We start from the raw sequence: 55,459 nt of genomic DNA, 5'->3' as shown, positions 1-55,459 counted from the left end.
CGTCCCCCCCCCCCCCCCCCCCCCCCCCCCCCCCCCCCCCCCCCCCCCCCCCCCACTGTGCGCATACGGCCGGTGGCCGGTTCCGTCCCGTGCAGGAGGGAACCGGCCACCGGCCGTACGGGTGTGCTGATATCAGGAACCCTCGAGAACCGGAAGGTGCTCGAACGGGGCGCGGCTCATGTTGCTGGTGACGTTCAGGTGCGGGTGCGCCTGGGCTATCCGCCACGCCGCTGCCGTCGCGTTCGTGTCGCAGACGATTACATGGTCCGTCCGGTCGAGCTGCAACTGCGGCACGGCATCACGTTGCGCGATCTTGGCAAAGATACGCGGACGTATCATCTTGTAGCCGGGTTGGAACACCTTCTTGTGGAAGCCGTGAGCGACCTTGTTGTGAGCACGCCTGGCGGCTCTCACAGCGACCTCCGGCGCGGCCTTGTCCCGGCGATTGCTGGCCAGCCGGTCGGCCCGTCTGAGAACGGCGCGGGGCGCCCGGTAGACCACGAATCGCTCCCCCCGGGGGACCACAAGCCGCTGTTCGGCGGACTCGATGTTCAGTACCGTCACACGACTGTCGAGTGCGGCACGGGTCCAGGCGCTCTCCCGCGCGGTCACCAGGTCGACCTCCACCCCTCGTGCGACCAGAAAGTTCGCGAAGTCCGCGATCCGACGCGGCCGCCCCGGGGTGAAGGCGAGTATGACGACCCGGCCGGGGCCGGAAGTCGTCCCGATGGCGTCCGTCACGGACTTCGCCACGATGGCCTTCTCAGTCGCCACGGATGCGGCCGAGGGCTTCGTCTCCCGCTCCTCGGCCACCACAGGCTCGATGGTCGGCGCTCGGTCCTCGTACACCTGCATCAGCTGGTCGCCGACAACCTCACGGCTGTACTTCGCGAACAGCACCGCGCGCGCCTTCGCCAGGTCGAGCTCGGAATAGCGCTCCCGCAGACCCCAGTAGGCGGTGACGATCACCTTCGGGTCCTCGCTCACGTCCATGAGCGCGCCCGCGAGATCCTCGATGCCGTCCAGAGTCTCTTCGGGACCGTGGCTGCGCGTGACGAGAACGGGCAGCCCTGCCGCGTTGGCCTCGACGATCGTCATGCCGAAGGTCTCGAAGTGGCTGGGATGTACCAGAAGGTCGTACTGGTGCATCACCCCGTTGACTTCCTCGGGCCGCACCGGCGGCAGGATCTGGAAGCGGTCGCCCAGGCCGAGCTCGTGGGACCGAGTGAGCAGTTCTGCCTCCAGGTTGCCCGAGCCGACCATGGTCAGCGTGGCCTTCGGCTCGTCGGCGGCGACCTCCGCGAAGGCTTCGAGCAGTGCGCGTACGCCCTTGTGCGGGATCAGTCGGCCCAGGTAGAGCCACCTGAGCAGCTTCTCCGAGGGCCTCGCCTCGGGAGTGAACTGCTCGAAGTTGATGACGTTCGGCACGATACGGATCTTGCCTGCGTGGTGCGGGAACTCCTTCACGATCTGGTCGCGCAAGTAGCTGCCCACGCAAAGAAACTCGTCCGCGCGGTGCAACACCTCGTCGTACAGCTTGCGGCCAGCCGGCTGCTTGAAGATCTTGGCCAGGAAGGTGGAGTGCTCGGTCACCACGATGCGCGCGTCGGGACGGGCGAGGCGCATGGCCAGCACTCCGCCGTAGATCGCGGTGTGGGCGTGGACGACGGGAGCTTCGATACGGCCGGTGGGCAGGGCCTTGCCCAGCGCCGTCGTCTGAGCCGCGACCCAGCTCGCATAGCGGCGGCGGGTGGTCAGCGGGACCGGGACGCGGGTGACGACACCTTCTGGAGTGTCGAGCACCGGAATCAGCTGACGACGTTCCAGGAAGCGGTCGGCTGTGACCTTGATGGCGTCTTCGAGCAGTGCGTCCGCGCTGCCGGCCCAGTCCTCGGTGTGCAGGATCGAGACGCGCTCGTAGTTGCCTGCCACGGCCTCGGTCGCCGCCTGCACGAACGATCCGGCGAAGGGGTTGTTCGGCGAGGGGTACCAGGGCGTCACGACGGCCAGGTCGGCCGGCTCGGTCACCCGGCCGGAGTTCTCGTACGGTTCCAGGCGGAATTCGAGGTCCGGACGCCGTCGCAGGGCGGCCCATGCTGCCGGGAGAGCCTGTGCATCACCCGCGACGAGCAGGTCGGCGTCCCGCAGGGGTCCGTTCCTGGACATGATGATGTGGCGTGCGGCGCGCCAGGCGGAGCCCTTCTTGTTCCGCGCCGCCCGGACGACCCGGACTCCGGGGATCTCGGGCAGGTCGTCCCATTCCTCGCGATCAGCGATCACCAGGACGACATCGCGCCCCTCGGCGGCCAGGGCCTCGACATGCGCACGGGTGGCCCGCACCCGGTATTCGCCGAGCGCGAGGTAGAGGACGTGGGTGTTCGTGCTCATCGAGATCCCTCCACCAGCTTGCGCATGCGCTGTTCCCACGGCCCGAGGGTGGCTGCGCGGGTGTACGTGTGAGCGTGCTTCACCGCGAGCGTGTACCGGCTGCGGTCCCCCCGGCGGGCAGCCTCGGCCGCCGCGATGAACGACGCGGCGACATCCTCGGCGGTCAGCTTGCTGCCGTGGAACCAGAGTGGGTAGTCCTCCAGGACCTCGGCGGCTGCGATGTCGGGCCGGTGAACCGAGACGATCGGCCTGCCCGACGCCATGTACTCGAAGACCTTGCCGGAGGTGACGTAGCGTGCGCCCGGAACGCAGAAGACCAGTGCATCGGTCTGCGCGTACAGATCTCTGCCCTCCGTCTTGCTGAAGGCGCCGCAGTAGTTCACGCCGATGTTCTCCTCCAGCGGCAGTCGCTGCATCAGAGGCGCCACATCGGCGGGGAAGAACCCGAGATGACCATGAATGTTGAGCTCGGCGTCCCGTAGCAGCGGGTGGTTGCGGGCAAGGCGCCAGCCGTCGAACAACTCTTCGAGTGGCAGATAGGAGGTGACCGTCCCCAGATAGCCGAAGCGCAGCGGCTGGTCCTCGGCCGGAGGGTGGTACTCCCCTTCACCGAGGAGTTCGGGCTCCCAGCCGTTCGGCACCACGGTCATGCGCTCAGCGGCGTACGGATAGCGATCGATGTGCCACTGCCGCATTCCGTCGTTCACGAAAACGATCTCGGAGGCGCCGCGGAGGACTTTGGCCTCCCACTCGAACGCTTTGCTGTCTTCCTTGAATTTCAGTTCCTCGGTGAACTGATTGAAGGTCCACGAATCCCGGTAGTCGACCGCGTATGGAATCCTCAGCAGTCGTCCCAGCGCTTGTGCCGCCGCGAATGAGACGAAGGGGTTGCCTGTGGCTATGATGAGGTCGAACTTCTCCTTGAAATGTGCTTTTACAGCACTGGAGAGAACCCCTGGAATCCAGGTCAGATAGTGCTCGGGAAATACCTTGCTCTGAAGCAGTTTGTACAGGCTTGCGGCCACAGTCGGGAAGTTTCGGCGCAATGCACTGAACTGTCGGATATCTTTTTCCCACGCGTAATAGGACATGGGCGGCCTGACCACATTGACGCGAGGGTCGACCGTTTCCTCGAGGGAGGGGTCGCAGGCATTCTCGAGGTATGTCTCGAAGAATTCGCGGGGGGCTGTGTAGACGGTCACGTCCCAGCCGGCTTCAGCGAAGTGGTTTGCCGTTGCTCTGGCCCGGAATACCCCACTCGCTCGGCTGGGCGGGAAATAATACGCGAGGTAGAGAACGCGTGGTCGGCGTTCGCGTGATCCTGGCGGCATGGCGGTGGGAGACCTTTCCTCGAGATGCTGCGGCGATAAGCCTACCCGAGGTGTAATCCCCCCTATCCTGGCGACGCAGCCATGTTGGGTTTACCGGTCGACTTGTTCGCGAATTGTTGCACTGTTGTAGAGGGCGTGTGACATATCGTTCGCCCCGAGGCCGACGGATGGGCCACGGCGGGAACGAAGGTCAGCGCTCGCTGAGAACGCCGTCCTTCTCCTCGTACAGCGCCCCCGTCTTCGGGCACTCCCACGTGCCGGGTGCCCCAGCGTGCTCTACCAGCTTCTCCCCCGACCGGCCGACCCAGCCAACCCTCCGCGCCGGCACACCGACGACCAGCGCGAAATCCGCCACGTCCTTGGTGACGACGGCTCCGGCCGCCACCATCGCCCAGCGGCCGACCTGCACCGGCGCGACGCACACGGACCGGGCACCGAGCGAGGCGCCTTCGGCGACCTTCACGCCGACGGCCTCCCAGTCGCCGCCGCGCTTCTGCTTGCCCTCCGGGTCGACGGAGCGCGGGTTGTGGTCGTTGGTGAGCACCACGGCGGGGCCGACGAAGACGCCGTCGCCGAGCTCGGCGGGCTCGTACACCAGGGCGTAGTTCTGCAGCTTGACGTTGTCGCCGATCTGCACGCCGGTTCCCACATAGGCGCCGCGGCCCACCACGCAACCCTTGCCGAGCCTGGCTCCCTCGCGAATCTGGGCGAGCTCCCAGACGCTGCTGCCGTCACCGATCTCGGCGGTGTCGTCGACCTGGGCGGTGGGCTGGACTCTGTAACTCACATCTGTGCCTTCCGGAGCGCGTCTTCGCCCGGTGAGCATACGTCCTGGCGCTCGCCCAGCAGCAGGCGGTCGTAGTCGTTACGCACGGTCTCCCACTCCCAGGCCGCGAGTGCGTGCAGGGACGCCTCGCGCCCGGCCGCGGCGCGGATCTCCTCGGACGCGGTGACGGCGAGGATGCGCTCGACGGCCTGCTGCGGTGTGGTGACGATCCAGTCCTGGGGGAAGAGGGTGCGGGTGCTGTGCGGGCGCCCGGCAACGAACGGCCAGTCCCGGTCGACGGGCACGGCACCGGCTGCCGCCCCCTCCATCAGACCGACATGACATCCCGCACGGACCGAGCTGCTGAGGATCACTCCCACTTCGGTGAGGACGCAGGGTACGTCGTCGCTCGGCCCGAGCCTGCGCACGGCACCTCTCCTTCTCCAGGGCCGCGTGGTAGGCCGTGGCCGCCGCGCTCGGCGCCGGGTCGATCGGCCGCCGACCATGAGCAGGCGGTACCGCTCGTCCCGGGCCCGAAGCAGCCTGATCACCTCCAGAGCCCAGCGCGGGTCCTTGGCGATCTGCCCGATCCCCACCAGCCCGACGGTGAACCGCGCCTGATCGCTCTTGGGGCGGTCGAACCGCCGCGGATCCAGCGCGATATGCAGGAAGCGAAGTCGTGGTGCGTCGGGGCCCAGCAGCCGGGGGACGGCAGCAGTGGTCAGCTCGCGCATGCGCTTCGCGATGAACACGACATCGTCGACGAACGGCCGGTCGGTACGGGCCGGCCGGGCGACCTTGGCCAGAAGTTCGTCAGGGATCTGTGGTGTTGGCACGGGACGGCTCCACTGCTGGGTCAGGAACTCGGACCGCACGGTCGGACGCAAGCGAGGGGAAGTCCCGAACTGCTCCTGCGATCAAGGGAATTCCGAGAGCCACCGGGACCCACATGAGTACCCCCAGCCGGTCGGCCTCCTGGACCAGAGGATGAGCCGCGATCTGGGCGGCGCCGGTCAGCGCCACCGCGCAGGCCAGTGGGCCCAGCACCCCGCCATGACGCAGCAGCACCCACAACGAGAGCGCGGTGGCCGCCAGGAAGAGCGGCATCGAGGCCTGCCCGCCGATCCAGTGACTCCAATACGTCAGGTCGAGATCGATGAGCCGGGCCCAGGGGTCCGGGACCGCGGGGGCGCGGAAGTGGTGGGTGAACGTGTCCTGGAGCGTGACCTCCGACGAGGGGAGCGAGAGCAGCTTCATCGCGAGTGCCACGGCGGTGGCGCATCCCGTGGCCACTGCGGCGAGCAACAGGTCGGCCCGGCGCCGCCGGAAGAACCCGGAGGCGAGCATCGCGATCGCGATCACAGCGGCCAGCACCAGTGCTGTCGAGTAGCGGGTGACCGCGCAGACGGTCAGGGAACCGACGAACAGCGCCGCACCCGCCGCCCGTCTGTCCCGCGCCATGAGCACGCCGCCCCACACCGCGCCGAGTACACAGATCGTGACGAGCCCCTCGCCGAGTGCCTGCAGGCTCCACCGGCCGAGCGGCGAGGCGAGGAAGACGATCTGACCGGTCACGGCCGCGGTGGGGGAGAGCCCGGCTCCGCGCAATAGCCCGCAGACGCTCAGGGAGCCGCCCACGGCCAGCAGCAGTCCGAGCGTCCGCATGCCGTCGAGTACTCCGAGCGCACCGACGAAGGGAGCGGCGAGCATGGGATAGCCGGGCCGGGACGAGAAGATCGACTGGTAGCGGGAGTCTCCGGTGGTGATGTCGGGGGCGTGGGACCACCGCGCCAGACAGGTGGCCCGGCTCGCCGCCCCGGCCGCTTCGGGCCCGGCCTCAGCGGTCAGCGGATCGAGCCTCCCGCTCCGGGCGATCTCCTCCGCCCGGCTCGTACAGAAGGCGGAGAGCGCCGCCCGGTGCGCCTCGTCCCGGTCGGCTCCGAGGTACTCCTCGGCGGCACGGGCGTACCGGTACGAGTCGGGGAAGAGCGTCCAGGAGGTCCCGGCGGTCAACTGCGCCAGCACGTAGACAGCGGACACGAGGAGGGCTAACAGCCAGGTACGACCGAGCAGGGCGGAGCGGGGCATCGGTGGCCTCAAGGTGTACAGAGAGTAACGAAAATGCAGAAGTTAGCACGCGGGGGCGGGTGGACCGGCCTACGGAGGCCCGGTTTGACCGCCCGGGGGTGGCCCCGTAACCTTGACCCTCGGCGTGTTTCCATGCGCGCCCTCCCTGAGCACATTCCTCCTGGTGGACTCGTCCGTCGGGAGAGGCCGCTCATCCTTCCGGATCGTCGCGGGCTTCGGCCTGTGCGGGCGGCTGGCATCAGGGGATCCGTTCCGAGCGAGAGAGAGATCCGCGTGTACGCCATCGTGCGCAGCGGTGGCCGCCAGCACAAGGTTGCTGTCGGTGACATCGTTGAGGTTGACAAGATTTCCACTGCCCAGGTTGGCGACACGGTCGAGCTCTCGACCCTGCTCGTGGTCGACGGCGACGCCGTGACCAGCGACCCGTGGGTGCTGGCCGGGATCAAGGTCCAGGCCGAGGTCGTGGACCACCACAAGGGCGCGAAGATCGACATCCTTCGCTACAAGAACAAGACCGGCTACCGCCGTCGCCAGGGTCACCGTCAGCAGTACACGGCGATCAAGGTCACCGGTATCCCCGCGGCTGCGAAGTAAGGGACTGAGGAGACATGGCACACAAGAAGGGCGCATCGTCCACCCGGAACGGGCGCGATTCCAATGCTCAGCGGCTCGGCGTGAAGCGCTTCGGCGGTCAGGCCGTCAACGCCGGTGAGATCCTGGTCCGCCAGCGCGGCACCCACTTCCACCCGGGCACGGGCGTCGGCCGTGGCGGCGACGACACGCTGTTCGCTCTCGCCGCCGGTGCGGTCGAGTTCGGCACGCACCGTGGCCGCAAGGTCGTGAACATCGTTCCGATCGCCGGCTGATTTTCGGCGCTCGTCGAGCGGTTTCTGCGGAGGCGGACCTCACTTCCCGTACGGGAAGCGGGTCCGCCTTTCGCGTGTTTCTCCCATGAGAGACGGCTTTCTCCCATGCGGGGACAGCGCGAGTGAGACATTTCTGCATGCATGTAACTGGAGGTTCCAACCATGACCACCTTCGTGGACCGCGTCGAGCTGCATGTCGCCGCGGGTAACGGAGGCCACGGCTGTGCCTCCGTTCACCGTGAGAAGTTCAAGCCGCTCGGCGGCCCGGATGGCGGCAACGGCGGCCGTGGCGGCGATGTGACCCTGGTCGTCGACCAGGACATCACCACGCTCCTCGACTACCACCACAGTCCCCACCGCAAGGCCACCAACGGCCAGCCCGGTGCGGGCGACCACCGCTCCGGCAAGGACGGCCAGGACCTCGTCCTGCCGGTTCCCGACGGCACGGTCGTGCTCGACAGGAACGGCAACGTGCTGGCCGACATGGTCGGCCAGGGCACCACGTTCGTCGCCGGCCAGGGCGGCCGCGGCGGTCTCGGCAACGCCGCGCTGGCCTCCGCCCGGCGCAAGGCCCCCGGCTTCGCGCTGCTCGGCGAGCCCGGTGAGGCCCGGGACATCGTCCTGGAGCTCAAGACCGTCGCCGATGTCGCGCTGGTGGGCTACCCGAGCGCCGGCAAGTCCTCGCTGATCTCCGTCCTGTCGGCGGCCAAGCCGAAGATCGCCGACTACCCCTTCACGACCCTCGTCCCCAACCTCGGCGTGGTCACCGCGGGCAGCACCGTCTACACCATCGCCGACGTCCCGGGCCTGATCCCGGGCGCCAGCCAGGGCCGGGGCCTCGGCCTGGAGTTCCTGCGGCACGTGGAGCGCTGCTCGGTGCTCGTGCACGTACTGGACACCGCGACGCTGGAGTCCGACCGCGACCCGGTCTCCGACCTCGACATGATCGAGGAGGAGCTGAAGCAGTACGGCGGCCTGGAGGACCGGCCCCGCATCGTGGTCCTCAACAAGATCGACATCCCGGACGGCCAGGACCTCGCCGACATGATCCGCCCGGACCTGGAGGCGCGTGGCTACCGCGTCTTCGAGGCGTCCGCCGTCGCCCGTACCGGCCTGAAGGAGCTCTCCTTCGCGCTCGCGGGCGTCATCGCCGAGGCGCGTGCGGCCAAGCCCGTGGAGGTGGCGACCCGTATCGTCATCCGCCCGAAGGCCGTGGATGACGCGGGCTTCACCGTCACTCTGGAGGAGGACGGCATCTACCGCGTGCGCGGCGAGAAGCCGGAGCGCTGGGTACGGCAGACCGACTTCAACAACGACGAGGCCGTCGGCTATCTGGCGGACCGTCTCAACCGTCTCGGTGTCGAGGACGCGCTGATGAAGGCCGGCGCCCGGGCGGGTGACGGCGTGGCCATCGGCGCCGAGGACAACGCGGTCGTCTTCGACTGGGAGCCGACCATGGCGGCGGGTGCGGAGATGCTCGGACGCCGTGGCGAGGACCACCGTCTCGAAGCGCCGCGCCCGGCAGCACAGCGCCGTCGCGACCGTGAGGCGGACCGCGACGAGGTGCAGCGCGAGTTCGACGACTTCAACCCGTTCTAGACCGTGGACCGGCGCCGGACGGACTTGTTCTGCGAGCCCGTCCGGTGCCGGGCGCGTTCTGTGCGCCGTGTGACCGGCGTAACCGAACCCGCTCAAGGGTGATTCATGCCGCTCAGCCGTGTGGCGTCGGTCACCCGGCAGGGAAGCGCCAATTCCGGTATCCCCCCTGATCGCAGGGCAACAGAAGGTGTCGATACGGCGTGCGGCAGCCGACGTCCGCCTTGCGAGACGGTAACGGAGAGTGCAACCATCGCTCTATCTCCCAGCCCTCAAGGTAGGTCGTCTGTGTCTGCTCAGCACATAGCCAAAGCCCGAACCACAGCAGCCGTGCTCGCCGGCGGTACCGGCCAGCGCGTGGGTCTGTCCATTCCCAAGCAACTGCTGAAGATCGCAGGCAAGGCTGTCATCGAGCACACGCTGTCGATCTTCCAGCAGGCCGACTCCATCGACGACGTCATCGTGCTGATGGCTCCGGGCTATGTGCCCGACGTGGAGAAGATCGTCGCCAAGGCCGGACTCACCAAGGTCACCAAGGTGATCGAGGGCGGCTCCACCCGCAACGAGACCACCGAGCGCGCCATCGCGGCCCTCGGCGAGGGCCTGGCCGAGGGAGAGGACCGCAACGTCCTCTTCCACGACGCCGTGCGCCCCCTGCTCTCGCAGCGTGTCATCACGGACTGCGTCGACGCCCTGGACCGCTACCAGGCGGTCGACGTCGCCATCCCGTCCGCGGACACGATCATTGTGACCCGCACCCACGGCGGCGACGGCGAGTTCATCACCGACGTGCCCGACCGCTCCCGGCTGCGCCGCGGCCAGACGCCGCAGGCCTTCAAGCTCTCCACGATCCGCCGGGCGTACGAGGTCGCCGCGGGCGACCCGAACTTCCAGGCCACCGATGACTGCTCGGTCGTCCTGAAGTACCTCCCCGACGTGCCGATCTACGTGGTCGCGGGCGACGAGTACAACATGAAGGTCACCCAGCCGGTCGACGTCTTCATCGCGGACAAGCTCTTCCAGCTGGCCTCCACCGCCGTCCCGCAGCCGACCGACGACGCCGCCTACCGTGAGCTGCTCACCGGCAAGACCCTCGTCGTCTTCGGCGGCTCGTACGGCATCGGCGCGGACATCGCGGCGCTCGCCGAGTCCTACGGCGCCTCCGTCTACGCCTTGGGCCGCTCCACCACCGGTACGCATGTGGAGAACCCGGAGCACGTCGACGACGCGCTCTCCAAGGCGTACGCGGACACCGGCCGCGTCGACTACGTGATCAACACCGCGGGCGTGCTCCGCATCGGCAAGCTGGCCGAGACGGACAACACGACCATCCAGGAAGCGCTGAACGTCAACTACCTGGCGCCCGTGCAGATCGCCCGCGCCTCGTACAAGTACCTCGCCGAGACCAAGGGGCAGCTGCTGCTCTACACCTCCAGCAGCTACACCCGGGGCCGTGCCGAGTACAGCCTCTACTCGTCGACCAAGGCCGCCATGGTGAACCTCACCCAGGCGCTCTCGGACGAGTGGGCGGGCGACGGAGTGCGGGTGAACTGCGTGAACCCCGAGCGCACCGCCACCCCGATGCGTACCAAGGCGTTCGGCGACGAGCCCGCGGGCACGCTGCTCTCCTCCGAGGCGGTCGCCAGGACCTCCCTCGACGTCCTGCTCTCCGAGATGACCGGCCATGTCATCGACGTACGGCAGCAGGACCCGACCCGAGGTGCCTCCGAGGCATCCGGCTTCGAACAGGCGCTGGCCGCTGTCCTGGACCGACAGGCCGATGTGTAATACTGAATTGACAATCGACTATTCGGACCTCTGTGGACGCCGCGTGCGAACTGCAGGGGTCCGAATTCGTGAAGCTCAGGCTTCACATTTTCCCCGCAAGGTAATCAGTCGGCATCCTCGGGAGCGGTACTTCGTGATTTCGAAAGCCATTCGCATGGCTCGAGTGGGCAGTGGTTCGGAGCTGGCCGCCGCTCTTCTCATGGCCCTGGGATTCCCGTGCATAATGCTCGCGGCAATAATCCCCAATCTGTGGTTCTTCGCAGGCGCTGCCGCGGTGACCTATCTCGCCGACCAGTATCTGCATCACTGTGGCAGTTACCTGGTCAACCGGCTCGCCGCGGTCCGCGCGGGGCTCTCGATCCGCTTCCTGGTCCGCCAGCTGCTGCTGATCCTGCTGCTCTCCCGTATGGGGTACGGAGAGCAGACGCTGTTCTACGTGACGGTCGCCTGCCTGCTGGCCTTCTACGGTCTCCAGGCGCCGCAGAGTGCGGCGGTCACCTTCATCAAGCTCCGCCGCAAGCTCCCGGTGATCACGCGCAACGTCGACCTGGACGGGGCGCGCATCCCCGATGCCCCGCCGGCGCTGCTGATGAACCGCTCCGCGGAGAAGATGCTCCATCTGGACATCTTCGCGATGGCGGGCGTGCTGGTCGCGGTCGAGACCGATCGGCACGGCATCGCCTACGTCGGTCTCGCCACCACGCTCGTTCTCGCGGCCTGCTACCTGGCAGCGCTCCTCCCGTACATCCGCCCCAAGCGCCTCGTGGCGCCCGACGCCAAGGTGCTGGGCGCGGTCAGTGCCTGGCTGCGCGAGTACCAGCCGACCGTGGTTCTCTACTTCTCCGGCTCCAAGGACTCGGCCTACCAGGTCAACATGTGGCTGGAGACCATGGCGCAGCTCGACGGGCGCCCGCTGATCCTGCTGCGCGAGCGCGCGATACTTCCTCAGCTGAACACGACATCGGTGCCGGTGCTCTGTGTGGCCGGCGGCGTGCACCTGATGAATCTGGACCTCTCGTCGGTTCGGGTCGCGCTCTACCCGGCCAACGTCGGCAAGAACATCCACCTGCTCCGGGTGCCGACGATGAAGCACGTATTCATCGGCCACGGCGACAGCGACAAGCTCGCCAGCGTCAACCCCTACAGCAAGGCCTACGACGAGGTGTGGACCGCGGGCCGGGCCGGCCGGGACCGTTACGCGCTGGCCGATGTCGGTGTGCGCGACGAGGACATCGTCGAGGTGGGCCGCCCGCAGCTGGCCGCCATCCAGTCGTGGACCGGTGCGCAGAAGAACCCGATCCCGACCGTGCTGTACGCCCCCACCTGGGAAGGCTGGGACGACAACCCGGGCAACACCTCGCTGCTGCTGGCCGGCGAGAACATCGTCAAGCGGCTGCTGAACTCCGAGAAGCCGGTCCGCCTGCTCTACAAGCCGCACCCCTTCACGGGCACCCGCAGTGCCAAGGCCAAGGCCGCGCACCAGCGGATCGCCGCGATGATCGAGAAGGCGGGCGTCGAGCGCGCCACCGACCCCCGCTGGGCGAAGGAATCGGCCGCGCTCCAGCCGGTGCAGGCCGAGGCACGGGCCGACCTGGCCCGTATCGAAGCGCGGCTCGAGGTGCTGTCGAGCGGCGGCCACGTCGCCGGGGACGAGGCCGAGATGTCCCGCGACTCGCTGGCCGACCCGGCGCGCGAGGCCGAGATCGCGCGGCTCAAGGACGAGTGGAACGCTGCCTCCTGGCGCGCGTTCGGCTGGTGGGAGCACAAGGTCATCACGGGCGCCCGGATGCGTCTGTACGACTGCTTCAACGAGTCGGACGCCATGGTCTCGGACATCTCCAGCGTGGTGTCGGACTTCATCGCGAGCGGCAAGCCGTACGCGGTCACCGATTCGGCTGCGCTGGGTGAGGACGAATTCCGTAGGCAGAACACCGCGGTCCGTGCCGCGGTCATCCTGTCCAATGCCGCGACCGAGCTGGACGCCCTGCTCACTGCGGTGGTGGATCCTGCCGCGGACACCTTTGCGGTCGACAGGCGTGTGCTGAAGGAGTACCTCCTCGGCCCGGGCGAGCCCACATCGATCGTGCGGTTCGACACGGCCGTGAAGGCGCTCGCGGTCAAGTCGGAGGCCCGGAACGCGGGCCTGGCGAGAAACCTCGCCGAACGCGTGGGCGGCTGAAAAGCCAGCTGGTTCACTTACACGATTCACCCGGCCCGGCATAGCCCAAGAGGGCCGTGCCGGGTCATTTGTGATGATGCTCACTCTTTAGGTGTGTGATCTCGGGCAACCAACGGGAGGGGGCGACTGTCTTCTGTTGATGTGAACGAGAAGCCAATCCCTGACGTAACCGTGATCATCGGTGCATACGAGGCGATGCCCTACCTCATCCGCTGTCTTGAATCGGTGGAGACACAGACCATCGGTGCCGACCGGATCGAGATCGTGGCGGTCGACGACGGCTCGACCGATGGCACCGGTGAGTACCTGGAGGAGTTCGCGGCCCGGTCCGCGGTTCCTACCAGGGTGGTCAGGCAGGCGAATTCCGGCGGCCCCAGCGGGCCGCGCAATGTCGGCCTCGGGCTGGCGCGGGGCCGCTACGTCTTCTTCCTCGACGCGGACGACTACTTCGGTGACGAGGCTCTGGAGCGCATGGTCGCGATGGCCGACCGGGCGCACACCGACGTGGTGCTCGGCAAGGTGGTCGGGGTCAATCGCGGGGCACCCCGGTCGATGTGGACAGCCACCAAGGACCGGGTCAATGTATACAACTCCAAGATCATTTACACGCTGAGCGCGCAGAAACTCTTCCGGCGTGAACTGCTGGAGCGAATTGGTCTGAGATTCGACGAGGAACTCAAGACCGGTGAAGACGCGCTCTTCACCATGGAGACATATCTGCGCGGCGCCGGAGTCTCCGTCATCTCCAATTACACCTGCTATCACCTGGTCGGCCGGGACGACGGAAAGCACGTCACCAAGAGCGGCACCTATATATGGCGCTTCGACTCCATGCGGGCCATGATGGCGCTCATCCACCGGCTCGAACCCGCCGGACCGAAGCGCGACTTCCTGATGGTCCGTCCCTTCACGGTCGGGATGCTGCAGCAGTTCGGGCCGATCTTCCTCCGGGATTCGGAAGAGGTCCGGCGCCACAAGATGGAGCTCGCGGCGCCGCTCATGGACACGTACTGGAACGACGGCGTGGCGCGCCTGATCAAGGTCGCCGAGAGGCTGCGGCTCGCCGCTGTCGCGCGCGGCCGGTCCGATGTCCTGGTGGACCTGCTGACGTACCTGCGGGAGAAGTCCGTTCCGGATGTCGTCAGTTCACGAAAGGGTGACAAGCTCTTCCTCGCGTACCCGCACTTCCGGGACCGTTCGAGCGGACTCTCGGACTCCGATTTCGAGGTCACCGTGCCCGACTGGCACGACGGCAAGCGCATCGAGAAGCCCGAGGCCGTAGCCCGCAGGGCGTCGCTGTCGCGGCGCATAGTCCGGCGTATGCGGCGGGACGTGCGGCGCTGGAAGTTGCGGATCAGCGCAGGCTGAGCAGTCCCGCCACTGCCTTTGCTCCGGATGTGTGTCCGCATCTCGTTCACAGAGTTGACGCACTACGAATTGCGCAGCAATTCTCAGTAAAGTCGCCTAGCAGGTCGCAGCCGCGACACGACCGATATCTCAACCATGAGGACTGGTCACGTGAAGGCTCTCGTACTGTCCGGAGGGGCCGGCACCCGCCTGCGTCCCATCACGCATACCTCGGCCAAGCAACTGGTGCCTGTGGCGAACAAGCCCGTGCTGTTCTACGGTCTGGAAGCCATCGCGGAAGCGGGTATCACCGAGGTCGGCCTCATCGTGGGCGACACCGCCCAGGAGATCCGCGAGGCGGTCGGCGATGGTTCGCGGCTCGGCATCGAGGTCACGTACATCCCGCAGGACGAGCCGCTCGGCCTCGCCCACGCGGTGCTGATCGCCCGTGACTTCCTGGCGGACGACGACTTCGTGATGTACCTCGGTGACAACTTCATCGTCGGCGGGATCGCCGGTCTGGTGGAGGAGTTCCGCACCGACAGGCCCGATGCGCAGATCCTGCTGACCCAGGTGCCCAACCCGACGTCCTTCGGTGTCGCGGAGCTCGACGCCGAAGGCCGGGTGGCGGCCCTGGAGGAGAAGCCGAAGGAGCCCAAGAGCGATCTGGCGCTCGTCGGTGTCTACCTCTTCACCCCCGCCATCCACGAGGCCGTCCGCTCGATCGAGCCGTCCTGGCGGGGCGAGCTGGAAATCACGCACGCCATCCAGTGGCTGATCGACCAGAAGCGCGACGTGCGCTCCACCACGATCCGCGGGTACTGGAAGGACACCGGCAATGTCACCGACATGCTGGAGGTCAACCGCACCGTGCTGGAGTCCATCGAGCCGACCCACGAGGAGGCCGAGGTCGACGAGGACAGCGAGATCATCGGCCGGGTGCGGATCGAGGCGGGCGCCAAGGTCAGCGGCAGCCGCATCGTCGGGCCCGCGATCATCGGCGCCCGGTCGGTGATCAGCGGCGCGTACGTGGGCCCGTTCACCTCGGTCTCGGAGGACTGCCGGATCGAGGACAGCGAGATCGAGTACTCCATCGTTCTGCGGGGCGCCTCCATCGCCGGTGTCCGCCGAGTGGAGGCGTCGCTCATCGGCCGTGACGTCGAGGTGACCCCTGCGCCCCGTTCCCCGTCCGCCCACCGACTCGTACTCGGCGATCACAGCAAGGTGCAGATCTCTTCATGACCACCAACATCCTGGTGACCGGCGGCGCCGGTTTCATCGGCTCGCACTATGTCCGTACGGTGCTCGGCCCCGAGGGTCCCGGCAACATCGCCGTGACCGTGCTCGACAAGCTCACCTACGCGGGCAACCCGGCCAACCTCGACGAGGTGCGTGACCACCCCGGTTTCAGGTTCGTACAGGGCGACATCTGTGATCCCGAGCTGGTCTCCAAGCTGATGGCCGAGCACGACCAGGTGGTGCATTTCGCCGCCGAATCCCATGTGGACCGTTCCATCGACGGCGGCGCCGAATTCGTCCGTACGAACGTCGTGGGCACCCACACCCTGATCCACGCCGCGCACCTGGCCGGCATCAAGACCTTCGTGCACATCTCCACCGACGAGGTCTACGGCTCGATCGACGAGGGCTCCTGGCCCGAGACCGATCCGCTCGCGCCCAACTCGCCGTACTCCGCGGCCAAGGCGTCCAGCGACCTGATCGCGCTCTCGTACCACCGTACCCACGGTCTCGACGTGCGGGTGACCCGCTGCTCCAACAACTACGGGCACCACCACTTCCCCGAGAAGGTCATCCCGCTGTTCGTCACCAACCTGCTGGACGGCAAGACGGTCCCGCTGTACGGCGACGGCGCCAACGTCCGCGACTGGCTGCACATCGACGACCACGTCCAGGGCATCGAACTGGTCCGTACGAAGGGCCGATCCGGTGAGGTCTACAACATCGGCGGCGGCACCGAGCTCTCCAACAAGGAGCTGACCGGTCTGCTGCTGGACGCCTGCGGGGCCGACTGGGACACCAGCGTCACCTATGTCGAGGACCGCAAGGGCCACGACCGACGCTACTCGGTCGACTGCACCAAGATCCGCGAGGAGCTCGGTTACGAGCCCCGCAAGGACTTCCGTACCGGTCTCGCCGAGACTGTGCAGTGGTACCGCGACAACCGCGCCTGGTGGGAGCCGCTGAAGGACCGGACCGCGCTGTGAGCGTCGTCTGGCTGGTCACCGGAGCCGCCGGGATGCTGGGCCAGGACGTCCTGGCCCGGCTCGCCCGTGAGGACGTCACCGTGGTCGCCGCGGACCGTGCGGCCATGGACATCGCGGACCCCGGATCGGTGCGCGCAGGCTTCGACAAGCACCGCCCCGCCGTCGTGGTGAACTGCGCGGCCTGGACCGCTGTCGACGACGCCGAGTCCCAGGAGGACGCCGCGCTGCGGGTCAACGGCACAGGCCCCGAGGTCCTCGCCGCGGCCTGCCGTGAACACGGTGCCGTCCTCCTCCAGGTCTCGACCGACTACGTCTTCGCCGGGGACGGCGAGAAGCCGTACGCCGAGGGCGGCTCCACCGGACCGCGCAGCGCCTACGGCCGCACCAAACTGGCCGGCGAGCAGGCCGTGCTCGACACCCTGCCGGACACCGGTTACGTGGTCCGTACCGCCTGGCTGTACGGCGCGGGCGGCGGCAACTTCGTCCGTACGATGATCAAGCTGGAGGGCGTCAAGGACACCCTCGACGTGGTGGACGACCAGCGCGGACAGCCCACCTGGACCGTCGATCTGGCCGACCGGCTGGTCCGGCTCGGACAGGGCGCCCTCGCGGGCACCGCCCCCGCGGGTGTCTACCACGGCACCAGCGGCGGCGAGACGACCTGGTTCGGCTTCACCCGGGAGATCTTCCGGCTGCTCGGCACCGACCCTGCGCGCGTCCGCCCCACCACCAGCGAGGCCTTCGTAGGGCCGGCTCCCCGTCCCGCTTTCAGTGTGCTGGGACACGACCGCTGGGCGGAGGCCGGGATCGAACCGATCCGGGACTGGCGGGCGGCACTGGAAGAGGCATTCCCGGCACTCCTCGCAGCGGAGCGGTCACGATCGTCAAATAATCGTATCGGTAGTTAAATCCCGTCGAATTCCAAAGACGTGAACAATGAAGGTTTACATAGGGGAGAACGCTTACATCACGGTGCGGTCATGGGGTAACTTCGCCGGGGACCAGACCAGTTGGTTTCCTTTGAAGGGCTGCTCCACGTGAACCGCCATGACTTTCTGCGTCAATTGCACCGCGCCTACCGGCCTCGGAACTATTTGGAGATCGGGGTCAACGACGGCAGGAGCCTGGCCCTCTCGCGAGTGCCCTCCGTCGCCGTCGACCCCGCCTTCCGCGTGGTGACGGACATCAGCTGCGACGTCCACCTGGTCAAGGCGACGAGCGACGCCTTCTTCGCCCGCAAGGACCCGCTGCTGCACCTGCGCAACGGCCGCAACCCGTTCCGCGCCCTCGCCCGCCGCGATCCCCTCAATGTGCTCGGCGGGGATCCGAAGCTGGAGCTCGCTTTCATCGACGGCATGCACCTCTTCGAGTACGCCCTGCGCGACTTCATGAACGTCGAGAAGCACGCCCGCTGGTCGAGCGTGATCGTGCTGGACGACATGCTGCCGCGCGATGTCGACGAGGCGGCCCGGGACCGGCACACCAAGTTCTGGACCGGCGATGTGTACAAGGTGGTGCAGGTGCTGCGCCGCTACCGTCCGGACCTGGTGGTCGTCGAGGTGGACACGGCGCCGACGGGTGTGGTTGCCGTGTTCGGCGCCAACCCGGAGAGCGACATCCTGAAGAACGCGTACGACAAGATCATCGAGGAGTACGTCGTACCCGATCCGCAGGATGTGCCGGAGGAGGTGCTGGTGCGGAAGAACGCCGTCCAGCCCGAGGCGCTGCTCGGCGCCGACTTCTGGCCGGCCCTGGCCCGTGCCCGCAACCTGCGCCGCCCCCGCTCGGCGTTCGCACCCCTGCGGGGACGCATCGAGGCCGTGACGGGCTGACCGGACCGAGACAGTACGAAGCCCCTTGATCCGTACGGCGAATTCCAGGGGGCTTCGGCGTTCCCGCCCGGGCTCAGCCGCGGGCGCGCAGCTGCGCGTAGTACGCCTGGCACACCTCGTACGACGGCAGCAGGCCCTGTTCCTCGGCCTCGGCCAGCGAGGGGGCCGTGGCGTCCTTGTCGGACAGCAGCGGGGTGATCCCCTCCGGCCACTCGATGCCCAGCTCGGGGTCGAGCGGGTTGATGCCGTGCTCACGGCCGGGCGCGTAGCCCTCGGAGCACAGATAGACGACCGACGCATCGTTCGTCAGGGCCATGAAGGCATGGCCGAGACCCTCGGCGAGATAGACGGTGTGATGGTTCGAATCGTCGAGCCGGACGGCTTCCCACTGCTTGTACGTGGGGGAGTCGACCCGGATGTCCACGATGACGTCGAGCACCGCGCCGCGTACGCACTTGACGTACTTCGCCTGGCTCGGCGGCACGTCGGCGAAGTGGACGCCGCGCAGTGTTCCCCGGTTGGAGAGGGAGAAGTTGGCCTGCGCGAGCTGCAGGGTGTGTCCGACAGCCTCGCTGAGTTCCGACGCCTTGAACCACTCGTGGAAGCTGCCGCGGCTGTCCGGGAAGACCTTGGGTTCGTGAACCCAGGATCCTGCGATGGAGAGCTGCCGCATGCGATCACGTCCTTGTTCCGATGTGGTTGATGCTGGTGTTGGTGGGACCGTCGTCGGCAGCGGATCAGCCGGTGAGCCGGGCGGCGAGACGGCGCGCGCGCTTCCGGCCCTGCGGCGGGAGCCTGCGCACGATCGGGCCGCCGACGGTGCGCAGCGCGCGACGCAGAGTCGCCTTCCGGCGTTGCGAGGCCGCCCCGACCATGATCGTGTCCGCGGCCTGGGGCAGTTCGGGATCCAGCTGGATCCTGCCGCCCTTGTCGACGGTGACGTCGCAGAGGCCGAGTGCGGGGCCCTTCTCGCCGTCCAGCCGTACGGAGAGCTTCCAGGCGCCCGCCGCGACACCGGGGGCGCGGCCGGGCACGGTGAGGTGGGTCCTGCCCTCCGTCGGTTGCAGCACGGTACGCAGTGTGTGCACGTCCGAGCCGGTTCCGTCGGCCGGGCTCAGGACCAGCTGGGCGTCGGAGGCGACGGTCGTGGTAGCGGTGAAGAGCTCCAACCGGAGCTCGGGCCGCCGACCCGGGGTCCGCAGAACGGGACGGCCGCCCAGATAGCCGGCGAGCTTCTTGCTGCGACGGGCGACATCGAGCGTGAGGTTGCCGTGCGGGTCGGTGAAGTACGGGATGACGGCACGGGCCGGCGAGCCGAGCGAGGCGGGCAGGCAGGCGGCGTCCACCTCCGGTGCGCGGTCGGCGCCCAGCCTTGCCTTGCGGACCAGGCCCAGGCCGCGCAGCGGCACCCAGATGTCCCAGAAGCCGCGGGAGACCCGGCCGCGGCCCTTGACCGCCTCCGAAGACACATGGCCACTGCCGCTCAGGACGATCTCGCAGGCTCCGTCGCCGAGTTCAACGGTCCGAGTGGTGAACATCGCGGGGCAGGGCCACTCGACGGCCGTCTCGCGATTGCGCAGGGACAGTTCGGCGGAGAAGCCGTCGATGTCGTCGGTGACGTCGAGGAGTTCGTCCTCGGCCAGCAGCCCGCCGCCGTTGTCCGGGTGCAGGAAGTAGCGGCCGTCCCGGCGCAGCAGTTTCACGGGGGCCTCGTCGTCGCCCTGGACCAGCCGAGCGGTGACGGTGACAGCGACGCGGCCGTCCGGCTGCCAGGCGAACTCCTCCAGACGTGCCGACGCCTTGACGGACCCGGCGAACCGGGCGATCCGGAGCAGCCCCTCCCGGTCGTCCCTGCGCAGGAGTGCGGAACGGATCCGCAACAGCGGGCCGAGGCCGTCGTGCACACCGTCGCCCATGAAGTCGATGGCCAGCGGCCTGATCGCGTCGCACATCTCGCCGAAGAAATCGGACTGGTACTTGACCACCGCGGGTTCGCTGAGCCGGCTCAGCATCTCGACCCGGTAGAAGCGGCGGAGCAGCAGATCCCGGAACTTGCCCGGCTCGGTGTTGGCCACGACGACGTCCAGGACTTCGCGGAGGTTTCCGTAGTAGTGGGCCGGAACGATCCTGGTGGATCCGGCGTTCTTGCCGTCGTCGCGCCGGGAATAGAAGTAACAGGTGTAGTTGCCCAGGATGGAGACGACTTCGGCCGGGAAGTACGCCTGCATCATGTAGAGCTGGTCCTCGAGGCGGCGCTTGCCCTCGGGGTAGGCGATGCCGTTCTTGCGGAGGAACTCCGTCCGGAACATCTTGTGCGGCGTGAGGCTGTCGTACAGCGGTGCGTCTCGCAGGGTGCACTTCTCGCGGTTCTTCTTGAACACGCCGTGCGGGACACCGCGGAAGTTGCTGGCCACCTTGCCGATGACGATGTCCGAGCCATTGCGGTGCCCCATCTCGTACAGCCGGCGCAGGGCGTCGGAGGCGAGATGGTCGTCCTGGTCCACGAACTGGACGTACTCGCCCTTCGCTTCGTCCACACCGACGTTGCGGGGCTTTCCGGGCCATCCGGAGTTGGGGATGGTGATCACCCGGAAATGAGGGTGTTCCGCCGCCAGCTTTTCGAGTCGTTCAGGAGTGTCGTCCGTGGAGCCATCGTTGACAAAGAGAACTTCGAACTCCCCTGCAGGGAGGGTCTGTCGCAGAAGTGAGTCGATGCAGGGGTCGATGTACTTACCCGGGTTGTATACCGGAATAACGACACTTACTTTGACTGGCATCGCTGCTGTCCCATGTCTCGTAGAGGTCCCTGGAGATGGTGGCGGATGCGGGGCCGACACTGCACACTGCCGAAAAACGGGGGAGGGCCGCCGCCACGCACCCTATCGGTTGTTAGATGAGCGAGGCGTTCCTATGGTTGCGCCGGTTGGTGCGCTTCGATTTTCCCGCGCCCGTTCGCCCGGTGTCGGTGCCGGTGCACCACGTCGAGAAGCCGATCATTCGATGTGAGTAATGAGTTTGACTGTTGATATGACTATCGATCTCTTTGGCGACGGGGCCCGGCGCACGGGCCATGGAGCCGCTCACACGTCCACGGGCCGGAACGCGCAGGCGCCGATTCCACCGCTCGCGTAGATTGCGAGGGCTGGGCGAGGCCGAATCATTGGGGATGTACGTGTCAGGGGCAAGGCAGGGCGTCGCAGAGGCCCGCAGGATCGTGGTCAAGGTCGGTTCCTCATCCCTCACCACCGCGGCGGGCGGCCTCGACGCGGACCGCGTCGACGCGCTCGTCGACGTACTCGCCAAGGTGAGGAGCGGCGGGGAGCGCGAGATCGTGCTCGTCTCCAGCGGCGCCATCGCGGCCGGGCTCGCCCCGCTCGGGCTGCACCGCCGGCCCAAGGACCTGGCCAGACAGCAGGCCGCGGCCAGCGTCGGACAGGGACTGCTCGTCGCCCGCTACACCGCCTCCTTCGCGCGCTACGGCGTACGCGTCGGCCAGGTGCTGCTCACCAGCAACGACACCAGCCGCCGCGCCCACTACCGCAACGCCTACCGCACCCTCGACCAGCTCCTGGACATGGGCGCGCTCCCGATCGTCAACGAGAACGACACCGTCGCCACCGACGAGATCCGGTTCGGCGACAACGACCGGCTCGCCGCGCTCGTCGCCCATCTCGTCCGCGCTGATCTGCTGGTCCTCCTCTCGGACGTGGACGGCCTCTACGACGGCGACCCCAGCACCCCGGGCACCTCACGGGTCGCCGAAGTGGCCGGCCCCGAGGATCTCGCGGGTGTCACCATCGGCAGCGCGGGGAAGGCAGGCGTCGGCACCGGCGGCATGGTCACCAAGGTCGAGGCCGCCCGGATCGCCACGGCCGCCGGAGTCCCGGTCGTCCTCACCTCCGCGAGCCGGGCCGCCGACGCGCTGGCCGGACGCGACACCGGTACGTACTTCCACCGCACCGGACGCCGCTCGGCGGACCGGCTCCTCTGGCTCGCCCACGCCTCCACCCCGCAGGGCTCGCTGACCCTCGACGACGGGGCCGTACAGGCGGTCGTCGAGCGGCACAGCTCGCTGCTGCCCGCAGGAATCGCCGCGATCGAGGGCGAGTTCACCGCGGGGGACCCGGTGGAACTGCGCGACCTCGAAGGCCGTCCGGTGGCTCGCGGACTCGTCAACTTCGATGCCAAGGAGATTCCGCAGCTGCTCGGCCGATCCACCCGCGATCTGGCACGTGAACTCGGTCCGGCATATGAGCGCGAGATCGTACACAGGGACGATCTCGTCGTCCTGCACCCCTGACAGACCCCCTGAAACGGCTGAAAGTCCAGCCTCGGGGCAGGGACCTTCACGAAAAGCGCCCCATCGTCGGCCGCGGACTGGTCAACTTTGTAACGGGGACACAGCGGGGTACAGCACAGCAAACGCATTCACAGGAGGCCGCCGGTGAGACGAGCGCGCCCGGGGGCGCCGCCCCGAGGAACGGGTGGCCGGGCCCTGACCAGTGTCGGAGCAGGTGCCGGCTTCGACGAGAGCCGGTCCATGGACCGCAGGGACGACCGGACCACCGGGCCCGAGCCGACGGTGGCGAAGGAGGAGCGCACCGCGTCGAGACTCTGGCACGTCACGCTCAGCGTCTCGGGCGCCGCGATTCCGCTGAAGGAGGTCAGGCGGGGTCTCGAACAGCTCGCGCACGACCATCCCTTCCTGCTGACCAGCCGGTACGCCAACGACCACGCGGAGATCCGCTACTGGGAGGAGGCCCGTGACCTGCACGATGCGGCGGCCGTCGCGCTGCGGCTGTGGGGGGAACACCGCTCCACCGCCGGGCTTCCGCCCTGGGAGATCGTCGGCCTGGAAGTCATCGACCGGGAGACGTACCACCAGCGCGTCGCCGAGGGATACGGGCCGCCCCCGGCCGCCCCGGTCGGCGTGCACCCGTACTGAGCGCGGCGGCGGCCCCCGGGGCAGTTGTCTCGCATCACGGGATACGTGACGGATGCCCGCAGTGTGCGCACTACCCTGCGGGCATGACCACGCTCTCGCCGTACGACAACATGTCCCCGGTCGCCCAGGCCGCCTACCGGGCACGCTCCGCCGCCGCCGACATCGCGCCACTGCCGCGCGCGGCGAAGGATGACGCGCTGCTGGCGATCGCGGACGCGCTGGAAGTCCGGACGGGCGAGATCGTCGCGGCCAACGCCGAGGATGTCGCCCGCGCCCGTGAGGCCGGGACCAGCGAGTCGATCGTCGACCGGCTCACCCTCACCCCGGAACGGATCCGCGCCATCGCCGCCGATGTGCGGGACGTCGCGGCGCTGCCCGACCCGGTCGGCGAGGTCGTCCGCGGCTCGACCCTGCCCAACGGCATCGACCTGCGACAGGTCCGGGTACCGCTCGGCGTGGTCGGGATCATCTACGAGGCCCGGCCCAATGTGACGGTCGACGCCGCTGCCCTCTGCCTGAAATCGGGCAACGCCGTCCTGCTGCGCGGCTCGTCCTCCGCGTACGCCTCCAATGTCGCGCTCGTACGGGTGCTGCGCGATGCGGTCGGCGGCTCCGGCCTCCCGGCCGACGCGGTGCAGCTGGTGCCGGGCGAGAACCGCGACTCGGTACGGGAACTCATGCGGGCGCGCGGCCTCGTCGACGTCCTCATCCCGCGCGGCGGCGCCTCGCTGATCCGCACAGTGGTCGAGGAATCCACCGTCCCGGTCATCGAGACCGGCACCGGCAACTGCCATGTGTACGTGGACGCGCAGACCGACCTCGACATGGCCGTCGACATCCTGATCAACTCCAAGGCGCAGCGCCCGAGCGTCTGCAACGCCGCCGAGACGCTCCTGGTCCACAAGGACATCGCCGCGGACTTCCTGCCACGGGCACTGGACGCGCTGGCCGGCGCCGGGGTGACCGTGCACGGCGACGAGCGGGTCCTCGAATACGCCGAGGGGTCCGAGGCCACCGTGGTGGCGGCGACGCCGGAGGACTGGGAGACCGAGTACCTCTCGTACGACATCGCCGCGGCCGTCGTGGAGTCGCTGGACGCGGCCGTCGCGCACATCCGGCTCTGGTCCTCCGGTCACACCGAGGCGATCGTGACCACCTCCCAGGCCGCGGCCCGCCGCTTCACCCAGTTGGTGGACTCCACGACGGTGGCCGTGAACGCGTCGACACGCTTCACCGACGGCGGTCAGTTCGGCTTCGGCGCCGAGATCGGCATCTCCACGCAGAAGCTGCATGCCAGGGGCCCGATGGGCCTGCCGGAGCTGACCTCGACGAAGTACATCGTCACGGGCGACGGCCACGTGCGGTGACCGTCCGGGTGCGGTGAATGTTGCGGGCTCCCTGCCCAGAACGACCCGGCAGGGCTAGTCTGGAGCCGTGCCGGACGACGTGGGGGGCAGGCCGTTCCCGGACGGCTGGGAGCCCGACGACGACCGCGGGGGCGCGGACGAGGACTTCGCCTCCGTGGTGTTCGACGAGGACTTCGTACGGGCCGCCGAGATCCATGAACCCACCGCCGTGGAGCGACTGCTGGCTGCTGCGCAGGCGCGTGCCGAGGCCGAGGCGTCCAGGGCGAGGGCGGGCGGCGGTCCGCCGGATGACGAGCTCTATGACGAGGGATACGGGCCGGGCGGCGCATATGGCCGCGGGAGCGCCTGCGGCGACCCGCTGGACCCCGATGACGACGACGCGTACGGCAGCGGCCCCTACGGGCGCCACGGCGGTGTCCTGCGCCCCTACCGGGGTGCGGCGCGCTGGCACCGGCCGGTGGCCTGGCTGCTCGCCGTGCTGATGGGCATCGGAATGGTCGCGCTGGCCTTCAGCGCCGTCTACCGCAACACCTCGGGCAACCGCCAGGACCCCGCCCCGCCACCCGCCACCACCGGCGTGGACAGTGCACCCGGCCCCGTCCCCAGCGCCGTCCCGTCGGGCTCGGCCGGCTACCCCCGCCCCACGGTCTCAGCGGTCCCGCGCCCGTCCTGAGGGCGGCCGGCCGGGGCCCGGGGCAACTCTCGGGCGGTTCTCTCGCGGCTGGGCGTTTACCCCGGTCGTAATCGACCTACCCTGAAGGTGTGACCCCCCTCTCTCTCCGAGGGGGCTTCTCACTCGTCCGTACATGCGTAGTCATGCGAACTCATGACGGGCAGGCCCTGTCCGAAGCCATTCGGCCGAAGCAGAGCGAAGCGTTTCGGCCCCGGTCGGTGACGTGGAGTCGGGAGAAGTCATGGCAGACCGCGGAGAACCACCAGAAGGTCCGCCCGAGAGCGCGCCGGGCGGCGGTGAGGACGAGTACCGGTCACTCGTCTTCGACGAGTCGTTCGTGCGTGCTGCCCGGCTGAAGGAATTCTCCGCCCAGGAACGCATGGGGGACCACGCCCGTGCCGTACGCAGCCTCCCGGCCCGGGGCTTCCGCGCCGGCTCCAAGGCAGCCATCGCCCTGGTCCTCCTGATCGCCCTGGCCTTCGGAACGGCCGTGTACATGGGCTTCCGCCACCCCTACCAGGCGCCCGTAGGCAGAAGGGCCGAACCTCTGAGGTCGACCGTCGTCCCCCTGGCTCCCCAGGGTGCCGTACCCGGCGGAACCGCCGCCGGCCTCCTCGCCAAGAGCCCCGCCGCACAGTTCGAAACAGGTGCCGCAGGCATCAACCTGCCGGCGATCCGAGGGACGGACAACTTCTCGGACAGCCAGGTCGCGACGGCCCTGACCACGGTCAAGGACTACCTGGTGGCGTCCTCGCTCGACCCCGACGTCCTCACCGGTAACGCGGTGCGGCCGGTGGAACTGCTGCTCGACCCGGACCAGATGGCCCAGTTCGACCGCAGCATGAGCCGGCCGGACGACGACGGACAGCATGCCGCCACCGGCTGGCTGGTGCGCTTCGACCCGGCGAAGGTGGCACTGGCCGTTCCGGACATACGGGTCCGGGGCACCCTGAGCTACACGGAGGCGGGGTCCGACACCCTGGAGGTGGTGTCGGACCACACCTTCACATACACGCTCCGCCCGGCGGTCTCGGGGCCCCAACGGGCAGGCGGCGCCTCGCTCTTCACCGTACGGCGCGAGCTGCACTTCCGCTTCGACCGGGAAGACCTGCGGCTGCACCGGCTGGAGCTGCGCACCAGCTACGTACAGGCCGGACCGCAGGCATGCCCGGCGGACACCACCGGTGCGCTGCGGCCACTGCTCGCCGGGCAGCACGCCGTCTCCCGCGGCCCCGCGGGCACCGACCCGTACGCGACGGGCCGGCCCACTGCGGCGCTCTGCGGGACGCTGACGGTCAGCTCCCAGCAGCCCCGGGCTCATCAGGGTTCCGAGGCTCCTGGGGCCCCGCAGAGCCGTCCGTAGCACCGCCCTTGCCGGCTGCGCCCCCGCCTCCTTGACCGGTGAACTTGTCGCGGAGCTTGCCGCCCAGGTCCCCGGCGCCCCCCGCTATGTCGCCTACCAGCTTCATCAGCGGATCCTTGCTGGTGCGCACCGTGTCCGCGTAGTGCGCCGCGGACTCCCGGAAGGAGTCCGTCACCGAGGTGTCCTTGTCCTCGTCGCGCCGCGGGTAGTGGCCGTCCATGATCCGCTGGTAGTCGCGCGTCTCGGACCACTTCTTCAGCTCGGCCGCGCGCACCGTGGTGAAGGGGTGCGAGCGGGGCAGCAGATTGAGGATCTTGAGCACTGAGTCGCGCAGATCGCCGCCCTTCTCGTACTCGTCGGCCTGGGCGAGGAAGGCGTCCACATTCATCTCGTGCAGATGATTGCCGCCCGCGATCTTCATCAGGCCGCGCATCGATGCCTGCAGATCCTGTCCAACCAGCAGCCCCGCCCGGTCTGCCGACAACTCCGACTTGCGGAACCACTCGCGCAGTGCCGTCACGATCGCCATGATCGCGACATTGCCGAGCGGGATCCAGGCGACCTTCAACGCGATATTGGTGAGGAACAGCAGAATCGTGCGGTACACGGCGTGGCCGGAGAGGGCGTGTCCCACCTCGTGGCCGACGACGGCCCGCATCTCCTCCTCGTCGAGCAGCTCCACCAGCCCCGTCGTCACCACGATGATCGGCTCGTCGAGACCGATACACATGGCATTGGGCTGCGGGTCCTGGTTGACGTACATCGGCGGGACCTTTTCCAGGTCCAGGATGTAACAGGCGTCCCGCAGCATGTCGTTGAGGTGGACGAACTGCGCGTCGCTCACCCGGACGGAGTCGGAGAGGAAGAGCAGTCGCAGGCTGCGCTCGGGCAGCAGACCGCTCAGTGTCTTGAACACGGTGTCGAAACCGCTCAGCTTGCGCAGGGCCACCAGGGCCGAGCGGTCAGCCGGATGTTCATAGGCCCGGGACGAGATCCCTGCGAAACGCCTGCGCTGCCTGCTCGGCACGTTCTCGTGGCTTTCGTGGCTGCGTTCGGTCATGAATGGGCCCCCTGTTCGTACGAGACGTCGCTCGCCCCCTGACAAGTCCCAGCGTAGGCGCTGGGGCTACGGTGTGCCGGGGGCTGTGGATAACTGAGGAGACGCCCGACATGCCGCATACCGTTGCTCTGCTCGCCGCCGCATCCGAGGATCAGGGGCCCGGCAACACGCTCCGCATCGTGCTGCTCGCTTCGCTCGTCGGAGCTGTCCTGCTCGGCTGGTTCCTGCTCCGCGGATACCGCAACGACGACAACAACGACTGAGTCGGCGTGAGCGCGCCCGGGGCGCCCGCATACGATGTGCGCGACGTCTTCCTTCCGACTCCCGATCGATAGGTCCTGCCGAAGATGAGCCTCACGAGCACCGCGCACCAGCTGGTCACTCTCGCCGCCGAGGGCGGCGAGCACGGTGGCAACCACGAAAGCCTCAGCCCGTATCTCACCGGGGGCGGTGCATTCGTCGTGCTGCTGCTCCTGCTGTGGATCACCACTCGCTTCAACCGCGACCGCTGAGGCGAAGGCGTACAGCTGTGCCAGTAGGCTCTGCACGCATGGGAGAGCAGGAAGTGCCTACCGGCCGCGGAAAGCGCCGAATCGGCGTGATGGGCGGGACATTTGACCCGATTCATCATGGACACCTGGTGGCGGCCAGCGAAGTGGCCGCCCAGTTCCACCTCGACGAGGTGATCTTCGTGCCGACCGGGCAGCCGTGGCAGAAGAGCCACAAGCACGTCTCCCCGGCCGAGGACCGCTATCTGATGACGGTCATCGCGACGGCGTCCAACCCGCAGTTCTCGGTCAGCCGGAGCGACATCGACCGCAGCGGGCCGACGTACACCATCGATACGCTGCGGGACCTGCGCGCGATCCACGGCGACGCGGACCTCTTCTTCATCACCGGCGCCGACGCGCTCTCCCAGATCCTCACCTGGCGGGACGCCGACGAACTGTTCTCCCTCTCACACTTCATCGGTGTGACGCGGCCGGGGCATGTGCTCGCGGACCCCGGGCTGCCGGAGGGCGGGGTCTCCCTCGTAGAGGTGCCCGCGCTCGCGATCTCGTCCACGGACTGCCGTGAGAGGGTCGCGCAGGGGGAGCCGGTCTGGTACTTGGTGCCGGACGGTGTGGTCCGCTACATCGACAAGCGCCAGCTGTACCGCGGCGAATGAGCCACGCAGAGGGGCACCGGTGAACGACCGACAGAACCCGTACGACCCGTACTACCAGCAGCCGCAGATCATCGGCTACGACGAGTACGGGCAGCCGGTGTATCAGCAGCCAGGACAGCAGTCGTACGACCCGTATGCGCCTCAGCAGTCCCAGCAGGAGCCGCATCAGGCCGACCAGGGGTACGGATACGACCCGTACGCCCAGCCTCAGCAGCCGCAGTCCGCGCAGCCGCAGCCGCAGCCGCAGCTGTACGACCCGTACGTTGCCCCCCAGCAGCCGCAACAGCCCCAACAACAGGCATACGGCGGCTACGACGGCTATGGCTACGACACCGGCCGGCAGCCCGCCGCGGTCGACACCACTCAGCAGTGGAACATCCCGCAGCAGGCCGCCGCACAGCCGTCCCCGCCCGCACCCGCGCCGGCCCGGCAGGAACCCGAGCCCGAGCCCGACTTCGAGGCCGGCCCGGAACCGGCCGTCCCCGGGCAGCGCCGAGCCGACCGCGACTACCGCACAGAGCAGTTCTCCTTCATCGAGGAGCCCGACGAGGACTCCGAAGACGTCATCGACTGGCTGAAGTTCACCGAGAGCCGCAGCGAGCGGCGCGAAGAGGCACGGCGTCGCGGCCGCAACCGCATGGTCGCGCTGATAGTCGTGGTGGTCCTGGTGGTGGTCGGCGGTGTCGGCTACCTCTGGTCCGCCGGAAAGATCCCCGGCCTCTCCGGCTCGGAGAAGGACAACACCGCATCGACGGGCCCGCAGCAGCGGGACGTCGTCGTGGTCCATCTGCGCAACACCAAGAAGGGCGGCACCTCCACGGCGCTGCTCGTCGACAATGTGACGACCAAACAGGGGACCACGGTCCTGCTCCCCAACTCGCTCGCGGTCGCCGACGACGAGGGCGTCACGACCACCCTCGGCAAGTCCGTCGAGGACGACGGCACCACGGGCACCCGCGATTCCATCGACACACTGCTCGGCACCGAGATCAGCGGCACGTGGCGGCTCGACACCCCCTATCTGGAGACTCTCGTCGATCTGGTCGGCAGCATCGAGGTCGACACCGACACCGAGGTGCCCGACACGAAGAAGGACGCTTCCCCCCTGGTGAAGAAGGGGGAGGCGCAGACCCTGAGCGGCCAGATGGCCGTTGCATACGCCACCTACCGGGCACCCGGTGAGGCCGAGGCGAAGCAGCTCATGCGGTTCGGGGAGGTCATGCGGGGCGTTCTGCGGAAGATCTCGGACGATCCGAAGGCCGCAACGGTCACCGTGCAGACGCTGGGGCAGATCCTCGACCCGTCGCTCCCCGAGAAGGATCTCGGTGCCTCGCTGGCGAAGCTCGCCCAGCATGCCAAGGGCGGCGACTACAAGACGGCACTGCTGCCGGTGCAGGCCGACGGCACCCTCACCGACGGGGCCACCGAAAGCGTCGTCAAGGACATCCTGGGCGGCACGGTGAAGGCTCCGGACGCCGGTGCGGCGGTGCGGGTCGGGATCAAGAACGCCACCGGTGACAAGGACGGCACGGAGTCCGCCCGGATCGAGCTGGTCAACGGCGGCTATGCCTTCGTCGGCGGCGGAACAACCGAGACGGCGGCGCTGTCCGAGGTCGTCTACAAGACCGCGGCGGACAAGGACAAGGCGACGCAGGTCGCCAAGACCCTGGGCCTGCCGACGAGCGCGCTGAAGCAGGGCAAGCCCGCCGCGAACGCGGATGTGTCCGTCGTGCTCGGCCAGAACTACAAGATCAAATGACCGGGACCGCACCGCCCGGATGACGGCGATTCGATCTTCGAACGTTCGCTGCGTGGGCTGTCGGCGGTCCGTGAGACCCTAGAGGTTGATCTGACCGCCGACGAAAGCCTGCTTGTGACCGCCACGGACCGCTCCATCGAGCTCATCAACGCCGCCGCTCAGGCGGCCGCCGACCGGCTCGCGCACGACATCATCGCGTACGACGTCAGCGACGTGCTGTCGATCACAGACGCCTTCCTGCTGGCTTCGGCCCCCAACGACCGCCAGGTCAAGTCGATCGTCGACGAGATCGAGGAGCGGCTCCAGAAGGAACTCGGCGCCAAGCCGGTACGCCGTGAGGGCGACCGCGACGCGCGCTGGATCCTCCTCGACTACGTCGACATCGTCATCCATGTCCAGCACAGCGAGGAGCGGGTCTTCTACGCGCTGGAGCGCCTCTGGAAGGACTGCCCCGAGATCGCGCTCCCCGAGGACGCCGTCAAGACCCGAGGCAAGGCCGCGGAGCACGCCCAGCTCACCGGCAGCACGGAAGGTGAGCAGAGCTGAACGGCAGCGCAAGCGGCAGGGGCCGCAGGATCGTCCTCTGGCGACACGGCCAGACGGCATGGAATCTGGAGCGCCGGTTCCAGGGCTCCACGGACATCGCGCTCACCGAGGCCGGCGTCGGGCAGGCCCAGCGGGCCGCCCGGCTGCTCGCCTCGCTGAAGCCGGCTGTGATCGTCGCCTCCGATCTGCAGCGGGCGGCGGCCACGGCCGCCGAGCTCGCCGCGATCACCGGCCTCGAAGTAGCGCACGACGCGGGACTGCGCGAGACCTACGCGGGCGCCTGGCAGGGCCTCACCCACGAGGAGATCGTAGAGCTGTACGGCGAGCAGTACGCCGCATGGAAGCGCGGCGAGCCCGTGCGCCGCGGCGGCGGTGAGCTGGAGACCGAGGTCGCCGACCGGGCCGCCCCGGTCGTACTCGGACACGCCGAGAAGCTGCCCGACAGCGGCACGCTCGTCGTGGTCAGCCACGGCGGCACCATCCGCACCACCATCGGTCGGCTGCTGGGTCTGGAGGCGCACCACTGGGAAGGGCTCGGCGGGCTCTCCAACTGCTGCTGGTCCGTGCTGGGCGAGGGCGCGCGGGGCTGGCGCCTGCTGGAGCACAATGCCGGCACGCTGCCGGAGCCGGTGCTCGGCGACGACACGTAGGAGCGCCGGGGCCTTGCCTGGGAGTGCCATGGGTCTGCCTGCGGGGCGGGCCCGGACGGCGCTCGGAGGCCACCTCCGGGCGGCGTCGGCCGGATTTCACTTTCTGGCTGGTCACACGCTAAAGTTCTTCTTGTTCGCAGCGCGGAAACGCAGGGAAACACGGCGAGCAGCGGGGCTATAGCTCAGTTGGTAGAGCGCCTGCATGGCATGCAGGAGGTCAGGAGTTCAATTCTCCTTAGCTCCACAATCAAGATCCCGTCCCCGTCAGGGGGCGGGATCTTTGCGTTTCCCCCCGACTGCCCGGCCTGGGATCCCGTCCGACCGCCCTGACCGTGCGTCCGGTCACGCCTCCCGGCGCCGCAGCGCCGCCACCTGCTCGCCGCTCTCCTCGTCGGCCGGGGTGCAGGCCACGATCCGGCAGTCCGTTGACGGACAGCGACACCGAGGTCATCCGTATCTCGTCGGTCGCCGCCCAGTGCCGGAAGGCCTTCACCCGCGGTCCCGGCGGGGCGACATCCCCACTGCGCCACAGTTCGGCGAAGTACGGGCTGGCGGACGAGAGCTGTTCGACGAACGATTCGCAGGCGGGATCGCCCGTATGGCGTCCGTAGGCTCCCCGCAGCGTCGCCACCATGATCGGCGGTTCCTGGGTCCGGTGGACGACGGGACAGGCCTCCTCGGCCACCGTGAACAGCGTCCACAGCACATTGCGTATGCCCGTTCCCGCTATTTCGGGGACGCCGAACAGGTTGCGGTAGGCGGGATTGGTGGCCAGGACGTCGTACCGAGTGTTGTAGACCACGGCGGGGTGCGGATCGAGCGCGTCGATGATGCCCTGGATCTCGGGCCCCACCTCTATCGCGTCGGTCTGTCTGCCCGGGGCGCAGGCCACCTCCGCCAGGCGGTAGAGGTGTTCGCGCTCCGGCGCGTCCAGTCGCAGGGTGCGCGCCACGGCGTCCAGGACCTGTGGTGAGGCGTTGATCGGACGGCCCTGTTCCAGCCAGGTGTACCAGGTGACACCGACGCCGGAGAGCTGTGCGACCTCCTCGCGGCGCAGGCCCGGGGTGCGGCGGCGCAGCCCGGGCGCCATGCCCACATCGGCGGGTGTCACCCGCGCCCGGCGGTTGCGCAGAAAGGCCGCGAGCTCCGGACGCCGCCGGTGTTGCTCCTGCTGATGTGCCGTCACCATTGTCACGCCCCCATCGTCGGTGCCCCGCACGGGAGTTGCCAGGTGCTGTCAGTACCAGCATCGGCGGGCTCTCGTTACCCGTATTCGACCGGGGTCAGGCTCTTTGCCATGACGACGACCTCAGAGGCAACTCCACGTTCCGTAACCAGTAAAGACGCCACCACTGTCGAACGCCCCGGCAGAGTGCTTGCCCTGGTGCTCGCGGCTCACTTCATGGCGCTGCTCGACATCTTCATCGTCAACGTCGCCGCCCCGACGATCCGGAGTGAACTCGGCGCCTCCGGAGCCGGGTTGCAGCTCATCGTGGCCGGCTGCACCATCACGTACGCCGTGCTGCTCATCACCGGTGCCAGGCTCGGCGGTCTGCTCGGACACGGCCGGGCTCATCTGGCCGGACTCGCCGTCTTCACGGCCGCCTCGCCGGCCTGCGGACTTGCCGCCGGAGCCGGGCAGTTGATCGCCTTCCGGCTGATCCAGGGGGCGGGTGCGGCAGTGATGATTCCGCAGGTGCCCAGCCTCATTCAGCGCCACTTCGCCGGCGAGGCGCGGATCCGTGCGCTCGGCGCCTACAGCGCGGTGCTCGCCACCGGGGCGGCCGCCGGGCAGGTGGTCGGCGGGGTGCTGGTCAGCGCCGATCTGTTCGGCGCGGGCTGGAGGCCGGTCTTCTTGGTGAATGTGCCGATCGGGCTGGTTCTGCTGGTGCTCGGCATCCGTGTGCTGCCCGGCGAACCGCGCACGGGGGACGCCAGGGCCCAGGCGCGTGCCCGCGGACTCGATCTGCCGGGGCTGGTGCTGCTCGCCGCAACCGTCACGCTGCTCACCGTCCCGCTGGTGCTCGGGCGGGAGTTGGACTGGCCGGTCTGGTCCCGGGTCTGCCTGATTGCCTCCGTGGGGTTCTTCGCCGGGTTCGTCGGTTATGAGTCACGGCTGGCCGCGCGCGGTGGTGCGCCCCTGATCGCGCCCAGGGTGCTGCGCATCCCCGGCATGGCGCGGGCGGCGCTGCGCATTCTTGTGGTGATGGCGATCAACGCGGGCTTCCTCTTTGCGATGACGCTGCACGTCCAGGGCGGTCTTGGCTACTCGGCGCTGCGCACGGGGCTGATGTTCGCACCGACCGCGCTGGTATTCGGTGCGATCGGGCTGACCTGGCGCCGGTGGCCCGCGAGGCTCCAAGGGGCCCTGGTTCCGGGTGGGTTCGCCCTGGTGGCTGTCGCCTCCGTGGCCATCGGACTGCTGATGCGGGACGGCGGCGACGGCGGGCCCTGGCTGTACGCGGCCTTTGCGATCACGGGCAGCGGTATGGCGCTGGGCTTCAGCCCCACCCTTACGGGGGCGTTGGCGAACGTACGTCCGGAGAATGCCGCTGATGCAAGTGGTGTAACTGGTGACCGTCACCCAGCTCGGCCAGCTGACCGGCGTCGCGACATTCGGCACGCTCTTCCTCAACCGCCTTGATACGTCAGGGGTGCAGGGGTCTGGACATGCCCTGTGGGAATGCGCTCTCGCACTGTCGGTGGCCGCGATCGCAGGCGCGTCGGTGGGTCTCGTGCGGCGTCGGTGACCGGCCCGATGTCCGGCGGGCTGCCCCCTTGCGGCGTCATGGCAGAATCGGACCGCCGGAGGGGGCGACGGACCGAACGGGAGGGAGCGCGCGATGCCTGCGAGCCGCGACGAGGTCCCGGACCTGCTCCTTGTTCCCGAACGCCGCGTCCGCGCCGGTTGTCCTGCTGGTGATCCGTCCCCTGTGGTCCAAGTGCGCGGCGGGAACGGCGGAGTCTCCTGCGTGTGTACCGCCCGCGGCCAAAGCCGGAGCTGACCCATGGGTGCACACAGGCGGAAGTGTGACTGGTGCGGCAGCGGTACGCCCATCGTCAGGGACATGGATCCGATCAATCCGGAGTACCAGTACTGGTGCGAGGAGTGTGCGCGGGCGCTGATCATAAAGGGCGACCCGATCGAGACCTACCGGGAGCTGGAGGGGGAGCCGATCTACGGGCGGCTGCTGGAGGAGCACTGCACGCTCAAGCGCTTCTACTCCTTCGCCACCGCGTGAACCGCCTCGCGATCACTTGACCAAGATGCCGCAATTTCGGTCAAAGCCGTGCAGGCGGGAAACGATTTGGTGGAGTGGCGGGGTCACCGGTAATGTTCTGGATGTCGCCACGGGGAACCGGGAGGCACACGGCACGGGGCTATAGCTCAGTTGGTAGAGCGCCTGCATGGCATGCAGGAGGTCAGGAGTTCAATTCTCCTTAGCTCCACAGTGAAGAAATGAGAAGCGGGTCATCCTCACAGGGTGACCCGCTTCTCGTGTACGTACGTCAATTGCGGCCGCTGCCAAGGGCCTACCAGCCGATGACCGGCGGCAGCGCCGGGCGTTCCGCCGCCTCCTGCTCGATGCGGAGCGCCAGCGCGGGACACCGGCGCACTGCGCGCTGTGCGCGCCCCCTCAGATGCATCGGAACCGCTGCGTCCGCGAGCGCCGGGTAACCGTCGGGGCCCAGCCCGATCAACTCAGGGACGATGTCCGCGCAGAGCCCGTGGCCCTGGCAGAGCGTCCAGTCCACCGCCAGCCGCCCGCCACTCGGAATGGACTCCTCCAGGCCCTGCCGGGGCTCGATGCCTGCGCGGGCGTGGAGCCGGGAGGCGGCCGGAGTGCCTGTGTCGGTGGTGCGGGGGACGGCGTGGGCCACCGGCCTGCCGATTGCTGCGGGCTCTGCCCAGGGGCCGGAACCGGGGATTCGGTGGCCGGCGAGACCGCACGGTAGGCGGTGGCGATCCCGGGGTCGGGGCCTCGGGGGGCCTGCCACGACTGTGTCCGCATCTGTTTCCGTATAGGTGGCCGGGCCCGTCGGGAGGCGGCCGGAGCTGCGTGGCGGGGCCTCGTACAACGGCGGGACAGGCGCGGAGGGGGCGGTGCGGGGGCGTTCGAAGGACGACGGCAACAGGGTGCCGCGCAGACTCCGGCCGAATACGTCGCGGCCCGGTGCTTCCGGGTTCGCCCCTGCGACGAGCGGACGTATGTCCTCCGTCGCGGGAAGCGATGCCGTACGTACCACCGGTTCCGGTTCGGCAGGGGGAGTGTCCGGCTTGATCAGAGCGGTGATCAGACCGGTGATCCGGCGCTTGGCCGAGGGCGGGAGCAGGCGCAGGCACAGGGCGCCGGCCACCGAGAGGAGGCAGAGGCTGTACATCACCACGACCCAGGGCCGCCGGCGGTCGGCCCGTGTACAGGCCGTGCACCAACGCCGCGCACCACGCCGGATAGGACAGCGCATGCAGAAGCACGCCAGCGGCCCGCGATCCTGCTGGGGGCCGCAAAGGCGCTGCGCAGTGCGCCGGTCGCGGCGGAGACCACCATCAACAGCCCGGCCGGCGAGCCGAAACCGATCAGCCCCGCCGTCCCGCGCACATCGAGACCGAACGGTATGAGCGCGCCGATCAGCGCCGCATGCCCGAGTGCGACCTTCACGGTGACATGGAGCAGCAGGAAGCCGAGCGAGGCAGCGGCAGCGGCCCGGTGCACGCCCTGAGCGAGCAGCCGCTGCCGCGAGGAGGGGGAACAGCCGGTCGGTGGCCAGCAGACCCCAGCCCACCGCGGCGGTGAGCGAGACCAGTGAGAGGACGCCGGTCGTGAAGTCGAGCGCGGCGCGCAAGTCGTCGCTCCCCGCGACGGCGAGCAGAGGGATGAGAACCAGCACGGCGACGGTCAGTCCGCCCTGCATGGGGCGGCTCATGCCCGGGCTCATGGTGGCCCGGTACAGGGTGGTACGCGGAGTAACCCCCGCTTCCCGGACGTTCCGTCGTGCGGTCGCTCCCCCGTCCCGTCCACGGACCGGCCGGGCCCGGACCGGTTCCGGGCCCGTGCGGTACCCTGACGCCATGCGTGCCGTACGCCTTCTGCTTAGCGAGCCGCGCTGATCAGTCCCGACCGGTGAGAATGCCTGGTCGGAATCGGCGCGGCGTCCCCTCCTGTGCGAGGGGATTTTTCGTTTCCGTAGACGCGTGTCCGTAGACGTGGGCGCCGGCAGATGACGATCGATGGAGCTTTGAGGATCATGAGCGAGACGAATTCCGCAGCCGAGACGGCTGCGCCGCACCGCTACACGGCGGCGATGGCCGCCGACATCGAGGCACGCTGGCAGGACTTCTGGGACGCCGAGGGCACGTACGAGGCGCCGAATCCGACCGGTGACCTGGCGGGCGATCCGGAGCTGGCCGCCAAGCCGAAGAAGTTCATCATGGACATGTTCCCGTATCCCTCGGGTGCGGGCCTGCACGTCGGTCACCCGCTGGGCTACATCGCCACCGATGTCTTCGCCCGCCACCAGCGGATGACCGGGCACAACGTGCTGCACACCCTGGGCTTCGACGCCTTCGGCCTGCCCGCGGAGCAGTACGCCGTGCAGACCGGCACGCACCCGCGGGTCTCCACCGAGGCCAACATCGAGAACATGACTGCCCAGCTGCGCCGGCTGGGCCTGGGCCACGACAAGCGCCGCTCGTTCGCCACGATCGAGTCGGAGTACTACAAGTGGACACAGTGGATCTTCCTGCAGATCTTCAACTCCTGGTACGACACCGAGGCCGACCGGGCCCGCCCGATCGCCGAGCTGGTCGCGCAGTTCGAGAGCGGTTCGCGTCCCACCCCGGACGGCCGTGACTGGAGCGCGCTGAGCGCCGCCGAGCGCGCGGACGTCCTGGGCGAGTACCGACTGGCGTACGCATCCGACGCGCCGGTCAACTGGTCGCCGGGCCTGGGCACCGTACTGGCCAATGAAGAGGTGACGGCCGACGGCCGCTCCGAGCGCGGCAACTTCCCCGTCTTCAAGGCCAAGCTGCGCCAGTGGAACATGCGCATCACCGCCTACGCCGACCGGCTGCTGAACGACCTGGACGGGCTGGACTGGCCCGAGGCCATCAAGCTGCAGCAGCGCAACTGGATCGGGCGTTCCGAAGGCGCACGCGTCGACTTCCCGGTCGACGGTGCGGGTGACATCACCGTCTTCACCACCCGCCAGGACACCCTGTTCGGTGCCACCTACATGGTGCTGGCGCCCGAGCACGAGCTGGTCGAGCGGATCATTCCGGCCGCCTGGCCCGAGGGTACCCACCCGGTGTGGACCGGCGGGCATGCGTCCCCGGCCGAGGCCGTCACCGCGTACCGCAAGCTGGCCGCCGCCAAGTCCGACGTGGAGCGGCAGGCCGAGGCCAAGGACAAGACCGGTGTCTTCACCGGTGCGTACGCGACCAACCCGGTCAGCGGCGAGAAGGTGCCCGTCTTCATCGCCGACTACGTCCTGATGGGTTACGGCACCGGCGCGATCATGGCCGTACCGGCGCACGATGCGCGCGACTTCGCCTTCGCGCGCGCCTTCGAGCTGCCGATGCGCTGTGTCGTCGAGCCGTCGGACGACCGCGGCACGGACCCCTCGACGTGGGACGACGCCTTCGCCTCGTACGAAGCGAAGCTGGTCAACTCCGCCAATGACGAGATCTCGCTGGACGGTCTGGGCGTCGTCGACGCCAAGGCGAAGATCACCGAGTGGCTGAAGGCGCACGGCGTCGGTGAGGGCACCGTCAACTTCCGGCTGCGCGACTGGCTGTTCAGCCGCCAGCGCTACTGGGGCGAGCCCTTCCCGATCGTCTACGACGAGGACGGCATCGCCCACCCGCTGCCCGAGTCGATGCTGCCCCTGGAACTGCCGGAGGTCGACGACTACTCGCCGCGCACCTTCGACCCCGAGGACGCCGACACCCAGCCCGAGACCCCGCTGTCCCGGAACGCCGACTGGGTCAACGTCACCCTGGACCTGGGCGACGGCAACGGCCCGAGGAAGTACCGCCGCGAGACCAACACCATGCCCAACTGGGCGGGGTCCTGCTGGTACGAGCTGCGCTACCTGGACCCGAACAACGACCGGCAGCTGGTCGACCCGGCGATCGAGCAGTACTGGATGGGCCCGCGCGAGGGGCAGCCGACCGGTGGTGTCGACCTGTACGTCGGCGGCGCCGAGCACGCCGTACTGCACCTGCTGTACGCCCGCTTCTGGTCCAAGGTGCTGCACGACCTGGGGCACATCTCGTCCGCCGAGCCGTTCCACAAGCTGTACAACCAGGGCATGATCCAGGCGTTCGTCTACCGGGACAGCCGCGGCATCGCGGTCCCGGCGGCCGAGGTCGAGGAGCGGGACGGAAAGTTCTACTACCAGGGCGAGAAGGTCAGCCGCGTCCTGGGCAAGATGGGCAAGTCCCTGAAGAACGCTGTCACGCCGGACGAGATCTGCGCCGAGTACGGTGCCGACACGCTGCGCCTGTACGAGATGGCGATGGGCCCCCTGGACGTGTCGCGGCCGTGGGACACACGTGCTGTCGTCGGTCAGTACCGGCTGCTGCAGCGACTGTGGCGCAACGTCGTGGACGAGGAGACCGGTGAGGTCACCGTCGTCGACACGGAGCCGGGCGAGGAGACGCTGCGGGCGCTGCACAAGGCGATCGACGGGGTCGGCCAGGACATGGCCGGGATGCGCTTCAATACGGCCATCGCCAAGGTCACCGAGCTGAACAACCACCTGACCAAGGCGGGCGGCCCGCTGTCCCGGAGTGTCGCCGAGTCGCTGGTGCTGCTGGTGGCGCCGCTGGCGCCGCACATTGCCGAGGAGCTGTGGCGCCGGCTGGGCCACACCGAGTCGGTCGTGCACCAGGACTTCCCGGTCGCCGACCCGGCGTACGTCGTGGACGAGACCGTGACCTGCGTCGTGCAGGTCAAGGGCAAGGTCAAGGCACGCCTGGAGATCTCCCCGTCGATCGCGGACGAGGAGCTGGAAGCACTGGCCCTGGCCGACCCGGCCGTGGTCGCGGCGCTGGACGGCGCGGGGATCCGCAAGGTGATCGTGCGCGCGCCGAAGCTGGTCAATATCGTCCCGGCGTGACGCCGCTGATCGTCCCGCGCGAGGGTGCTCATCGTCCCCGCGTGACGGTCGTCGCGTAACCGCTGCTTGCGGTACGGCGGTGTGGGGGCCTTCCCCTACGGGCAGGTTGGGGGTTCCGAAGGAACCCTCGGCCTGCCCTTTCCGTTTACGGTGAAGGGGCCGGCACCCGGCAGCCGAAACGACATCCGAGGGGCGCTCATGGAAGCCGTGATCCTGATTCTGGGGTTGCTCTTTTTCGCCTTCATGGCCCTGGGCGTGTACGCGGGCGTCAAGGCCATCGGCGCGGCGAAGCGGGGTGTCGACCGTACGATCACCCAGGCGCGCCGAACCGTCGAGGACACCACGCTGCGGGCGAAGAGTTATGGCCAGGCGGGTGTGGGCGGAGAGCTGGCACAGCTGCGGCTCGCGCTGCGCACATCCATGCGGGCCACGCAGGAGGCGTTGCAGTCGAGAGTCGCCGAGGATGCCTCGCTCTCGGAGTCACTGGGCCTCTTCCAGCGGCTGAGTGTGCACGGGCGCGAGCTGGACGACGAGCTGAGGAAGCTGGAGCGCGAGCCCGACCGGGCGACGGTCGCCTCTCTGCTGCCGGGACTGAAGCAGCGCACGGAGCGGATCACGCACTCTGCGGATTCGCTGCGGTGGGCCGCGCGGGACCGGGCGCGGCAATTCAACGACGACGATCTGGACGCACTGAATGCGCAGATCGATGTGGAGGCCGGGGCGCTGCGGCACTGGACGGTGGAGCCGGACGAGCCGGCCCGCGGGCAGGGGAAGCCGCAGGGCGACGGGCGCGACCAGGAGCAGCGGCAAGGCCAGGGACGTGGGCCGGCCGATGATGTGGCACAGGCGATCACGGCTCCGGATCCGCGACGGCAGACCGAATACCCGTGGCAGAAGGCGGCTCGGCCCGAAACGACGAACTGAGGCGTCCGATGACCGGCGGTGCGGCGTCCGATGACCGGTGGTGACAGGAAGCGGTCCGAAGCGATCGGGAGCGATCATTCGGTCGGGGTCGGACTGCCGAGCCGCAGACTCGCCAGGTAACCTCCCGCTCATGTCCCGCCATGTCGCGATCGTCACCGATTCCACGGCCTACCTGCCGCCCGAGGCGATGGAGCGGCACGGCATCACCGCGGTGCCGCTGACCGTCGTCCTCGGTGATCAGGCTCTGGAGGACGGCACCGAGATCTCGGCCCGTTCCCTCGCGGTGGCGCTCCAGAAGCGTCGCCCCGTGACGACTTCCCGGCCCAGCCCGGAGGTCTTCGCCGCCGCGTACCGGGCGGTGGCCGGGGCCGGAGCCACCGGCATCGTCTCGCTGCACCTGTCGGCCGAGATCTCGGGTACGTACGACGCGGCTCTGCTCGCGGCGAAGGACGCACCGGTTCCCGTACGGGTGGTGGACACAGGGATGGTCGCCATGGCCCTCGGGTTCTGCGCCCTGGCGGCGGCGGAGACGGCAGAGGCGGGCGGAAGCCTGGACGAGGCCGTCGCAGCCGCGGAGAAGCGGGCAGCGGGCACCTCCGCGTACTTCTACGTCGACACGCTGGACTATCTGCGCCGCGGCGGTCGTATCGGTGCCGCGCAGGCTCTGCTGGGATCGGCGCTCGCCGTGAAGCCGCTGCTCCAGCTGGACGGCGGCCGTATCGAACTGCTGGAGAAGGTGCGGACGGCCTCGAAGGCGATCGCGCGTCTGGAGGAGATCGTCGCGGAACGGGCGGGCAGCAGCCGGGTGGACATCGCCGTGCATCACCTGGCGGCACCCGAGCGGGCCGAGCGGCTCGCCGAGCGGCTGCGTGAGCGGGTGCCGGGTCTGGTCGATCTGCATGTCAGCGAGGTGGGCGCGGTGATCGGTGCGCACACCGGGCCCGGTCTGCTCGGGGCAGTGGTTTCGCCGCGCTGAAGCCGTTGGCCGACGTCACCCCTCGGAGTGGTCGAGTTATCCACAACTGGTCGGTTGTCCACCGAAATTGGACCTGCTCAGCGGGTTCGGACGGATGTGCCTACCGTCGTGAGGCATGGCTCCCCGATCACATCGTGCAACCAGCGGAAGCGGTAGCGGCCCCGGCCGCGCCCCGGCCTCGGACGGGCGCGCCCGTGGCGGTCCCGGCCTCGGCCCCGGACGGCGACAGTCGTCGCGCGGGCGTGCCGACGTCGTAGCGGCGGCTTCGCGCCGTCGGGCGGACGCCCTCATGGGAGGTGCGTACGGCGGGCGGGTCGCGCGGCCTGTGCTGGGGGTGGCTTCGGCTCCCGTTCCGGTCTCGGCCCCGAGCCCGTCCTCGACGCCAAGTCCCGGTCCGGCTACCGCTCCTGCGTCGACTTCGGCCTCGCTCTCGACGCCGACCCCGGCGCAGGTCGCCAGGGTGCCGGGGCGGTGGGAGAGGCTGGCTCCGGCACTGAGGGAGCGGATTCCGGTGTGGCTGCAGCTCAGATGCGGTTTGGAGCCAAGGACCCTTGCCGCGCTGTCCGTTCTCCTGATCGCGGCCGCGGTCTTCGCCGCAGTGCATTTCTGGTCCGCGCGCCCCCACTCCGTACGCGCTCCTGATCCGGTCAACGAGGCTGCGCGCGCCAGGACTTCGGGCCCGGTGACGGATGACGCCGGAGTGCCCGAGCCGTCACCGGGGCCGCCACCGACGACGGGGCCGGGCGGGCGCATCGTGGTCGATGTGAGCGGGAAGGTACGAAGCCCGGGAATCCATCAACTGCCGTCCGGTGCAAGGGTTGCCGATGCGCTGCGTGCGGCGGGCGGAGCCCGGCCGGGTGTCGACCTCACCGGGATCAACCGGGCGCGGGTGCTCATGGACGGGGAGCAGATCGTCGTGGGCGCCCCGCCCGGCCCTCCTGTCGCCGGCAGCACGGGAGGAGCCGCTGCGGGCGGCAGCGGCAGCCCCACGAGCGGACCGGTCAGCCTCAACCGCGCGACCTTGGAACAACTCGACACCCTCCCCGGCGTCGGCCCGGTTCTCGCCCAGCACATCGTCGACTACCGCACACAGCACGGCGGTTTCCGTGCCGTCGATGAACTCCGCGAGGTCAACGGGATCGGTGACCGCCGGTTCGCCGACCTCCAACCGCTGGTGGGGCCATGAACCCCCCGGACGTCCATGCGGCGTCGGGCCGGAGGCTGGGTGCCTCCGACCCGCGGCAGGAGGGTCCGGTCGACCTCCGGCTGGTCCCGCCGGCCATGGCGGCATGGGCCGGAGCGGCGCTCGCGTTGAGCGCGCCGGGACGGTGGACGACGGCGGGCGTGATGCTCTGCATCGGCGCAGCCATGGTGCTCCTGGCGATGTCGGGAGCATCGGCGACCCGTGCGATGCGCAGGCTGTCGGCCGACGCCGGGGGAGGGGCGACGGACGACGAGAGCGCGGTGCGCAACCGGCGGAGGCCGCACACCACCGCTACCGCCACTGCTGCGGCGCTGCTCTGTGCGGCAGCCGGGGCTGCGTCGGCCGGGTTGCACGGCGCGGATGTACGGCAGGGGCCGGTTCATGGGCTGGCCCAGCGGTTCGCGAGGGTCGAGGCGGAGGTGACGGTGACGTCCGACGCCCGGCAGACCCAGCCCCGGGTGAGAGGCGACCACAGCTCGCCCGCCTCGCTCCTCATGGCCGCCGAGATCACGCGGCTGAGCGGACCCGACGGCGCGGTCACCCGGCTGCGTACGCCGGTACTGCTGATCGTCTCGCCCGGCGGATCGATGGCCCGGTGGCAGCAGTTGCTCCCTTCCACGCAACTGCACATCGGTGGCCGACTGGCGCCACCGATGCACGAAGGGGAGCGCAACGCCGCCGTACTGCGGCCCGAGAGCAAAGGCCCGCCCCGCATCACCGGGCCACCTTCCTTTCTCCAGCGCACGGCGGGTGCTCTGCGTGGCGGTCTGCGGCAGGCGACCGAGCGGCTGGATCCCGATGCGCGGGCGCTTGTGCCGGGCCTCGTGGTCGGCGACACCTCACGGGTCACTCCCGAACTGCACGAGGCCTTCCAGGCGGCCGACCTCACCCACCTGATGGCGGTCTCCGGTGCCAACCTGGCGATCCTGCTCGTCATCCTGATCGGACCGCCGGGCACAGCGTCGCGCGTCGAACGGCGCGGTCTGGCGCCCCGGTTGGGGATCTCGCTGAGAATGACGGCCTTGCTCGGCGGCGGGCTCACACTCGCCTTCGTCATCGTCTGCCGACCCGAGCCGAGCGTACTGCGGTCCGCGGCCTGCGGACTTATCACCCTGCTCGCCATCGGCACTGGGCGCCGCAGATCACTGATCCCCGCGCTGGCAGCCGCGGTTCTGCTGCTGGTGCTGTACGACCCGTGGATGGCGCGCAGCTACGGCTTCGTCCTCTCCGTCCTGGCCACCGGAGCCCTGCTCACCATCGCCCCGAAGTGGAGCGACGCGCTGCAACGGCGCCGGGTTCCGACCAGGCTCGCGGAGGCGCTGGCCGCGGCCGCCGCGGCGCAGGCGGTATGCGCACCGGTCGTCGTGCTGCTCGCCTCCAGGGTCAGCCTGGTGGCGATCCCGTGCAATCTGCTGGCCGAGTTCGCGGTGGCGCCGGCCACGGTCCTCGGGTTCGCCGCGCTCGCCCTGGCGCCGGTGGCCATGCCGGTGGCAGAGCTGCTCGCCCGGATCGCGGGTTGGCCGACCGGGTGGATCGCCTCGGTGGCCCGCACCGGGGCGGCCCTGCCCGGGGCGGAGATCGACTGGCCCGACGGCGGGAAGGGCGCGCTGCTGCTCACCGTGCTGACAGCTCTGGTGGTGCTGTTCGCCCGTCGTATCGTGCGCCACCCCTGGGTCTGTTCGGCCGCCGCGCTGCTGCTGATCCTTGCGGTGCTGCGCCCGGTGCCGCTCACCCGGGTACTGACTGGATGGCCGCCGCCGGACTGGGCGTTCGCGATGTGCGACGTGGGGCAGGGCGACGCCCTGGTGCTGGCCGCGGGGGACGGCACGGGTGTGGTCGTCGACACCGGTCCCGATCCCCGGCTCGCCGACCGGTGCCTGCGCGACCTGGGCATCACCGAAGTACCGCTCCTGGTCCTCACGCACTTCCACGCGGACCATGTGCGGGGGTTGCCCGGTGTGCTGCGGGGCAGAGCGGTGGGGACGATTCAGACGACGAGCCTGGACGAACCGTCGGACCAGGTCGCGTTCGTACGGAGAACGGCTGCCGCGTCAGGCGTCCCCCTGGTGCGGGCCGCCCCCGGTGAACGCCGCCGGATCGGGCCGCTCGACTGGCGGGTCCTCTGGCCGGCGGGCGGCACGGGGGCGGGTGGTACATCGGCGGTCCCGGGGGCCGGCCCCGTACCGCAGGAGCCGAATGACGCCAGTGTCACCCTGTACGTCCGATCCGGCGGGCTGACCCTGTTGCTCCTGGGCGACCTCGAACCTCCGGCCCAGCAGGGGCTGTTGCACAGGTATCCCACGCTGCCACGGGTGGACGTTCTGAAGGTCGCCCATCACGGCTCCGCCCACCAGGACCCCGCTCTGCTGCGCAGCGCGCACCCGAGACTCGCCCTGGTGAGCGTGGGCAGGGACAACCCGTACGGTCACCCGGCCACGCGCACCGTCGATGCCCTCAGAGCCGGCGGCGCGGTGGTGCTGCGCACGGACACGGACGGCGCGATCGCCGTGACGGGTGCCGGGTCCGGGCTGCGGGCGGTGGGTCAGTCATGAGCACTGTCCGAATGAGTGACGCGCACAAGTGGAACGGTCAATTCGGACCTTCGGTAACACCTCTACTCAAGCCCTTGCGAGCTGCTCTGTTTGCCTCGAACGCCACAATGGTGATCGAATGAATGCTCGTCGGTGGGCCGCTGCTCCGACGAGGACGTCCAGCCGTCAGGCCCCAAGGTGAATCTCCCCCGGGGGTAGGTAGAAGATGTTCGGCCGTTGGCGGGGAAGCAGGGGAGCGACGGGTGCCGCGCGCGGCAACGCCCTCACGGGACTTGAGATGCCGCGCACTGCGGGAGTGCTCAGCTGCCGAGTGCTCGACACCGTCAACGAGATCGTGCGGCAAGCCGAGTTCGTGGTCACGGACAGCGTGGGCCGCAAGGTCTTCGGCGGTGAGACGGACCCGTACGGCAATGTCCTTGCCACCGTCCCGGCCGGCGAATACCGGCTGGCCGTCACGGCTGAGGGCTTCACCCCGTTCCACGGCGCGGCCACGGTCGTCGAGGGAGGCCATGCGAGCCTCGGCGATGTGACCCTGCAATTGTCCGCGCCCCCGCAGCTGCCCGACCCCGGCGAGTGGGAGGTCGAACCGATGCACTCGCAGATCGGTTTCACGGCCCGGCACATCGGCATGGCGCGCATCCACGGCCGGTTCAACACCTTCGCCGGTGCTGTCCGGATCGCCGACCGCATGGAGAACTCGGCCATGCACGTGATCATCGATGCCGCGTCGATCGACACGAATGTCCAGATGCGCGACGACCATCTGCGCTCCAGCGACTTCCTCGACGTCGGGCGCTATCCGACGCTGGAGTTCTACGGCGACCGCTTCGTTCACCGCGGCGGCACCCGCTGGGGTGTGACCGGCGCGCTCACACTGCACGGCGTCAGCCGTACAGTCACGCTGGACACCCAGTACCTCGGCGTGGGCAACGGCTTGGAGGGCGAGACCCGCGCTGCCTGCCGGGCCACCACGGAGCTGCACCGCGAGGACTTCACCCTCACCTGGCAGACCATGCTGGCCCGCGGCATCGCGGCTGTCGGCTCCAGCATCTCCATCGACATGGACATCCAGATCGTCCCCAAGGGCTGACTGAGCCCCTGGGTACCCTGGCGCCCCCTAAGGTGCCTCGAGCCACCCCTCGTACTCCGCGGCGAACGCATCGAGCGCCAAGGAGTCCAGCAGCCCCGACGGGTCCTCCACGACCACCAGCCACTGGGCGTCCTCGGCATCGTCCTCGCCGGCCAGTGCATCGCGTACGAGCTGGGGTTCCTCGGCGACCCCGAAGCGGTCGCCGAGTTCCGCGGCCACCTCCTCCGCGGCATCGCGGTCGGGCAGCACCAGCACATGCCTTACATCGCTCACCTGCCCATTCTCCCCTACCGGGTAAGAGGTGCGGTCCGGCAGGCACCGTCCCGCCGGGCGAGTGGCGTCGGGCGCCTAACGGCCGTTCATGTGCATGACGCTCTCGGGATAGCGGCTACCGGCGACCACCGACGGCGGCAGCGCCGCGTCAAGGCGTCGCAGGTCATCCGAGCCGAGCACGAGCTCCGTCGCGGCGAGATTTTCTTCCAGCGTCGGCCTGCGTTTCGTACCGGGAATCGGCGCGATGTCGTCCCCCTTGTGCAGCAGCCAGGCGAGCGATACCTGGGCCGGGGTCGCGCCGCACCCACGGGCGACATCCCGGACCACGTCGGCAGCCATGGAATTGATCCTGAAATTATCGTTCTGGAATCGCGGATCGTGCCTGCGGTAGTCGCTTTCCGGATATTCTTCCGCGCGGACCGCTGTGCCGGTCAGGAATCCACGGCCCAGTGGAGAATAGGGAACGAGACCGATACCCAGATTCCGGAGCACCGGCAGAATCTCCTTTTCCAGATGACGTTCCCACAGGGAGTATTCCGTCTGCAGAACTGCGACGGGACAGACACCGTGAGCCCGCCGGATGGTGCCCGGACCGGCCTCCGAGAGGCCGAAGTGAAGAACCTTTCCGGCCGCGATGAGTTCGGCAACCGCTCCCGCCACATCCTCGATCGGCACCTCTAGGTCCACCCGGTGTTGATACAGAACGTCGATCCGGTCCGTATCCAGTCTCCTCAGGCTTCCATCGACCGCTCGGCGTATGTGCTCGGGCCGGCTGTTGAGCGCGCCGCGCCGGGTGCCCTCGTACTCCCAGCCGAACTTCGTCGCGACAACCGCGCCGTCCCGATGGCCCTGTAGTGCCCTGCCTAAGAGCTCCTCGTTGACGAACGGGCCGTACGACTCCGCAGTGTCGAAGAAATTGCAGCCGAGGTCGAGCGCTCGGTGGATTATCCTGATGGATTCTGTGTCGTCCGGAGTTCCATAGGTCTGACTCATTCCCATGCATACCAGCCCGAGAGCGGAGACTTCCAGGCCGGTGTTGCCGAGCCGACGCTACGGGATCACTGGCGAGCTCAATTTCGGTACCTCTCCTGATATTTACTGGCTCTGGCGTGGCGTCCGGGATCGTATCAACATGCCGAATCTCCCGACCTGTCGAGTGAAGAACTCCAGGATTTGACGGTTTTCGGTGATCGGATGCCCGACACCCTCGCGCCAGGCGTCCGAGCCTCCAGGTGTCCGCACGAGGTGGCTCCCGCACGAGGCGGGCAGGGAGTCCGGCAGGCTGTCAGTGGCGCGTGGGATGCTGGACGGCGATGGCCACCAGAAGGAATTCCACCGACGATCCGCTCGCCCCCCTCACGCTCGCCGTGGGCCAGGAGGACCTGCTCCTCGACCGCGCCGTGCAACAGGTGGTGGCGGCGGCCCGTGCCTCCGACCCCGACACGGATGTCCGCGACCTCACCTCCGACCAGCTCCAGCCCGGCACCCTTGCCGAGCTGACGAGTCCGTCGCTCTTCGCCGAGCGCAAGGTGGTGATCGTGCGCAACGCGCAGGATCTCTCCGCCGACACGGTCAAGGACGTCAAGGCGTACCTCGGCGATCCGGTCGAGGAGATCACCCTCGTTCTGCTGCATGCGGGCGGAGCCAAGGGCAAGGGCCTGCTGGACGCGGCACGCAAGGCCGGGGCGCGGGAGGTCGCGTGTCCGAAGACGACCAAGCCGGCCGAGCGGCTCTCGTTCGTGCGGTCGGAGTTCCGGGCGCTGGGGCGCTCGGCGACGCCCGAGGCGTGCCAGGCGCTGGTCGACTCCATCGGCAGCGATCTGCGGGAGCTGGCGAGTGCGGTTTCGCAGCTCGTCGCGGATGTCGAGGGCACGATCGACGAGGCGGTCGTCGCCCGCTACTACACGGGCCGTGCGGAGGCATCGAGTTTCACGGTCGCCGACCGCGCAGTGGAGGGGCGGGCTGCGGAGGCGCTTGAGGCGTTGCGCTGGTCGCTGTCCACCGGGGTGGCGCCCGTGCTGATCACCAGCGCGCTGGCACAGGGCGTACGGGCGATCGGGAAGCTGTCCTCGGCGCGCGGAGGGCGGCCCGCGGACCTCGCCCGTGAGCTGGGCATGCCGCCGTGGAAGATCGACCGGGTGCGCCAGCAGATGCGTGGGTGGACGCCGGACGGCGTGGCGGTGGCGCTGCGGGCGGTCGCGGATGCGGACGCGGGCGTCAAGGGGGGCGGCGACGATCCGGAGTACGCGCTGGAGAAGGCCGTGGTCGCGGTGGCGCGGGCGGCACGGTCGGGGCGGTAGCCGGGCGGGGCGAGGGCGCCGGGTTCGTCCGGCGGCTGCTCTGCCCTCAAGCGCCGGACGAGCTCAAAACCGGCCGGGCTCACGCGCCGGACGAGCTCAAAACCGGCCGGGCTCACGCGCCGGACGAGCTCAAAACCGGACGAGCTCGAAGCGGGTACGCCGAAGGCCCCGGGCCTCGCTCTGGGGAGAGCGGGGCCCGGGGCCTTCGGTTCACGCTTGGTGCGCCGCACCCGCGTGGCGAACGCAGGTTCGGTGTGCGGCGCGGGGGCCGGGCAGGGGCGGGAGAGAGGGCCCGCTGGTCCGTTCCGGCGGTTACATCAGAAAGCTCAGCCCTGGAGGGAGGCAACCTTGGAGGCCAGCGCCGACTTCTTGTTGGCGGCGGCGTTCTTGTGGATGACACCCTTCGAGACGGCCTTGTCGAGCGCGCGGGAGGCGTCGCGAGCGGCCGCGGTGGCCTTCTCGACGTCACCGGCGACGGCAGCCTCACGGGCCTTGCGGATAGCGGTCTTGAGCGAGGACTTGACGGCCTTGTTGCGCAGGCGCGCCTTCTCGTTCGTCTTGTTCCGCTTGATCTGGGACTTGATGTTCGCCACGAAAGAGCCTTTTCAGGTTCGTTGGATCTTCGATGTGCGCCCCACGGCCTGAGAGAGTCGCGAGGCACAGCTGTCAACGTTACCAGCCCCGCTCCGACCGGCCCAAACCGGTCTCCGCCCCGCAACCATGGGACGATGGAGGCTACGTATCGATCCGACCGAACCGACATCGACCCGAGACACGGCGTTCGGCGTCTCAAGAATCAGGACCCTGCGTGCCCGCGACTCCTACCCACGTGCCCGAGCCGAGCCGTACCGACCCGGCGCTGATCCGCAACTTCTGCATCATCGCGCACATCGACCACGGCAAGTCGACCCTTGCCGACCGGATGCTCCAGCTGACGGGCGTGGTCGACCAGCGGCAGATGCGCGCTCAGTACCTCGACCGGATGGACATCGAGCGCGAGCGCGGCATCACCATCAAGTCCCAGGCGGTCCGCCTGCCCTGGGCGCCCACCACGGGCGAGGGCCAGGGCAGCACCCATGTCCTCAACATGATCGACACCCCGGGCCACGTGGACTTCACGTACGAGGTGTCCCGCTCGCTGGCCGCCTGCGAGGGCACGGTCCTGCTGGTGGACGCGGCGCAGGGCATCGAGGCCCAGACGCTGGCCAACCTCTACCTGGCGATGGAGAACGAACTCACCATCGTCCCGGTGCTCAACAAGATCGACCTGCCGGCCGCGCAGCCCGAGAAGTTCTCCGAGGAGCTGGCCAACCTCATCGGCTGCCAGCCGGAGGACGTGCTCAAGGTCTCCGCGAAGACCGGTGTCGGCGTGGACGTGCTGCTCGACCGGGTGGTCAAGGACGTCCCGGCCCCGATCGGCCAGGCCGACGCCCCCGCCCGCGCGATGATCTTCGACTCGGTCTACGACTCGTACCGCGGCGTCGTCACGTACGTCCGTGTCGTCGACGGTCAGCTCAACAAGCGTGAGCGCATCAGGATGATGTCCACCGGCGCCACCCACGAGCTGCTGGAGATCGGGGTCTCCTCCCCGGAGATGACCCCGGCCGACGGCCTCGGTGTGGGCGAAGTGGGCTACATCATCACCGGCGTGAAGGACGTCCGGCAGTCCAAGGTCGGTGACACCATCACCTCCCTGAGCAAGGGTGCGACCGAGGCGCTGGGCGGCTACAAGGACCCCAAGCCGATGGTGTTCTCGGGCCTGTACCCGCTGGACGGCTCGGACTACCCGGACCTGCGTGAGGCGCTCGACAAGCTTCAGCTCAACGACGCCGCCCTGGTGTACGAGCCGGAGACCTCCGCGGCGCTCGGCTTCGGCTTCCGCGTCGGCTTCCTCGGCCTGCTCCACCTCGATGTGATCCGCGAGCGGCTGGAGCGCGAGTTCGGTCTCGAACTCATCGCCACCGCGCCCAACGTGGTCTACCGCGTCGAGATGGAGGACGGCACCGAGCACACCGTCACCAACCCGAGCGAATTCCCCGAGGGCAAGATCGACAAGGTGCACGAGCCCGTCGTGCGCGCCACGGTCCTGGCCCCCAGCGAGTTCATCGGCGCGATCATGGAGCTCTGCCAGAACCGGCGCGGCACCCTGCTCGGCATGGACTACCTCTCCGAGGACCGGGTCGAGATCCGCTACACCCTGCCGCTCGCCGAGATCGTCTTCGACTTCTTCGACCAGCTGAAGTCCAAGACGCGGGGTTACGCCTCCCTCGACTACGAGCCCACCGGCGAGCAGTCCGCCCAGCTCGTCAAGGTCGACATCCTGCTGCACGGCGACAAGGTCGACGCGTTCTCCGCGGTCACGCACAAGGACAAGGCGTACGCGTACGGCGTACGGCTCGTCGCCAAGCTGCGTGAGCTGATCCCGCGGCAGAACTTCGAGGTGCCGATCCAGGCCGCCATCGGCTCCCGGGTCATCGCCCGTGAGACCGTCCGCGCCATCCGCAAGGACGTCCTCGCCAAGTGCTACGGCGGTGACATCTCCCGTAAGCGGAAGCTGCTGGAGAAGCAGAAGGAAGGCAAGAAGCGGATGAAGATGGTCGGCAATGTGGAGGTGCCGCAGGAGGCCTTCATCGCCGTGCTGTCGACGGACGAGTCGGGCGGGGACGGCAAGGCCAAGAAGTAGCTTCTGCCGCAAGGCCGAGAAGTAACTCCCGCCCCGGCCGCCACCCCGGTTCCGTCCGTTCCTACCCGGTGGTAGCCCAACGGGCCCCTGCGTCGCAGCCCCCTGCGACGCAGGGGCCCGTTTGTTATGAAGCGGCGGCCCATTGCCCCTTACGCGGCGGACGCGGGCGCTCTACCCTGATCACGGCCTCGTAGTTACTCGCCAGTTAAACAAGCGGGGCCGAGCGCCGCAGGACAAGCACCGCAGGACCAAGTCACGCAAGACCGAGCGCACGGGGTGCGCGGGAACACACGTAGGAAACAAGCAGCAATCAGCAGCCGGTCGTGAAGCACTGCCGCAGGCCCGGAGGATGTCGTGAGCGACACACAGACCTTGATCGAGAACCGACCGCCCTCCGTGGCGAACCTCTTCATCGACCGCGTGGCGGCCACCCCGGACGGGGAGGCCTACCGCTACCCCGTCCCTGCGGCCACCGGCGAGGGACCCGATGAGTGGAAGTCGCTGAGCTGGGCCCAGGCCGCCGAGCGCGTGTACGCCGTCGCGGCAGGGCTGATCGGTCTGGGCGTGCAGCCGGAGGAGCGGATCGCGCTCGCCGCCGGCACACGAGTGGAATGGATCCTCGTCGACCTCGGTGTGATGTGCGCGGGCGCCGCCACCACGACCATCTACCCGTCGACCAACGCCACGGAGTCGGCGTTCATCCTCTCGGACTCCGAGAGCCGGGTCCTGATCGCCGAGGACGCCGGCCAGCTGGCCAAGGCCCGCGAGCGCCGCGCCGAGCTGCCGAACCTCGCCCATGTCGTCGTCATCGACCCCGAAGGTGCCGGACCCGCCGAGGGCGACCCCGAGGGCTGGGTGCTCACCCTTGCCGATCTGGAGGCCCGCGGCGCCGAGCACCTGGCGAAGAACCCCGATGCGGTGAAGGAGCGGGTCGCCGCCATCACGGCCGACCAGCTGGCCACCCTGATCTACACCTCGGGTACCACCGGCCGCCCCAAGGGCGTACGCCTGCCGCACGACAACTGGTCGTACATGGCCAAGGCCACCGTGGCGACCGGCCTGATCACCAAGGACGACGTCCAGTACCTCTGGCTGCCGCTCGCGCACGTCTTCGGCAAGGTCCTCACCTCCGGCCAGATCGAGGTCGGCCACGTCACCGCCGTCGACGGCCGGGTCGACAAGATCATCGAGAATCTGCCGGTGGTCCAGCCGACGTACATGGCCGCCGTCCCCCGAATCTTCGAAAAGGTCTACAACGGTGTCGCCGCCAAGGCGCGGGCCGGTGGCGGGGCCAAGTACAAGATCTTCCAGTGGGCGGCCGGGGTCGCCCGCGAGTACGCGACGGTCTCGCAGGACAACTTCCGGCACACCGGCACGGCCTCCGTCCCGTTCGCGCTCGGTGCCAAGCACAAGGTCGCCGACGCCCTCGTCTTCGCCAAGATCCGCGAAGCCTTCGGTGGCCGGCTGCGCGCCTGTGTCTCCGGCTCCGCGGCGCTCGCCCCCGACATCGGCTACTTCTTCGCGGGCGCCGGCATCCACATCCTGGAGGGCTACGGCCTCACCGAGACCAGCGCCGCCTCCTTCGTCAACCCGGGCGAGGCCTACCGCACCGGCACCGTGGGCAAGCCGCTCCCCGGCACCGAGGTACGGATCGCCGACGACGGCGAGATCCTGCTGCGCGGCCCCGGCCTGATGCAGGGCTACCAGGGGCTCCCGGAGAAGACCGCCGAGGTGCTGGAGGCGGACGGCTGGTTCCACACCGGCGACATCGGCGAGCTGTCCGTGGACGGCTATCTCCGGATCACCGACCGCAAGAAGGACCTGATCAAGACCTCCGGCGGCAAGTACATCGCCCCGGCGGAGGTCGAGGGACAGTTCAAGGCGGTCTGCCCGTTCGTCTCCAACATCCTGGTGCACGGCGCGGACCGCAACTTCTGCACCGCCCTGATCGCACTCGACGAGCCGACCATCCTCGGCTGGGCCGCCGAGAACGGCCTGGGCGGGAAGCCGTACGCCGAAGTGGTGGCGTCCCCGCAGGCCGTCGCGCTCATCGAGGGCTATGTGAAGCGGCTCAACGAGGGGCTGCAGCGCTGGCAGGCCATCAAGAAGTTCCGGCTGCTGCCCCGCGATCTCGACATCGAGCACGGCGAGCTGACGCCCAGTCTCAAGCTGAAGCGGCCGGTCGTCGAGCGTGAGTACAAGGGCCTCCTCGACGACATGTACGCGGGAGCCCGCGAGGCGTAATACGGGTCCTCACCGACCGGCCGCACGGTGCGGCTGCTTCCGTTTTTCTCTGCTCACTTTCTCTGCTCACTTCGGCAACTCGTTGCTTATGAGCATGGTCCATCTGTCACTCTGTCGGTGTCGTCAGCGGCGCCCAGCGAGAACAGAACGAGAACAGACAGACAGAGCGAGAACAGGTCAGGAGCTGCACCGTGGGGCCCATTCCCTTGCAGCGGGACATCGTTCAGCGTCCCGGTATCACCGTCGGCCATGCGGATGCGCGGCCGGTCGCCCGTACGTCCCTGCCCGGAAACCTCCTCGCGCCCTCCGCCGCCCGCCGGTTCATCCGGGCGGCGCTCACCGAGTGGACCGGGCTGGGACTGCCGGCGGCCGTGGGCTTCAGCGAACGTCTGGCCGATGATGCGGCGGTTGTCGTCAGCGAGCTGGTCACCAACGCGGTCGTGCACGCGGGGACCAACGTCGAGCTGCTCTGCCGGCTCGAGGAGGCCGCCGAGGACGAGGCCGCGGCCCTGGTGCTGGAGGTCTCCGACCACCACCCGGCCCGTGCCGTACGCAGCGAACGCCCGGAGGCCGGCAGCGCGACGGACGCAGCGGACACGGCGGAGGGCGATGCCCCCACCGGCCCCGAGGAGCCCGCCGAGTACGGTCGCGGGCTCCAGCTCGTCGGCACTCTCGCCGAGCGCTGGGGCATCACCTACCGCACCGGCCTCAAGACCGTCTGGGCCCGGCTTCCCGTCGACGACTGGAACCCGTTCCCCGAACCGTCGGCCGAGTCCGGATTCCAGCAGGGGCTGCGCGCGGCCGAGCTGCTCGCCCCCACCGCCCGACGCGCCCTGCGCGACGACGCGGACTGGGCCGGCCGCGGCGCGCTCTCGTTCCTCGCCGAGGCTTCGGACCTGCTCGCAGGCCAGCTCGACGAGGACATCGTCGCTGCCCTCGCCGGACAGTTACTGGTGCCCAGACTCGCCGACTGGTGCGCGATCTGGCTGGAGCCCGAGAACGGCGGCCCCGCGGCCGTCCCCCGGCTCGCCAGCGCCTGGCACCGGGACGAGGCCGAGACCGGGCAGCTGCGTACGGTGCTGGAACAGGACCCGATCCGGCTGCCCGAGCGGGTGGGCACCGGGCCCGTCTCCATGCCCTGGCCCGGCGGCGAGG

At 68.9% G+C, this 55,459-nt stretch carries 44 protein-coding genes, 2 tRNA genes and 3 pseudogenes (1 of these 49 cut by a window edge); 35 read left to right on the top strand and 14 right to left on the bottom strand.

What is annotated here, in order from left to right; genetic code table 11:
- Positions 1-132: 132 nt before the first annotated feature.
- The 5 genes from ACZ7IB_RS02115 to ACZ7IB_RS02095 all read right to left on the bottom strand — a co-directional run bounded on the left by ACZ7IB_RS02115 (position 133) and on the right by ACZ7IB_RS02095 (position 6,573).
- Entirely contained in the window at positions 133-2,388 is a 2,256-nt protein-coding gene (locus ACZ7IB_RS02115) for a glycosyltransferase family 4 protein (protein WP_470908392.1), read from the bottom strand.
- On the bottom strand, positions 2,385-3,719 hold the full coding sequence (locus tag ACZ7IB_RS02110; protein ID WP_470908390.1) for a glycosyltransferase: 1,335 nt from the start codon (positions 3,717-3,719) through the stop codon (positions 2,385-2,387). Before ACZ7IB_RS02110 ends, ACZ7IB_RS02115 begins: the two co-directional genes overlap by 4 nt.
- Positions 3,720-3,909: 190 nt before the next feature.
- Positions 3,910-4,506: an acyltransferase gene (locus ACZ7IB_RS02105; protein WP_470908389.1), complete on the bottom strand. Its 597-nt coding sequence runs from the start codon at positions 4,504-4,506 to the stop codon at positions 3,910-3,912.
- A complete protein-coding gene (locus ACZ7IB_RS02100; RefSeq protein WP_470908387.1) occupies positions 4,503-5,321 on the bottom strand; it encodes a glycosyltransferase family protein in 819 nt (272 codons plus the stop codon). Before ACZ7IB_RS02100 ends, ACZ7IB_RS02105 begins: the two co-directional genes overlap by 4 nt.
- Positions 5,299-6,573, bottom strand: a complete 1,275-nt coding sequence (locus tag ACZ7IB_RS02095) for a hypothetical protein (protein WP_470908386.1) — start codon at positions 6,571-6,573, stop codon at positions 5,299-5,301. Before ACZ7IB_RS02095 ends, ACZ7IB_RS02100 begins: the two co-directional genes overlap by 23 nt.
- 273 nt (positions 6,574-6,846) lie before the next feature.
- Here ACZ7IB_RS02095 and rplU point away from each other — a divergent pair, with 273 nt between their 5' ends.
- The 10 genes from rplU (at position 6,847) to ACZ7IB_RS02045 (ending at position 18,406) form a co-directional block, all read left to right on the top strand.
- Positions 6,847-7,167, top strand: coding sequence for a 50S ribosomal protein L21 (rplU, locus tag ACZ7IB_RS02090; protein WP_030921216.1), 321 nt, complete (start codon positions 6,847-6,849; stop codon positions 7,165-7,167).
- A gap of 14 nt (positions 7,168-7,181) precedes the next feature.
- Positions 7,182-7,439, top strand: a complete 258-nt coding sequence (gene rpmA / locus ACZ7IB_RS02085) for a 50S ribosomal protein L27 (RefSeq protein ID WP_018103204.1) — start codon at positions 7,182-7,184, stop codon at positions 7,437-7,439.
- A 162-nt stretch (positions 7,440-7,601) separates the two neighbouring features.
- Positions 7,602-9,038 carry a GTPase ObgE gene (obgE, locus tag ACZ7IB_RS02080; protein WP_470908383.1) on the top strand — a complete coding sequence of 479 codons (1,437 nt, stop codon included), beginning with the start codon at positions 7,602-7,604 and terminating at the stop codon, positions 9,036-9,038.
- A gap of 285 nt (positions 9,039-9,323) precedes the next feature.
- Positions 9,324-10,823 (top strand): D-ribitol-5-phosphate cytidylyltransferase, encoded by a 1,500-nt coding sequence (locus tag ACZ7IB_RS02075; RefSeq protein ID WP_470908381.1) that lies wholly within the window; start codon positions 9,324-9,326, stop codon positions 10,821-10,823.
- A gap of 154 nt (positions 10,824-10,977) precedes the next feature.
- The gene (locus tag ACZ7IB_RS02070; protein ID WP_470908379.1) at positions 10,978-13,002 is read left to right on the top strand and encodes a hypothetical protein; all 2,025 of its coding nucleotides are present in this window, start codon (positions 10,978-10,980) and stop codon (positions 13,000-13,002) included.
- Between the two features lie 141 nt (positions 13,003-13,143).
- Positions 13,144-14,370, top strand: coding sequence for a glycosyltransferase family 2 protein (locus ACZ7IB_RS02065; protein ID WP_470908377.1), 1,227 nt, complete (start codon positions 13,144-13,146; stop codon positions 14,368-14,370).
- Positions 14,371-14,520: 150 nt separating this feature from the next.
- Positions 14,521-15,591, top strand: coding sequence for a glucose-1-phosphate thymidylyltransferase (locus tag ACZ7IB_RS02060; RefSeq protein WP_470908375.1), 1,071 nt, complete (start codon positions 14,521-14,523; stop codon positions 15,589-15,591).
- On the top strand, positions 15,588-16,574 hold the full coding sequence (rfbB, locus tag ACZ7IB_RS02055; protein ID WP_470908373.1) for a dTDP-glucose 4,6-dehydratase: 987 nt from the start codon (positions 15,588-15,590) through the stop codon (positions 16,572-16,574). The genes ACZ7IB_RS02060 and rfbB overlap by 4 nt, the downstream gene beginning before the upstream one ends.
- Entirely contained in the window at positions 16,571-17,482 is a 912-nt protein-coding gene (gene rfbD, locus ACZ7IB_RS02050) for a dTDP-4-dehydrorhamnose reductase (protein ID WP_470908371.1), read from the top strand. The genes rfbB and rfbD overlap by 4 nt, the downstream gene beginning before the upstream one ends.
- Before the next feature lie 129 nt (positions 17,483-17,611).
- The gene (locus tag ACZ7IB_RS02045; RefSeq protein ID WP_470908369.1) at positions 17,612-18,406 is read left to right on the top strand and encodes an O-methyltransferase; all 795 of its coding nucleotides are present in this window, start codon (positions 17,612-17,614) and stop codon (positions 18,404-18,406) included.
- Between the two features lie 73 nt (positions 18,407-18,479).
- Here the strand turns inward: ACZ7IB_RS02045 and rfbC are convergent, their stop codons facing one another.
- Both rfbC and ACZ7IB_RS02035 read right to left on the bottom strand, forming a co-directional pair.
- Complete coding sequence (rfbC, locus tag ACZ7IB_RS02040) at positions 18,480-19,079, bottom strand: dTDP-4-dehydrorhamnose 3,5-epimerase (protein WP_470908368.1); 600 nt, start codon at positions 19,077-19,079, stop codon at positions 18,480-18,482.
- A 64-nt stretch (positions 19,080-19,143) separates the two neighbouring features.
- The gene (locus ACZ7IB_RS02035) at positions 19,144-21,183 is read right to left on the bottom strand and encodes a glycosyltransferase family 2 protein (protein WP_470908366.1); all 2,040 of its coding nucleotides are present in this window, start codon (positions 21,181-21,183) and stop codon (positions 19,144-19,146) included.
- 437 nt (positions 21,184-21,620) lie between these two features.
- Here ACZ7IB_RS02035 and proB point away from each other — a divergent pair, with 437 nt between their 5' ends.
- The 5 genes from proB (at position 21,621) to ACZ7IB_RS02010 (ending at position 26,754) form a co-directional block, all read left to right on the top strand.
- The gene (gene proB / locus ACZ7IB_RS02030) at positions 21,621-22,706 is read left to right on the top strand and encodes a glutamate 5-kinase (protein ID WP_470908753.1); all 1,086 of its coding nucleotides are present in this window, start codon (positions 21,621-21,623) and stop codon (positions 22,704-22,706) included.
- Between the two features lie 144 nt (positions 22,707-22,850).
- Positions 22,851-23,351: a hypothetical protein gene (locus ACZ7IB_RS02025; protein ID WP_470908365.1), complete on the top strand. Its 501-nt coding sequence runs from the start codon at positions 22,851-22,853 to the stop codon at positions 23,349-23,351.
- An 83-nt stretch (positions 23,352-23,434) separates the two neighbouring features.
- Positions 23,435-24,718 carry a glutamate-5-semialdehyde dehydrogenase gene (locus ACZ7IB_RS02020; RefSeq protein WP_470908363.1) on the top strand — a complete coding sequence of 428 codons (1,284 nt, stop codon included), beginning with the start codon at positions 23,435-23,437 and terminating at the stop codon, positions 24,716-24,718.
- A 67-nt stretch (positions 24,719-24,785) separates the two neighbouring features.
- Positions 24,786-25,391: an SCO2584 family spore wall biosynthesis protein gene (locus ACZ7IB_RS02015; RefSeq protein ID WP_470908361.1), complete on the top strand. Its 606-nt coding sequence runs from the start codon at positions 24,786-24,788 to the stop codon at positions 25,389-25,391.
- 241 nt (positions 25,392-25,632) lie between these two features.
- A complete protein-coding gene (locus tag ACZ7IB_RS02010; RefSeq protein WP_470908360.1) occupies positions 25,633-26,754 on the top strand; it encodes an SCO2583 family membrane protein in 1,122 nt (373 codons plus the stop codon).
- Here the strand turns inward: ACZ7IB_RS02010 and ACZ7IB_RS02005 are convergent.
- On the bottom strand, positions 26,687-27,814 hold the full coding sequence (locus ACZ7IB_RS02005; protein ID WP_470908358.1) for a M48 family metallopeptidase: 1,128 nt from the start codon (positions 27,812-27,814) through the stop codon (positions 26,687-26,689). The two genes, ACZ7IB_RS02010 and ACZ7IB_RS02005, sit on opposite strands and share 68 nt — an antisense overlap.
- A 110-nt stretch (positions 27,815-27,924) precedes the next feature.
- On the opposite strand from ACZ7IB_RS02005, the gene ACZ7IB_RS02000 reads away from it, so the two are divergent.
- From ACZ7IB_RS02000 to ACZ7IB_RS01970, 7 genes are all read left to right on the top strand, one after another.
- The gene (locus ACZ7IB_RS02000; protein WP_176740246.1) at positions 27,925-28,077 is read left to right on the top strand and encodes a hypothetical protein; all 153 of its coding nucleotides are present in this window, start codon (positions 27,925-27,927) and stop codon (positions 28,075-28,077) included.
- Positions 28,078-28,161: 84 nt separating this feature from the next.
- Entirely contained in the window at positions 28,162-28,326 is a 165-nt protein-coding gene (locus ACZ7IB_RS01995) for a hypothetical protein (protein ID WP_093897070.1), read from the top strand.
- Positions 28,327-28,364: 38 nt separating this feature from the next.
- Positions 28,365-28,982 carry a nicotinate-nucleotide adenylyltransferase gene (gene nadD, locus ACZ7IB_RS01990; RefSeq protein ID WP_093897071.1) on the top strand — a complete coding sequence of 206 codons (618 nt, stop codon included), beginning with the start codon at positions 28,365-28,367 and terminating at the stop codon, positions 28,980-28,982.
- Between the two features lie 19 nt (positions 28,983-29,001).
- On the top strand, positions 29,002-30,741 hold the full coding sequence (locus ACZ7IB_RS01985) for a LytR C-terminal domain-containing protein (RefSeq protein WP_470908355.1): 1,740 nt from the start codon (positions 29,002-29,004) through the stop codon (positions 30,739-30,741).
- 114 nt (positions 30,742-30,855) lie between these two features.
- Entirely contained in the window at positions 30,856-31,287 is a 432-nt protein-coding gene (rsfS, locus tag ACZ7IB_RS01980; protein ID WP_266361561.1) for a ribosome silencing factor, read from the top strand.
- Entirely contained in the window at positions 31,284-31,937 is a 654-nt protein-coding gene (locus ACZ7IB_RS01975; RefSeq protein WP_470908752.1) for a histidine phosphatase family protein, read from the top strand. The genes rsfS and ACZ7IB_RS01975 overlap by 4 nt, the downstream gene beginning before the upstream one ends.
- Positions 31,938-32,108: 171 nt before the next feature.
- Positions 32,109-32,181, top strand: a tRNA-Ala gene (locus ACZ7IB_RS01970).
- A 98-nt stretch (positions 32,182-32,279) separates the two neighbouring features.
- Here ACZ7IB_RS01970 and ACZ7IB_RS01965 read toward each other — a convergent pair.
- Positions 32,280-33,126, bottom strand: a pseudogene (locus tag ACZ7IB_RS01965) (helix-turn-helix transcriptional regulator).
- Between the two features lie 192 nt (positions 33,127-33,318).
- On the opposite strand from ACZ7IB_RS01965, the pseudogene ACZ7IB_RS01960 reads away from it, so the two are divergent.
- From ACZ7IB_RS01960 to ACZ7IB_RS01950, 3 genes and pseudogenes are all read left to right on the top strand, one after another.
- Positions 33,319-34,687: pseudogene (locus ACZ7IB_RS01960) on the top strand (MFS transporter).
- Between the two features lie 258 nt (positions 34,688-34,945).
- On the top strand, positions 34,946-35,179 hold the full coding sequence (locus ACZ7IB_RS01955; protein WP_015608461.1) for a hypothetical protein: 234 nt from the start codon (positions 34,946-34,948) through the stop codon (positions 35,177-35,179).
- 135 nt (positions 35,180-35,314) lie between these two features.
- Positions 35,315-35,387, top strand: a tRNA-Ala gene (locus ACZ7IB_RS01950).
- An 84-nt stretch (positions 35,388-35,471) separates the two neighbouring features.
- Here the strand turns inward: ACZ7IB_RS01950 and ACZ7IB_RS01945 are convergent.
- Both ACZ7IB_RS01945 and ACZ7IB_RS01940 read right to left on the bottom strand, forming a co-directional pair.
- Positions 35,472-35,735, bottom strand: a pseudogene (locus ACZ7IB_RS01945) (ferredoxin); the annotation flags it as partial.
- 584 nt (positions 35,736-36,319) lie between these two features.
- Complete coding sequence (locus ACZ7IB_RS01940; protein WP_470908353.1) at positions 36,320-36,652, bottom strand: hypothetical protein; 333 nt, start codon at positions 36,650-36,652, stop codon at positions 36,320-36,322.
- Positions 36,653-37,184: 532 nt separating this feature from the next.
- On the opposite strand from ACZ7IB_RS01940, the gene leuS reads away from it, so the two are divergent.
- From leuS to ACZ7IB_RS01910, 6 genes are all read left to right on the top strand, one after another.
- A complete protein-coding gene (leuS, locus tag ACZ7IB_RS01935; protein WP_470908351.1) occupies positions 37,185-40,058 on the top strand; it encodes a leucine--tRNA ligase in 2,874 nt (957 codons plus the stop codon).
- Between the two features lie 198 nt (positions 40,059-40,256).
- Positions 40,257-40,982 (top strand): hypothetical protein, encoded by a 726-nt coding sequence (locus ACZ7IB_RS01930; protein ID WP_470908349.1) that lies wholly within the window; start codon positions 40,257-40,259, stop codon positions 40,980-40,982.
- Between the two features lie 130 nt (positions 40,983-41,112).
- Positions 41,113-41,958, top strand: a complete 846-nt coding sequence (locus tag ACZ7IB_RS01925) for a DegV family protein (RefSeq protein WP_470908348.1) — start codon at positions 41,113-41,115, stop codon at positions 41,956-41,958.
- Positions 41,959-42,493: 535 nt separating this feature from the next.
- A complete protein-coding gene (locus ACZ7IB_RS01920) occupies positions 42,494-43,144 on the top strand; it encodes a ComEA family DNA-binding protein (RefSeq protein ID WP_470908347.1) in 651 nt (216 codons plus the stop codon).
- Positions 43,141-45,714, top strand: coding sequence for a ComEC/Rec2 family competence protein (locus ACZ7IB_RS01915; RefSeq protein ID WP_470908346.1), 2,574 nt, complete (start codon positions 43,141-43,143; stop codon positions 45,712-45,714). The genes ACZ7IB_RS01920 and ACZ7IB_RS01915 overlap by 4 nt, the downstream gene beginning before the upstream one ends.
- Before the next feature lie 205 nt (positions 45,715-45,919).
- Positions 45,920-46,804: a YceI family protein gene (locus tag ACZ7IB_RS01910; protein ID WP_470908344.1), complete on the top strand. Its 885-nt coding sequence runs from the start codon at positions 45,920-45,922 to the stop codon at positions 46,802-46,804.
- A 27-nt stretch (positions 46,805-46,831) separates the two neighbouring features.
- Here the strand turns inward: ACZ7IB_RS01910 and ACZ7IB_RS01905 are convergent, their stop codons facing one another.
- Both ACZ7IB_RS01905 and ACZ7IB_RS01900 read right to left on the bottom strand, forming a co-directional pair.
- The gene (locus ACZ7IB_RS01905; RefSeq protein ID WP_382294552.1) at positions 46,832-47,077 is read right to left on the bottom strand and encodes a hypothetical protein; all 246 of its coding nucleotides are present in this window, start codon (positions 47,075-47,077) and stop codon (positions 46,832-46,834) included.
- A 75-nt stretch (positions 47,078-47,152) separates the two neighbouring features.
- Positions 47,153-48,070, bottom strand: a complete 918-nt coding sequence (locus tag ACZ7IB_RS01900; protein WP_470908343.1) for an aldo/keto reductase — start codon at positions 48,068-48,070, stop codon at positions 47,153-47,155.
- Between the two features lie 320 nt (positions 48,071-48,390).
- On the opposite strand from ACZ7IB_RS01900, the gene holA reads away from it, so the two are divergent.
- On the top strand, positions 48,391-49,377 hold the full coding sequence (gene holA, locus ACZ7IB_RS01895) for a DNA polymerase III subunit delta (protein ID WP_384447669.1): 987 nt from the start codon (positions 48,391-48,393) through the stop codon (positions 49,375-49,377).
- A 326-nt stretch (positions 49,378-49,703) separates the two neighbouring features.
- On the opposite strand, the gene rpsT is transcribed toward holA, so the two are convergent.
- Complete coding sequence (rpsT, locus tag ACZ7IB_RS01890) at positions 49,704-49,970, bottom strand: 30S ribosomal protein S20 (RefSeq protein ID WP_398250924.1); 267 nt, start codon at positions 49,968-49,970, stop codon at positions 49,704-49,706.
- A 215-nt stretch (positions 49,971-50,185) separates the two neighbouring features.
- On the opposite strand from rpsT, the gene lepA reads away from it, so the two are divergent.
- From lepA to ACZ7IB_RS01875, 3 genes are all read left to right on the top strand, one after another.
- A complete protein-coding gene (gene lepA, locus ACZ7IB_RS01885; protein WP_470908341.1) occupies positions 50,186-52,060 on the top strand; it encodes a translation elongation factor 4 in 1,875 nt (624 codons plus the stop codon).
- 354 nt (positions 52,061-52,414) lie between these two features.
- Positions 52,415-54,304: an AMP-dependent synthetase/ligase gene (locus ACZ7IB_RS01880; RefSeq protein ID WP_470908339.1), complete on the top strand. Its 1,890-nt coding sequence runs from the start codon at positions 52,415-52,417 to the stop codon at positions 54,302-54,304.
- 206 nt (positions 54,305-54,510) lie between these two features.
- A protein-coding gene (locus ACZ7IB_RS01875) for a SpoIIE family protein phosphatase (RefSeq protein WP_470908750.1) crosses the window boundary here: on the top strand, positions 54,511-55,459 show its start. The gene runs 986 nt beyond the window's last position; the window shows 949 of its 1,935 coding nt (coding positions 1-949); it begins with the start codon at positions 54,511-54,513; its stop codon lies beyond the right edge, outside the window.

Source organism: Streptomyces sp. NPDC037301, from assembly GCF_055602785.1.
Note: the sequence above shows the minus strand (reverse complement) of the source record. Positions and strands in the feature narration are given on the sequence as shown.

Excerpts from the sequence above, each read along its gene's own strand:
- rfbC (WP_470908368.1), bottom strand. The coding sequence starts at position 19,079 with ATGCGGCAGCTCTCCATCGCAGGATCCTGGGTTCACGAACCCAAGGTC.
- leuS (WP_470908351.1), top strand. The coding sequence starts at position 37,185 with ATGAGCGAGACGAATTCCGCAGCCGAGACGGCTGCGCCGCACCGCTAC.
- ACZ7IB_RS02095 (WP_470908386.1), bottom strand. The coding sequence starts at position 6,573 with ATGCCCCGCTCCGCCCTGCTCGGTCGTACCTGGCTGTTAGCCCTCCTC.
- nadD (WP_093897071.1), top strand. The coding sequence starts at position 28,365 with ATGGGAGAGCAGGAAGTGCCTACCGGCCGCGGAAAGCGCCGAATCGGC.
- ACZ7IB_RS02005 (WP_470908358.1), bottom strand. The coding sequence starts at position 27,814 with ATGACCGAACGCAGCCACGAAAGCCACGAGAACGTGCCGAGCAGGCAG.
- rpmA (WP_018103204.1), top strand. The coding sequence starts at position 7,182 with ATGGCACACAAGAAGGGCGCATCGTCCACCCGGAACGGGCGCGATTCC.
- holA (WP_384447669.1), top strand. The coding sequence starts at position 48,391 with ATGGCCACCAGAAGGAATTCCACCGACGATCCGCTCGCCCCCCTCACG.
- ACZ7IB_RS02110 (WP_470908390.1), bottom strand. The coding sequence starts at position 3,719 with ATGCCGCCAGGATCACGCGAACGCCGACCACGCGTTCTCTACCTCGCG.
- ACZ7IB_RS02070 (WP_470908379.1), top strand. The coding sequence starts at position 10,978 with ATGGCTCGAGTGGGCAGTGGTTCGGAGCTGGCCGCCGCTCTTCTCATG.
- ACZ7IB_RS02020 (WP_470908363.1), top strand. The coding sequence starts at position 23,435 with ATGACCACGCTCTCGCCGTACGACAACATGTCCCCGGTCGCCCAGGCC.
- ACZ7IB_RS01915 (WP_470908346.1), top strand. The coding sequence starts at position 43,141 with ATGAACCCCCCGGACGTCCATGCGGCGTCGGGCCGGAGGCTGGGTGCC.
- ACZ7IB_RS01925 (WP_470908348.1), top strand. The coding sequence starts at position 41,113 with ATGTCCCGCCATGTCGCGATCGTCACCGATTCCACGGCCTACCTGCCG.
- ACZ7IB_RS01910 (WP_470908344.1), top strand. The coding sequence starts at position 45,920 with ATGTTCGGCCGTTGGCGGGGAAGCAGGGGAGCGACGGGTGCCGCGCGC.
- ACZ7IB_RS01955 (WP_015608461.1), top strand. The coding sequence starts at position 34,946 with ATGGGTGCACACAGGCGGAAGTGTGACTGGTGCGGCAGCGGTACGCCC.
- ACZ7IB_RS01930 (WP_470908349.1), top strand. The coding sequence starts at position 40,257 with ATGGAAGCCGTGATCCTGATTCTGGGGTTGCTCTTTTTCGCCTTCATG.
- ACZ7IB_RS02010 (WP_470908360.1), top strand. The coding sequence starts at position 25,633 with ATGGCAGACCGCGGAGAACCACCAGAAGGTCCGCCCGAGAGCGCGCCG.
- obgE (WP_470908383.1), top strand. The coding sequence starts at position 7,602 with ATGACCACCTTCGTGGACCGCGTCGAGCTGCATGTCGCCGCGGGTAAC.
- rfbB (WP_470908373.1), top strand. The coding sequence starts at position 15,588 with ATGACCACCAACATCCTGGTGACCGGCGGCGCCGGTTTCATCGGCTCG.
- ACZ7IB_RS02115 (WP_470908392.1), bottom strand. The coding sequence starts at position 2,388 with ATGAGCACGAACACCCACGTCCTCTACCTCGCGCTCGGCGAATACCGG.
- ACZ7IB_RS02035 (WP_470908366.1), bottom strand. The coding sequence starts at position 21,183 with ATGCCAGTCAAAGTAAGTGTCGTTATTCCGGTATACAACCCGGGTAAG.
- ACZ7IB_RS01900 (WP_470908343.1), bottom strand. The coding sequence starts at position 48,070 with ATGAGTCAGACCTATGGAACTCCGGACGACACAGAATCCATCAGGATA.
- ACZ7IB_RS02000 (WP_176740246.1), top strand. The coding sequence starts at position 27,925 with ATGCCGCATACCGTTGCTCTGCTCGCCGCCGCATCCGAGGATCAGGGG.
- ACZ7IB_RS01995 (WP_093897070.1), top strand. The coding sequence starts at position 28,162 with ATGAGCCTCACGAGCACCGCGCACCAGCTGGTCACTCTCGCCGCCGAG.